The following is a 56,419-nucleotide window of genomic DNA, read 5'->3' as shown; positions in this document are numbered from 1 at the left end:
TCGCACGCGGCGCAAATCCAGGCTTCGCCCTCGCGAGGTGTAACGGAGCGCCAGATCGGATGAATGGGATGAATGTCTTCTACCTGCTCCTCGGGGCCTTTGTGCTATGGCGGGTCTGCCGCTTCCTGCGCCCCAAGCGTCCCGCTGTGTTCACCCGGCGCAAGCAATGGGCATTGACGTTGGCGCAGCCCATGGTTGATGCCACCAGCATGACGGGGTTTTTCAACCCCGCATCGGACCACATGACCGACGCGGCGCGCGCGTTGTTCCGCGTGCAGTTGCTGCATCAGATGGAGTTCCGCGCCAATGCCACGGATGACGAAGTGCGCCAGCACCTCGCCCAGATGTTCGAATCACGGTGGTTTCGCGCCGACCTGCATGCGCTGCTGCCGACCGACGATCCGCGCGCCGCGCTGGCCTTTGCCTGCGTCCGGATGGCCTTTTTTGCGCGCACCGTCATGCTGATGGGCTGGGTCGAGCCGATGGCCGCGTGGCGCGTGCTCCTGCTCAACGCGCAGCGCGCGCAGGACTGTTTTGCCAGCTGGGAAGACTTCGGCCATGCCTTTATCGCCGGCCGCCAGCAATGGCTTGCCGCATTCCGCGCCGACCCTCTGGGCAAGGCCTTCGATGCAGCCAGCTTGCGCCAGCTGCTGGCGCCGCCCAAGGGCGCCTGGGCAGCGCTGGCATGGCCGGACCTGCCGGCGTTCAGCCCCGAGCCGCGCTGAGTCAGCGCCTGGACGCCGCCCGGTAGGCGGCGATGCGCGCCTTGAGTCCCGGCCGGGCGGCGGAGCGCACCAGCTCGGCCAGCTGTGCCGCGCGCGCCGCTTCTGCCATGGCGTGGCCGCCCTGCGTGGCGGCCTGGATAGCGGCATGGGTTGGGGCGTCCAGCCGGCGCGCACGCTGCGCCAACGTGGCAAGCGCGCCGGCGCGCGCCTCCGGCGCCATCAAATTGCCGGCCATGTCGCAGGCCAGCGCTTCCTCGGCCTGGACCGCCCGTCCGCTCGCGATCCAGTCCCGCGCCGTAGCCACACCCACCAGCTGCGCCAGCCGAGCGCTGCCCAGCACCAGGCCGAAGGCCGCGCCGGGGAAAGCCAGCGTGCTGCCCGGCGCGATCCAATGCTGCTCGCAGGCCACCATCAGGTCGGCGCCCGCGCCCATGGCGCGGCCCTGGACCAGCGCTACGGTGGTAAAGGGTGCGCCGTGCACGCTTTGCAGCAGCAGCTCGACGCGCACGAAACGCGCCAGCAGCGAATCGTCGCTCTCGCTATCCAGCTCACCCAGATCGAACCCCGTGCAGAAATGCGTGCCGGCGCCGTCAATGGCGAGCAGGCGGGTGCCATCGTGGTGGCACGCCAGCACCGCCGCCGCGAGCGCCTCCACCAGCCCGGCCGACAGCGCATTGCCACGCTCGGGCCGGTTCAGCGTCAATCGGGTGACGTCGCCTTGCTTGTCAATCAGCAGACCGGCTTGTTCCACGTTCACCCCTGCGCCGGCGCTGCCGCCGGCGCCCACAGGTTGGGCACCAGCGCATTGGAGTAGCCGGATACGAACGGCTTGGTGGCGCCGCTGGCGGCGTCATACACATGGCGCTGGATGCGGCCAATGTTGCCGCCATACAGATGCACGCTGATCGACACCCGGTCGTCATGCGCATTGCGCACGCGGTGCACATCGCCCAGCGTGGGCGAGACCGCGGCCACCTGGCCGGCGCTCAGCACCACGGCATCGCCGTCTTCCACCAGCCGGCCGCCTTCCACGCGGTAGTGCTGGTCCACCTCGGCGCCGCGCAGCATGCCGATCAGGCCCCACACCGTGTGGTCGTGCACGGGCGTTTGCTGGCCCGGCCCCCAGACGAAGCTGACCAGCGAAAAGCGATCGAGCGGATCGCCATAGAGCAGATGCTGCTGGTAGTAGACAGGATGCGGGCGTGCCATGGCCTCAGGCAGCCAGTCGTCGTGCGCCACCAGTTCGCTCAGCGCGGCGCTGGCTTGCGCGAGGATGTCCGGCTCGCTGCTGCCCTCGCGTTCTGCCTGCGTAACCACGCGGCTGATGGTGGCAACGAACGCGCGCAGCCGATCAATGTTGCCGATCTTGTCGCTCATGATGATTCCTCTATCTGCCTTTGACATTACGTGGGGTCTTGTTCCGTGGCTGCACTGCCCGCCTGGTAGCGGGCGCGCACGGCGGCGTTGTGCTCGCCCAGCGCCGGCGGGTCGCGGCGGATCGGCAAGCCCAGCCCGTCGAAACGCAGCGGCGAGGCGAAGGTGCGGGTCTGGTGGCCGCCAGGCAGCGTCAGCGGGCGCACCCAATCCATATGCGCCACCTGCGGATCGTCCAGCGCGGCGGCATAGTCGTTGATACGCGCATGCGGCACGCCAGCGGCATTGAAGGCGGCTATCCAGTGCGCCACGCCAGCGGTGGCAAAGCGCTCCTCCAGCAGGATCTTCAGTGCGGCCTGGTTGGCCGCGCGGTCGCGCGTGGTGGCGAAGCGCGCGTCCTGCGCCAGAGCGGGCAGTGCCACCACGCGCACCACTTCGAGCCACAGCTTCTGGTTGCCCGCGGCGATGGCAAAGTAGCCATCGGCGGCCTGGAAGGCCTGGTAGGGCGCATTGCGCGGATGCGCGGAGCCCAGCTTGGCCGGGCTTCGGCCGGTGCCGAAGTACTCGCTGGTCTGCAGTGCGGCGATGCCGAGCGTGCAACCGTACATCGGCACATCAATATGCGCGCCCGCGCCGCCGGCCCGCACCCGGGTGAGCGCGCTGGCAATGGCAAAGGCGCCGTACAGCCCCGAAGCAAAGTCCGCCAGCGGCACGCCGCACTTCACCGGCGCGCCATCGGGCTCGCCGGTTACGCTCATGACGCCGGCCGCAGCCTGGATGGTCAGGTCGAACCCGCCCTCGCCCGCGCGCGGGCCGCTCTGGCCGTAGGCGGACACCGAGCAATACACCAGCCCTGGCTTTTGCTCGCGAAAGCTGGCGTAGCCCAGCCCGAGCCGGTCCATCACCCCCGGGCGGTTGTTCTCGATCACCACGTCGGCATCCAGGATCAGCGCACGCGCCAGCGCCACGTCGGCGGCATCCTTCAGGTTGAGCGCCACCGACTCCTTGTTGCGGTTGAGCGAGGCGAAGTTCTCGGAGAAGCCATCGGATAGCGGCGGCCACTGCCGCAAGGTGTCGCCCTCGGGCGCTTCCACCTTGATCACCTCGGCGCCCATATCGGCCAGCAGCATGCCGCAAAAGGGCCCGGCGGCAACGGTACAGAATTCCACGACCCGCACGCCTTGCAGCGGCAGGTCCTGTTGGTCGAGATCACGCATGGGAAGCATCCACAGGGAAGGAGAGAGAGGCGGCGCAGTGAATCAGCCGTCCTCTTCGGCAAGCTGCCGGCCGCGTTGCGACAACGCGCTGCAACGATTATAGGGAGTTGCAAAATACGATACTATCGTTCCACATTTGAGAACAGGGTGCGCCATCCGCATCAGATGCCCGCATGGAGCATAAGCATCGATGAACAACACCTTGATCAAGGGCCTCGGCGTGATCGAGTTGCTGGCGCACAGCGACCGGCCGCTGGGCCTCACCGAGATCGCCACCCGCCTGGGCCTGGCCAAGAGCAATGTGCATCGGCTGCTGCAAGCGCTGACCGAACTCAACTATGTGATTCGCGACGCCTCCGGCACCGGCTACAGTGCGTCGATCAAGCTCTGGGAGTTGGGCTCGGCGGTGCTCTCGCGGCTGGACCTGCGCCGCCATGCCCAGGCGTGGATGGACAAGCTGATGCACGCCAGCGGCGAGAGCGTGCACCTGTCCGTGCTGGACCGCGCCGAGGTGGTCTACGTGCACAAGATCGACAGCCCCAACCCCGTGCGCGCCTATACCCAGATCGGCGGGCGGGCGCTGGCGCACTGCGTGGCCACCGGCAAGGCGATGCTGGCCTTCCAGCCGGACACCGCGTTGCAGCGCATGTTCACCACGCTGGTGCCGTCCACACCCAACAGCATCGTCGAGCCCGAGCGTTTCCTGCGGGAGATGGCCAAGGTGCGCAAAGAGGGCTATGCGGTCAACCGCGGCGAGTGGCGCGAGACCGTCTACGGCGTGGCCGCGCCGATCTGCGACGGCAACGGGCACGTCATCGCCGCCATCGGGCTGTCGGGGCCCGCTGAGCGGTTCAAGCCGCACAAGATCAAGGGCTTTGCCGCGCTGGTGCTGAACGCGGCCACGGAGATCTCCGATGACCTGGGCGGCGGCAACCGGCACAATGCACTAGCGCTGGCTACGCGCAGCATGGTGGCGATGCGGCGCGGCTGAGCCCCGGGCATCAGCCATTCTTCCTGAGCCCGTGAGAGATCGCGGACGGTGGCTTTTGCCGCACTTTCTCCCGCCCCTCGGAAACGCCGGCGCCTGCCGATGCACAAAACCGGCCGACGCGTTAAGCTTGCGGTTTGGCCGCCGCGCCCACGCGCGGCATCCCCCACCGCGGCGGCACCGGCTGCGCTTGTCGCACGCAACCTTCTTCAGGAGAAAGGCATGTACCAGGATCTCGCCCTCTACATCGACGGAGAATTCGTCAAGGGAGGGGACCGACGCGAGCAAGACGTCATCAACCCCGCCACCCAGGAACTCCTGGGCAAGCTGCCGCATGCCAACCGCGGCGATCTGGACCGCGCCCTGGCCGCCGCGCAGCGCGCCTTTGAAAGCTGGAAGAAGACCTCGCCGCTGGAGCGCTCCAAAATCCTGCGCCGCGTGGCAGAACTGACCCGCGAGCGCGCCAAGGACATCGGCCGCAACATCACGCTGGACCAGGGCAAGCCGCTGGCCGAAGCCATCGGCGAAGTCATGATCTGCGCCGAGCACGCCGAATGGCACGCCGAGGAATGCCGCCGCATCTACGGCCGCGTGATCCCGCCGCGCCAGCCCAACGTGCGCCAGATCGTGGTGCGCGAGCCGGTCGGCGTGTGCGCTGCCTTTACGCCGTGGAACTTCCCTTTCAACCAGGCGATCCGCAAGATGGTCTCGGCCATCGGCGCCGGCTGCACGCTGATCCTCAAGGGCCCGGAAGACTCGCCCAGCGCGGTGGTCGCGCTGGCCCAGCTGTTCCACGATGCAGGCCTGCCCCCGGGCGTGCTGAACATCGTCTGGGGCGTGCCGGGCGAGATCTCCACCTACCTGATCGAATCGCCGATCGTGCGCAAGATCTCCTTCACCGGCTCGGTGCCGGTGGGCAAGCAGCTGGCCGCGCTGGCCGGCGCCCACATGAAGCGCGTGACCATGGAACTGGGCGGGCACTCGCCGGTGCTGGTGTTTGACGACGCCGACATCGAGCCGGCAGCGGAGATGCTGGCGCGCTTCAAGCTGCGCAACGCCGGCCAGGTGTGCGTGTCGCCCACGCGCTTCTACGTGCAGGAAAAAGCCTACGACAAGTTCCTGGCGCGCTTTACTGAAGTGATCGGCTCGATCAAGGTTGGCGACGGCCTGGACGACGGCACCCAGATGGGGCCGCTTGCGCACGAGCGCCGCATCGCCTCGATGGAGCAGTTCCTGGACGACGCCAATCATCGCGGCGGCAAGGTGGTGGCGGGCGGCAAGCGCATCGGTGACAAGGGCTTCTTCTTTGCCCCAACCGTCGTCACCGACCTGCCCGACGACGCCAAGCTGATGGTCGACGAGCCCTTCGGCCCGGTAGCGCCGGTGACGCGCTTCAAGGACGTGGAAGAAGTGCTGCGCCGCGCCAACAGCCTGCCGTTCGGCCTGGCCTCGTACGTGTTCACCAACTCGCTGAAGACCGCGACGGTGGTGTCCAACGGCCTGGAAGCCGGCATGGTCAACATCAACCACTTCGGCATGGCGCTGGCCGAGACGCCGTTTGGCGGCATCAAGGATTCCGGCATCGGCAGCGAAGGCGGCCAGGAAACCTTCGATGGCTACCTGGTGACCAAGTTCATCACGCAGGTCTGATGTACCGTCCTGGCCGGGCAACCGCCCGGCCAGGAAAAGAGGGTTGGCGACGGCTAGCGAGCGCGCGAACCAGGCCTATTTCCCCCGGGCCTTGTGGTAGTCCTCGGCAAAGTCCTTCCACTGTGCCTGCGCCATCTCGCAGCCATGCCGCGCCAGCCGCAGCACCGGCGCGCGCCAGCGCGAACCGGCAGCGAATTCCTGCAACGCCTCGATCCGATCGGCGGCTTCATGTCCGCAGCCGCGCAGGTGCGCCCAGGCCGCCGAGCGCGCCATCGTGAGAAGCACCTCGTTCAGGCTGGCGCGATCGGTGTGAGGCCCAAGGTTCACGCGGTCGGCCGTGGGCTGCAGGCTCTTGACGATATAGGACGGGCTTGCTGGCCCGGGCCCCATCGCCACCGCTGAGAGCAGCGCAGGCGAAGCCGCCTGCATGGCGTGCTGGATATGCACCACGCGCGACGCGTCGCTGCCCCACGCGGGTTGCGCGCCATACGGCAAGCCTTGCCACGCGCTGGGCGCGGCGCGCTTGATGTCGATAAGCCGCTGGGCGGTCGGCGTGCCGGGCGCATGGGCTAGCACCACATAGCGCTCCAGCCCCAGGCTACCCACGCCCGCCACCCGCCGCGCCGCGTCGTCGGCCACGAACTGGCCGTGATGGGCCTGCCGCGCGAACTCACGCAGGATGGCGCCAGCGCGCTTGCGCTCGCCCTTGAGCGGTGCCAGCGCATGGATGTTGTCGACCAGCAGGCGTCGTTTCCCGCCACGCCGCACGGTGCGCGCCGCCAGGACCTCGCCGCGGCGGCGGCGTTTGACGCGGCGCAGCAGCGTCGCCACCAGGCCGGTAGCGGTGGCGCGCTCCACCCAGCGCGGCTTGCCGCTGGCCAGCACCGCCGCGTAGGTATCGAGCATGCGCTCGGCACCCGCGCGCGCGTCGGCATCCGACAGGCCGAGCTGCGGCGCCGCGATCATCAGGCTGGACAGCAAGCGCACGAGGTCCACCGTCAGCGGCGCAACCATCGCGTCGTCGAAGTCGTTCAGATCGAAATAAACCAGGCCGTTGTCGCCCTTGAAGCTGCCCAGGTTCTCCAGATGGAGATCGCCGCAGACATAGGTGGTGGGTGCCTCCATCAGCGCGGCCTCGGTGCCCACTGAGGCGGCGTAGAGGTGGTTGGTGCCACGCAGGAAGGCGAACGGATCGGCGGCGATGGCGGCGAGCTTGCGGGTCAGCCGCTCGGGATCGCGGCCATGGTTATAGATCAGGATGGCTTCCGTAGCTGGGTGCATGGTTTCCTCGTAGTGGCGGGCAACCGGGCAAGTGTACCCGGATGGCGCGCACGGAACATGCACCGCACGCGCAGGCACACTCAGCGGAAGAAAACCCCGCGCAAGAGGAACGTGTAGTCTGCCTCGGCCGCCATCAGGCCCACCAGCACCAGCAGGCAGAGCGGCGGCAGCAGGATGGCGCAGATCAGCGCCAGCCGCTCCCAGGCCATGTGCATGAACACGGCCACGATCAATCCGGCCTTCATCACCATGAAAAGCAGGATCAGGGTCCAGCGCAGATAGCCCTCGAAATGGAAGTAGTCCACCAGGTACGACAACGTGGACAGGACGAACAACAGTGCCCAGATCTTCAGGTACAGGCCAATGGGATGTTGCTGCCCATGTTGCTGCCCATGCGCTTGCCCGTGCGGCAAATCGCCGTGCGAGCCGGCAACGGCGGGGGCCTGCGCGGGCAATTCGGGAGATGGGGTCGACGCAGCCATGATGGGCCTCACCAGAGATAGAACAGCGCGAAGATAAACACCCAAACCAGGTCCACGAAGTGCCAGTAGAGCCCGGCGATCTCCACGATCTGGTAGTTGCCCGTGCGCTCGTAGCGGCCCCGCAGCACCTTGGTGGCGACGATCAGCAGGTAGATCACGCCGCAGCTCACATGCAGGCCATGGAAGCCGGTGATCATGAAGAAGGCGGAGCCAAACTGCGGCGCCCCCATCGGGTTGCCCCACGGGCGTACGCCCTCGGTCACGATCAGCTTGGTCCATTCAAAGGCCTGCATGCTGACGAAGGCCACGCCGAACAGCGCCGTGGCAAACATGAGCAACGCGCATCTCACGCGATCGCGCCGGTAGGCAAAGTTGACGGCCATCGCCATCGTCCCGCTGCTGCTGATGAGCACGAAGGTCATGATGGCGATCAGCAGCAACGGCACCTCGGTGCCACCCACCTTGAGCCCGAACACGATGCTGGGGTTCGGCCAGGGCGCCGTGCTGGCGATCCTGACCGTCATGTACCCAGTCAGGAAACAGCTGAAAATGAAGGTGTCGGACACGAGGAAGATCCACATCATCGCCTTGCCCCACGACACCTTGAAGGCCTGCTGGTCCGAGGACCAGTCGGCCACCAGCCCGCGCAAGCCGGTCACCGCCGGTGCGGATGAAGTGGGTAGCGAAGACATGGGCACGTCTCCTTCGAGAATCGGCCGGGCCGCCTAGCCGCGGCCGCAGATAAAGCGAACGAACTCCGGCGTGAGCCAGCCAAGCGCGGCCAGCAGCACCAGCCACACGGCCAGCAGGAAATGCCAGTAGCGCGCGCACAGGCGAATGCGCAGCGCGCTGCCCGGCCCGGCGCGCATGGCCATCGCCCAGCCAGCCAGGCCGCCCAGCACATGCAGGCCATGCATCGCGGTCAGCAGGTAGAAGAAACTCCCGGACGGGTTATTGGCAGGCACCACGTGGATGGCGAGCAGGGCCTGCCATGCCCACAACTGCGAAGCCACGAACGCCGCCGCGGCCAGGCCGCCGAAGCACAGCGCGCGGTGCGCCACCGAGACACGTCCGGCGCGGGCCGCGCGCGCGGCCACCAGCATCACCCCGCTCCCCGCAGCCAGCAAGGCCGTGGACAGCCAGACCTGCCACGGCAACGCCACCGCGTGCCAGTCTGGCGAATCCATGCGCATGGCGTACGCGGCGATAAACAATGCAAACAGCGAGCTCACCACGCCCATGAACACCCACAGCCCGATGCTGGCCGGCGCGGGCCTCGCGCGCTGCCTGCCCACATCGCCGGGGCCGGGGCCCGGGCGCCGCTCGCCGTCGGCACCGGCGCGATAGACCAGGTTAGCGTTCATGCCACGGCTCCATGGCTGGTGTGCGGCTCGGGCTCGGCGCCCCCGGCCTCGGGTGGCGCGTTCTGCGCGATGAAATCCTCGCTCGCGCCTGGCACGCTATAGGCATAGGCCCAGCGATGCACCACCGGCTGCTCCGCGCCCCAGTTGCCGTGCACGGGTGGCGTGTCCGGTGTCTGCCACTCCAGCGAGGCCGCGCGCCAGGGATTGGAGCCCGCCGGCCTGCCGTGCCTGAGGCTCCAGGCCAGGTTGAAGATGAACAGCAACTGCGCCGCCGCCACGATAAACGCCGCCACGGAGATATAGGCGTTCATGGTGTGCGCCGACTCGGGGATGAAGGCGTAGTTGTCGTAGGCGTAGTAGCGCCGCGGCATGCCAAGGATGCCCAGGTAGTGCATCGGGAAGAAGATGGCATAGGTGCCGACGAACGTCACCCAGAAATGAATGTGCCCAAGCTTGTCGTTGAGCATGCGGCCGGTGACCTTGGGGTACCAGTGATAGATCCCGCCAAACACCACCAGGATCGGCGAAACGCCCATCACCATATGGAAGTGCGCGACCACGAAATACGTGTTCGACAGCGGAATGTCCACGCTGACATTGCCCAGGAACAGCCCGGTCAGCCCGCCGATCACGAAGGTGCTGATAAAGGCGATGGCAAACAGCATCGGCACCGAGAAATGGATGTCGCCCCGCCACAGCGTGATGACCCAGTTATAGACCTTGATGGCGGTGGGAATCGCGATGATCAGCGTGGTGGTGGCAAAGAAGAAGCCGAAGTACGGGTTCATCCCGCTCACGAACATATGGTGCGCCCACACCACCACCGACAGCACGCCGATGGCCAGGATGGCCCACACCATGGTGCGATAGCCGAAGATGCTCTTGCGCGAATGCACGCTGACCAGGTCGGAGACGATGCCGAACGCCGGCAACGCGACGATGTACACCTCCGGGTGGCCGAAGAACCAGAACAGGTGCTGGAACAGCAACGGGCTGCCGCCCTTGTAGTTAAGCTGCTGGCCCAGCGACACGATTGCCGGCATGAAGAAGCTCGTGCCCAGCGTGCGGTCCAGCAGCATCATCACACCTGACACGAACAGCGCCGGAAAGGCCAGCAGCGCCAGGATGGTGGCCATGAAGATGCCCCACACGGCCAGCGGCATGCGCATCAGCGTCATGCCCTCGGTGCGCGCCTGCAGCACGGTGGTGACGTAGTTGAGCCCGCCCATGGTGGCGGCCACAATGAAGATCAGCAGCGACACCAGCATCAGGATGATGCCCCACTCATAGCCGGGCGTGCCCGGCAGGATGGCCTGCGGCGGATACAGCGTCCAGCCGGCGCCGGTGGGCCCGCCCGGCACGAAGAAGCTCGACAGCAGCACCAGCACCGAGAGGAAGTAGACCCAGAAGCTCAGCATGTTGAGGTACGGGAACACCATGTCGCGCGCCCCCACCATCAGCGGGATCAGGTAATTGCCGAAGCCGCCGAGAAAGAGCGCCGTGAGCAGGTAGATCACCATGATCATCCCGTGCATGGTCACGAACTGGTAGTAGCGGTTGGCGTTGATAAACGTGAAGTGCCCGGGGAAGCCCAGTTGCAGACGCATCAGGTTGGAAAGCACCACGCCGATCAGCCCCACGAAGATGGCAACCAGCGTGTACTGCACCGCGATCACCTTGTGATCCTGGCTCCAGATGTAGCGGGTAAAGAAGCTCTGCGGTCCGTCGTGGGCGGCCTCGTCGGCGTATGCCATTGCACTCCCTCCTGTAACCTTCTTTGCAACCTGCCTGCGACCTACCTGGCCGCCGCGCCCGACGCGGCGCCTGCCTGCATTGCAGCGCCGGGCGCGCCGTTGGCGCGGATGTAGGCAATCAGCGCGCTCACCTCCTCGTCGCTCAGGGCCATCTTCGGCATGAGCGGGCCGAAACCCTTGACCAGGCGCGCCTGCGGATCGGTGATCTCCGTCTTCAGGTAAGCGTCGTCGACCTTCGCGCTGCTGCCGTCGGCAAAGGTCCCGGTACTGCCATACAAGCCCTTCCAGCTTGGCCCCACGCCAACGGTGCCATCGATGCTGTGGCAACCCACGCAGCCCTTGCTCTGGGCCAGCGCACGGCCCTGTTCGACGAGCGTATCGGCTGCCGGCGCGCCAGCAGGCGCAGCCGCTGGCGCCGTTGGGGGCGTCTTCACCATGGTCAGCGCAAACGTCGGCTGGCGCGCGAGCCATGCCTGGAACGCCGCCTCGTCCTCCACCACCACGTGGCCACGCATGTTGTAATGGCCGACCCCGCACAGTTGCGCGCACAGGATCTCGTACGTGCCCGCCTTGGTCGGCGTGAACCAGAACGACGTAACAGTGCCGGGCACCATGTTCATGCGGGCCCGAAACGGCGGCACGTAGAAGTCGTGGAGCACGTCCTTGGAGCGCAGCAGCACCTTGACCGGACGATTCAGCGGCAGATGGACTTCCTGGCCGGCGACGATGATGTCGTCCTGCCCGCGCGGGTCGTCCGGGTTCACGCCGAGCGGGTTGGCGGGCGTGACAAAGCGCGGGTCCGAGGTGCCGAGCTGGCCGCCCCGGCCGGGAAAGCGAAAGCCCCACTGCCACTGCTGGCCCACCACCTCCAGAACCATGGCGTCGCCGGGTGGACGCACGTACTCGGCATAGACGAACAGGCCCGGCGCCAGCAGCGCGATCACCCCAAGGGTGGTGCCCGCGGTCAGCCACAGCTCCAGCTTGGGGTTCTCCGGCTGATAGGCCGCGCGCGCGCCGTCGCGATGGCGGTAGCGCCAGACGATGTAGGCGACGAACAGGTTGATGATGACGAAGAAGATGCCGGTGATGACCAGCGTGATGGTCAGCGTGTCGTCCATCTGCTTCCAGTTGGAGGCAAGCGGTGTCGCCCACCACGGGCTCACGAAATGGAAGAGCACCGAAGCAACGACGATGATCACGATTGCAATGGCTATCGCCATACCGACCCTCCCCGCTTGCGTACAGAAGGTTGCGAACTACACGCAAGCTGAGATAAGACTAGTGCATCTGGTCCGCCACCGGCAAGGCGGCCTTGACAGCGCTTTGGGTGCGATGCCACACAAAATTGGCCCGGCCACGCGCCACCGGCGGCAAAACAAAAAGCGGCGGAGAAAGCCGGAGCTTTCATCCGCCGCCGCCGGCCCGCACGGCCCGTGTAGTGGCAATGCGCGGGTCTAAACCACTAAACCACTAAACCACTAAACCGCGTAGACGCAGGGCAATGGAAGCAGGGATATGCGCTGCGGCACGCGCTGATGGGTTGGCTGGTATTTCCTCCGGTTTGCGTGCTCAGTGAGATACATCCTTGCTTTCGAGCTTCCAGTAGGCAATGGCCGCGGTCATGCCGAAGATCATGTGGCCAACCAGCGTATGCCAGCCACGCGCATCGGCGAACCAGGTGAAGAAGTGCGTCATGCCGTAGAAGTTGAGCAGGTACACGGCAATGCCGAATACCGCGCCGGTAAGCAATGCCAGGCCCGTGCTCGAATCCAGGTGAAATGGCGCGATGATGGCCCCCAGGATCATGCCCAGCACCGCGCCGAGCACAAAATGGATCATCAGCGCCGCGGCCACGGTACCCACGCTGAACAACGATGTCTGGAGCACGTCCTGCCCCATCAGGATCGCCGCGATCATCCGCGTCGTGCCCCACGGGTTGATGCCCGCCACCATCGTCGACCAGAACAGCTCGATCACCATCAACAGCGCCCCGGCCGCCAGCCCCGACACCGCTGCCGCGGTCCAGTCTGGCATGCGGCGCACGTAGTGGTGCGATTGCATGTGAAGTTCCATAGCCACCTCCAGATATGCTGTTTCACCGCCGCTTTTGCTGCAGTTGCGCTGCGGTTGCTCTGCTGTTGCTCTGCTGTTGCGCTTCTTATACGCAAGTTGCGACTCGACTGCCGATCAGGCCTGCGTATCTGCACAGCATAGGACACGCCGGCCTGATCGTTTGACCGCACACGCGCAAATAAGTGCTGGAGGTGGGCCGGCGCCACGTTGGCGCCGCAACGTGCCACGCGCGGGTGACAGGATCGGTACTTGGCGGGCAGCGATCCGTTCAGGCGGCGCTGGCCTGGGTGCCGGCGACCGCCGCGAGTGTCGCCAGCACGCCGTGCTCGCGCAGCATGCGCGTATGCGTGGCAAGCGTTTCGACGAACACGCGCGAAGCGGCCAGATCCCCGAACACCGGCGTGAACGACGCGATGGCCGCGATGCGATCCGCTTCCCGCGCATGCCGGGCATCGGCCTCGGCCAGCAAGGCATGCAGCGAAGATGCCAGCGGGTCTTCGATACGGTACTCGGCGCCGTGCTCGTCCCGGCCGCGCAGGAAATGCAGCCAGCCGGCCACGCCCAGCGCCAGGCGCGGAAACGGGGCACCGGCGCGCAAGCGCTCGCGGATCGGCGCCAGCAGGCGCTGCGAGATCTTCTGCGAGCCGTCCATGGCGATCTGGCTGGTCTTATGCTGCAGCGCGGGATTAGCAAAGCGCGCCAGCAGGTCGCGCCGATAGGCCACGGTGTCCAGCCCCGGCAGCGCAGGCAAGGTTGGCAGCATTTCCTGCTCCATCATGCCGGCTATCAGCGCGCGCACAGCCGGCACGGCGATGGCGCGGTCGGTGGTGGCCCACCCGGCCACCATGCCCAGGTAGGCCATGGTCGAATGGCTGCCGTTGACCAGGCGATGCTTGAGCGTCTCGAACGGGTGCGCGTGCTCGACGAACTGCGCCCCGCCCGCCTCCCAGCGCGGCCGGCCGGCCACGAAGCGGTCCTCCATCACCCACTGCAGGAAGGGTTCGCCCACCACGGGCCATGCGTCCTCCACGCCAAGCGTGGCGCTGATGCCCGCGGCATCGTCCACGGTGGTCTTGGGCACGATGCGGTCGACCATGGCATTGGGAAAGCCGCAGCGTTCGGCCACCCAATCGTGCAGCGCGCCATCCACGCGCGCGCAGAAGGCCAGCAGCAAGGCGCGCAGCGTGTCGCCGTTGGCGGCGATGTTGTCACAGCTGAGCAAGGTCAGCGGCGGCAGGCCGCGTGCCATGCGCCGTTGCAGGCCGCGCGCCAGATAGCCGATGGCGGTAACCGGGGCGCTGGCATGCAGCAGGTCATGCACGACGCCCGGGTCGCTGAAGTTCAATGTGCCGGTGGCGGGGTCATGGCAGTAACCCTTCTCCGTCACCGTCAGGCTGACGATGCGCGCGTCCGCATGCGCGATCCGCTCCAGCACGGCATCGGGATCATCGGCGGCCACCAGCACCGCAATCACCGCGCCGATCACCTGCAACTGCGCGAAGCGGCTGCCGTCGTCCCGCACCCCGCGCAGCGCCAGCGTGTACAGGCCTTGCTGCGGCGCCAGCGCGTCGCGCGTGTCGGGCCGGCGAAGCGAGACGCCGACGATGCCCCAGTCTAACGAGTGCGCGTCGGCGGCATCCGCGTGCAGCGCGGCTTCCGTCACCGCCGCCTGGTGCGCGCGGTGAAAGGCACCGATGCCCAGGTGGACGATGCCGCCGCGCAGGCGTTCGCGCGGATAGCGCGGGCGCAGTACGTCCTGCGGAAGTTGCGCGAGCGTGTCGGGATGCAGTCTTGGCGTCGTCATCGTGCGTGCCTGTGTTTGCCTGGCATTAGAACTACCAGTGCCAGAGCGTGCCATCGTGGGCAAGGCGATTCACCGGCAGGTAGGCGCGTTGATAGGGATACCTGGCCGCCAGCGTCTCGTCGATATCCACGCCATGTCCCGGCGCATCGCCCGGATACAGCATGCCGTTGGCAAAGGTGTAGGCGTGCGGGAACACCGCATCGGTCTGCTCGCTGTGGCGCATGTATTCCTGGATGCCGAAGTTAGGCACCCACAGATCAAAATGCAGCGCGGCGCCCATGCACACCGGCGAGAGGTCGGTCGCGCCATGCGAGCCGGTGCGGACCTGGTGCATGGCGGCGAAATCAGCGATGCGGCGCAGGTGCGTAATGCCACCCGCATGGACCACGGTGGCGCGGATGTAGTCGATCAACTGTTCCTGGATCAGCGTCTTGCAATCCCAGATGGTGTTGAAGACCTCGCCCACCGCCAGCGGCGTGGTGGTGTGCTGGCGGATCAGCCGGAAGCTCTCCTGGTGCTCCGCGGGCGTGGCGTCTTCCATCCAGAACAGGCGGAACGGCTCCAGCGACTTGCCCAGGCGCGCCGCCTCGATCGGCGTGAGCCGGTGGTGCACGTCGTGCAGCAGGTGCAGGTCCCAGCCAGCCGCGTCACGTACCTTCTCGAACAGGCGCGGCGTGTGGTCCAGGTAGCGCTCCGTGCTCCAGTCGTGCTCCGACGGCAGCGACGCATCGGCCGGCTCGTAGAACAGGCGGTCAGACGACACGCCATACACCTTGTTAAGCCCCGGCACACCCGATTGCGCGCGCACCGCGCGGTAGCCCATTTCCTGGTAGCGCAGCACCTCGTCCACCGTGGCCTCGATATCGCTGCCATTGGCGTGGCCGTACACCATCACGCCGGTGCGGCTCTTGCCGCCCAGCAACTGGTAGAGCGGCATGCCCGCTGCCTTGGCCTTGATGTCCCACAGCGCGGTATCCACCGCGGCGATCGCGCTCATGGTCACCGGCCCCCGCCGCCAGTACGCGCCGCGATACAGGTACTGCCAGATGTCCTCCACCTGGTGCGGGTCGCGCCCGATCAGGCAAGGCGCCACGTGGTCCGCCAGGTAGCTCGCCACGACCAGCTCGCGGCCGTTGAGCGTGGCATCGCCAATGCCGCTCAGGCCCTCGTCGGTCTCGATCTTCAGCGTCACGAAGTTGCGTCCCGGGGAACACACGATGACGCGCGCGGCGGTGATCTTCATGCTCTCTCCTGCGTGGTTTTTTTCGATGGTTCCCGGTGCCTGCTCGCGCTTACATGACCGCGCCCAGCGACCACGGCACGAACTCGTTCTGCCCGTAGCCGTGCAGCTCGCTTTTGGTCTTTCGCCCCGATGCGGTCTCCAGCATCAGCCGGAAAATCTGCTCGCCCTTTTGCGCGATGCTGGCGCCGCCATCGACGATGTCGCCGCAGTTGATGTCGATATCGTCGGCCTGCCTTTGCCACAGCGCGTTATTGGTCGCCAGCTTGAGCGAGGGCGATGGCGCGCAGCCGTAGGCCGAGCCGCGCCCCGTGGTGAAGCAGATCAGGTTGGCGCCGCCCGCCACCTGGCCGGTGGCCGAGACCGGGTCGTAGCCAGGCGTGTCCATGAAGACCAGGCCGCGCGCGCGCACCGGCTGCGCGAATTCGTAGACCTCCACCAGGTTGGTGGTGCCGCTCTTGGCCACCGCGCCTAGCGACTTCTCCAGGATGGTGGTGAGCCCGCCGGCCTTGTTGCCAGCCGAGGGATTGTTGTCCATGCTGCCGTGGTTGCGCGCGCAGTAGTCCTCCCACCAGCGGATCCGCGCCAGCAGGCGCGCGGCCACCGCTGGCGACGCCGCGCGGCGCGTCAGCAGATGCTCGGCGCCGTAGATCTCGGGCGTCTCGGACAAAATGGCGCCGCCGCCGTGGCGCACCAGCAGATCCACGGCCGCGCCCAGCGCCGGGTTGGCAGTCAGCCCGGAGTAGCCATCCGAGCCGCCGCATTGCAGGCCCACCGTGATGTGGCTCGCTGGCACGGCTTGCCGGTGCACGCGATTGGCATCGGCAAGCAGGTCCAGCACGATGGCCACGCCGCGCGCCACCGCGCCGGCCGTGCCGCCGCTGTCCTGGATGTTGAACGCATGCAGGCGCGGGCCGCCGGCCATGCCAGCGAGATGCGCCTCGGCCAGTAGGCCATCGATCTGGTTGGCCTCGCAGCCCAGCCCCACCACCAGCACCGCGGCAAAGTTCGGGTGGCGCGCGTAGCCCGCCAGCGTGCGGCGCAATACGCGCAGGTTCTCGCCCTCGCTATCGGTGGCGCAGCCCGCGCCATGCGTGAGCGCCACCACGCCGTCCACATTGGGAAACGCGCCCAGTGCCTCGGGGCGAAGCTCGCGCCGGAAATGATCGGCAATGGCGCGCGCCACCGTTGCGGAGCAGTTCACCGAGGTGAGGATGCCAATGTAGTTGCGGGTGGCCACGCTGCCGTCGGCCCGTTTGATGCCGTCGAAGCAGGCAGGTGCATCAACGTACTCGGTGGCGCGCGCATCGGCGCCGGCAGCGTATTCGCGTGCGAACTCGCCCATGGCCAGGTTATGCGTATGCACGTGCTGGCCCGGCGCGATCGGCTGGCGCGCAAAACCGATGATCTGGTTGTAGCGCCGCACCGGCGCGCCCGCGGCGATGGCGCGCACCGCCAGCTTGTGTCCGGGCGGCACCAGGCTGGCGACGGTCACGCCCTCGGCGGCGATGACGGTGCCCGGCACCAATTGGCGGCAGGCGATGACGATGTCGTCGGCGGGGTGTATGCGGATGACATTGAGGATGTTATCGGCTGGCATGCTGGCTCCGGGCGGATGGCTGAGAGGGACGAGCAGGATGTGCCGCCTCAGTTGGACCAGCCACCGTCGATCACCTGCGCCGTGCCGGTGGTGAATGCCGATTCGTCCGAGCCGAGATACACCGCCAGCGCGGCGATCTCCGCGGCGCTGCCGATGCGCCCCATTGGCTGGCGGGCGACAAAGGCGGCTTCCACCTCGGCCAGGCTCTTGCCGCCATCACGCGCCTGGTCCGCGATGCGCTGGCGCAGCGAGGGCGACTCCACCGTGCCAGGGCAGATCGCATTGCAGCGGATGCCATGGCCGATGTAGTCCGCCGCCACCGACTTGGTCATGCCGATCACCGCCGCCTTGGTGGCGCCGTAGACGAAGCGGTTGGGCGCGCCCTTGATGCTGCCCGCCACCGACGCCATGTTGACGATCGAGCCGCGGCGCTGCGCCACCATGGCGGGCAGGAAGGCGCGCATCATGCTGTACATGGCGCGCACGTTCAGGTTCATCGAGAAATCGAAAGCCGCTTCGTCGCATTCCAGGATGGTGCCGTGGTGCACGAAGCCCGCGCCGTTGAACAGGATATCGAGCGCGCCAGCCTGCTTCGCCGCGGCCTGCACCGCGGCGCCGTCCGTCACGTCCAGCCGCAGCGTGGTGCAGCCGGACTGGCCGGCCAGCGCCTCGAGCAGGCGCTCGTTGATATCGGCGGCGATCACGCGCGCGCCTTCACGCAGATAGGCTTCGGCGGTGGCGCGGCCAATGCCCTGCCCGGCCGCGGTGACGAGGGCCAGCTTGCCAGCGAGTCGTTGCGTCATCAGTCGTTCTCCATGAGCGGTCCCGGCCACGTTTGCGTAGCCGGTGAAATCATCAGGAAACCAGCGTGCGCGCCACCGTGCGGCGCCCGATCGCGGCCCAGTCCCATTCGATGCCAAGGCCCGGCGCGTCCGGGGCAATGGCGTAGCCAGCCTCGATGCGCACGCTGCTGGCGGCAATCTCGTCGAGCTGCGGGATGTACTCCACCCAGGCCGCGTTGGGCACCGCAGCGCATAGCGACACATGCAGCTCCATCAGGAAGTGCGGGCAAATCGGCAGGTTGTGGGCCTCGGCCAGGTGCGCCACCTTAAGCCAGGGCGTGATGCCGCCAATGCGCGCCACATCGGCCTGCACGATCCCGCAGGCGCCCTGCCGCACGTACTCGGCAAACTGGCCAGGCGAGTACAACGACTCGCCCACCGCGATGGGCACCGAGGTGGATGCGGCCAGCCGCACGTGCCCGCCGATATCGTCGGCCGGCAGCGGCTCCTCGAACCACGCGATGCCCAGCTCGGCGTAGCGAGGCGCGCGCCGGATGGCCTCGGCGGCGGTGAAGCACTGGTTGGCATCCACCATCAGCTCGAAGCCGTCACCTACCGCGGCACGCACCGCCGCGAGGCGCGCCACATCCTCGCTCGCCCGCGCACGGCCCACCTTCAGCTTGGCGCCGCGAAAACCCGCCTCGCGCGCCGCCACGGCCTCGCTCACCAGCGTATCGGCATCCAAGTGCAGCCAGCCGCCTTCGGTGGTGTAGACCGGCACGCGCGGTTGCGCCCCGCCGGCGGCAAGCCACAGGGGCTGGCCGTCGCGCCGGCAGCGCCAGTCCCACAGCGCGGTATCGATGGCGGCCAGCGCCAGGCTGGTGATGGCGCCGACCGAGGTGGCGTGCGTGGCAAACAGCAGCTCGCGCCAGATCGCCTCGATCTGGGCGGGATCGCGCCCGATCAAGCGCGGCGCCAGGTGATCGCGCAGCAGCGCCATCACCGATGAGCCGCCGGTGCCGATGGTATAGGCGTAGCCCGTGCCCTCGGCGCCATCATCGCAGCGGATGCGCACCATGGGCGTTTCCTGCGTGACGAAGGACTGGATGGCGTCGGAGCGCGGCACGCGCGGCGGCAGGTCCACCTGCAGCAGTTCGACCTGGACGATGGTGGCGCTCATTTGCTGCCCACCAGGTTCGGCAGCCACAGCGTGATCGCCGGGAAATAGGTGATGGCGATCAGCGTCAGGAACAACGGCGCCAGCCACGGCAGGATGGCCACGGTAGTGCGCTCCACCGACAGCTTGGCCACCCGCGCCAGCACGAACAGCACCATCCCCAGCGGCGGATGCAGCAGGCCGATCATCAGGTTGAGCGTCATCACCAGCCCGAAGTGGATCGGGTCGATGCCGAGCTTGAGCACGATGGGCAGCAGGATCGGGACCAGGATGGTGATCGCCGCCGTGGTGTCGATAAAGCAGCCCACGATCAGGATCAGCACGTTGGCCAGCAGCAGGAACACCCATTTGTTGTGGGTGAAGCCAAGGATGGCGTCGGACAGCATCTGCGCGGCCTGGCTGGTGGTGAGCAGCCAGGCGAAGATCGATGCCGCGGTGACGATGAACAGCACCGATGCGGTGGTCTCGATGGTGTCGAGCGTGGCCTTGGCCAGCGAGCGCAGCGTCATGGAGCGGTAGCGCACCAGCCCGAGGAACAGCGCCCAGATCACCGCCGCCACCGCGGCCTCGGTGGGCGTGAACCAGCCCAGCGTCATGCCGCCAATCAGGATCACCGGCGCCATCAGCGCCATCACCGCGGAAAAGTCGAAGTACCAGTCCAGCGCCAGCAGCACCACCAGCGCGATCAGCGCGGCCACGTTGGTGGACACGCCAAAGCGCGTCATCAGCCAGATCGCCAGCGGAAAGGCCAGCACCACCGCGATCTCGATGCTGGCGTTGCCCAGCAGCTTCCAGGAGAACGCCGTATCGCTGCCCCAGCCGCGGCGGTGGGCAAACCACGCCACCGTGCCCATCATGAACAAGGTCAGCACCAGGCCCGGCACGATGCCGGCCAGGAACAGCGAGCCGATCGACACATTGGCCATCATGCCGTAGATCACGAACGGCAGCGACGGCGGGATGATCGGCCCGAGCGTGGCCGAGGCCGCCGTCACGCCAACCGCGAACTCGGTCTCGTAGCCGTGGTCCTGCATGGCCTTGATCTCGATGGTGCCCAGGCCCGCCGCATCGGCAATGGCGGTGCCCGACATGCCGGAGAAGATCACCGAGCCGATGATGTTGACGTGGCCCAGCCCGCCGCGCATCCAGCCCACCAGCGCCACGGCGAAGTTATAGATGCGCCCGGTGATACCGGCCACGTTCATCAGGTTGCCGGCGAGGATGAAGAAGGGCACGGCCAGGAGCGGAAAGCTCTCCACGCCGGCAATCATGCGCTGCGCCAGGATCACGTCCGGCACTGTGCCGGAGGTCCAGATATACAGCAGCGAAGCCACCGCCATCGCAATGGCGACTGGCAGGCCCACCAGCATCAGCAGCAGGAAGGAAACAATCAGGATCCACATGGCGGCGCGCGCTCCGGGTTGGTCGTCGGTCGTCGGTCGTTGTCTGTCGTTGTCAGTCGTCGTCAGTCGTCGCTGGCCTCGAACGCTTCGGGGCGCTCCAGGATGGAAAAACCCTGCGTCCAGTTCAGCCAGCTCACCTGGCAGGAGCGCAGGCACATCAGGACGAATCCGGCCAGCACCAAGTAGTAGATCCAGCTCTTGTTCCACTCGATGGTGGTCATCGGCTCGTCGCCCACCACCAGGATGTAGCGCCAGACCAGCCAGCCGGCATAGCCAAGAAAGGCAGTGCGCACAATGTCCACCAGCGTGGACAGCGCGCGTGCCGGCGCATGCGGCAGGTAGCGGTAGATCAGGTCCACCTGGATATGCCGGCTCTTGCGCACGCACATGGCCGCGCCGATGAACACCACGCCGATCAGGCAGTAGGTGGCCAGCTCCTCGGTCCAGGCCAGCGAGTCGTTCATCACGTAGCGGGTGAAGAACTGCAGGAAGACCAGCACGGTCATGAGCCAGAACAGCCCCAGCGTGAACCAGTCCTCGGCGGCGTAGCCGGCAAGGTCCACCTGCTTGTTGTCCGCCTCCTCGAAGCTGTGCGCCAGCTCCGCGACGGTGGCCAGTTGCGGCGCACCGCCTGAGGTCTCGCCGGCAACGGCCTGCGCGGGCAGGTCGTCGGCAAGTCGGGAACGCATTTCCATGGTGTTGCTCCGCAAAGACTGCGATCTGCCTGATCTGTGGTCTGTGATCTGCCATCGGGCGCCTGCAAGCCCGCCGCGCCTGCCGCCGGGGTCACTGCACGGCCTGGATCTTGTCCCAGTCGGCCTTGCGATAACCCTGCGATTCAAAGCTCACGTTCTTCAGCACCGCGTCGCGGTACTCCGGCACATTGATGTCGGTGACCGTCAGGCCCTTTTGCTTGAATACCGCTACCAGCTCCTTCTCCCGCGCCACCACGTCGGCGGTGGCGCGCATGGCAGCTTCCTGCGCCACGTCGCTGAACATCTTGCGGTCGGCCTCGGAGAGCTTCTTCCACAGCCCTCCCGAGATCACCGTGTTGAGGTGGTCGACGATATGGCCCGTGAGCACGATGTACTTCTGCACCTCGTAGAATTTCTTGGCTTCGATGGTGGGCAGCGGGTTCTCCTGCGCCTCCACGGTGCCGTTCTGCAGTGCCAGGTACACCTCGGCAAAGGCAATCGGCGAGGTATTCACGCCGCAGGCGCGCGGCATGGCAAGGTAGGCTGGCACATCGGGCACGCGCATCTTCAGGCCCTTCATCTCGGCACAGTGCGAGAAGGGCTTGTTGGAGGTGGACTGGCGTGTCCCGTAGTAAGTCGTGGCGACGATATGGTTGCCCGATTTCTCCTCGTAGCCGCGCGTGAGTTCCTTGTAGATATCGCTCTTGGTATAGGCCAGCAGGTGGTTGGCGTCGCGGAAGGTGTAAGGGTAGTAAGTCACGCCGATGCGCGGGAACGACTTGGCGGCAAAGCTGGAGCCCGAGATGATGATATCGACCGAGCCCATCGCCAGGCCCTGGTTGATGTCGTTCTCCTTGCCGAGCTGGGAGGCGGGAAACACATCGATCTGGTACCTGCCGTTGCTGCGCTTCTTGATCTCATCGGCGGCCCACACCGACCACTTGTGAAACGGTTCCGAGGTCTCGTACACGTGCGCCCACTTGAGCTTGGTCTGGGCCAGCGCGCTGCCGCAGGCTAGGCTGGCCACGCAGGTTGCCAGCACAAGTGCGGCCGGCAGCAACGTTGACGGCAGGCGCAGGGAAAATGGCTTCATGCTTCGTCTCCTTCGGTGTGGTGGGCCTTGCGCTGTCTTGCGGATGCGCTTGCGGCAGTCAGGTGCTGCGTGGATGGATCTATGCGGCGGTGAGCTGTACCTTGGTGCTGCGCGTCTTGTCGGCAGCCAGCGCGAATGCCTCCACGGCCTGCGCCAGCGGCAGCTGCGCCGACAGCAGCGGGCGCACGTCGAGGCGGCCTTGCGTAAGGTAGCGCACGGCCCAGTCGAACTCGCGCCCGAAGCGGAACGCGCCGACATACTCCAGCTCGCGCGCCATGATGTTGTTGGCCGGAAAGTGCAGCCCCTCGGCCGGCAACGTGCCGATCTGAACGATGCGGGCGCCACGCCGCGCGGCCAGCAGGCAGGTGTCCAGCGCCGCGCCGCTGCCGGCAGCTTCCAGGCAGACATCGGCGAGGTCCTGCAGCGCCTGCGGTGGCTCCCGGTCGGTGCGGATCACCTGGTCGGCGCCAACCCGCAACGCCACTTCGAGCGGGCGGTCCGCGATATCGCAGGCGATGATATGCGCGGCGCCGGCTAGGCGCGCGGCCATCACCGCCAGGCTGCCGATGGTGCCGCCGCCAGTGACCAGCACGGTCTTGCCCAGCAGCTCGCCGGCGCGGTTCACGCCATGCAGCGCCACCGAGAGCGGCTCGGCAAACGCCAGCTCACCCAGCGAGATATCGCTGTCCACCGGCGTCAGCTGGCGCTCGTGCATCAGGAAGTGCTCGCGGAACATGCCTTGCACGTGCGGATAGATGCTGGCGCTGCCGAGAAAACGCATGTTCCGGCAAAGGTTGTCGCGCCCGGCCCGGCAGTAGTCGCATTGCCCGCACGCATGCGAGGGATTGATCGCCACCTTGTTGCCCGGCGCGACGCGCGTGACCGCGCTGCCAACGCGGGAGACGATGCCGGCCGCTTCGTGGCCCGGCGTCAGCGGCTCGCGGATCACGAAGGCGCCGACCTTGCCGTGGAAGTAGTAGTGCAGGTCCGAGCCGCAGATACCGGCCGCACCAAGGCGCACCTCGACCTCGAACGGCCCGGGAGCGGCAGGCTCCACTTGCGTGAAACGCAGGTCTTCGCTCGCATGGATGTGGCAGACCAGGGACATCATGACTCCTCGGCAAGCTTGCGCGGCTTGCGCCGCGTTGGGGTTGGCTCGGTTGGCTCGGTTGGCTCGGTGGGCTCGATTGGCGCGCCTGCGGGCCACGCCGCGTAGAAGCGGCTGTGCGAGGCTTCCAGGTGCAGGCACATGGCGTCGCGCGCGGCATCCGCCGAGCCCGAGGCGATGGCGGCCACCACGGCGCGGTGCTCGGCAATGGCCGCGTGCCAGCTGGATGCGTTCTCGAAGTGGCTGCCGAAGCGGGCAAAGAGCGGGTTATGACGCTCGTCGAACAGCTCGGCCACCAGGCGCTGCAGCACGGCATTGCCCGAGACTTCGGTAATCCGCAAATGGAACAGGCGATCGCCTTTGACCGGAATCTGTCCGGCGCCGGCCTCCTCCTGCATGATGGCAATCGATTCTTCCAGCGCGTCCAGCAATGCCGGCGTGGCATGCCGCGCGGCGTTGGCCGCCATCTCGCCCTCGATGGTCTGTCGCGCGCGGATCACATCCAGCGGCGGCTCGGCCATCACGCTGGCAGCGCGCGCACGTTCCGGCGGACAGGCGTAGATGCCCGAGCCCATCCGCACCTCCACCAGCCCCTCCACCTCCAGCGCAATCAGTGCTTCGCGCACCGATGGCCGCGACACGCCCAGTTGCACCGCAAGGTCTCGCTCCGGCGGCAGGCGCGCGCCCACGGGAAACTCCCCGTTCTCGATCAACCGGCGCAACTGGTCGGCAATCTGGCGGTAAAGGCGGCGGGGTTCGATCTGCTGCAGGGGCATGTCGGCGCGCGATTCCGAAAATGATTTGGGCCAGGAGGTAAAGTGGCCTGACCAATTTTTAGGAAGTTTTTACGCGCGCTACAAGGGGAATTTATGCAGCGCTGCAGCAGGCCGGCGCCGGTGGTTGCCCTGGCGTCCGCGCCAGCGGCCAACACGGCATGGGTGGCGGGTGCAGCAAAGGATGTAGCGAGGCGGCTTGCGCACGCGTCCCGACAAAATGCAGCTTACGGGACAACCCCAATGTCATCGTCCTTGGCCTCCCTGCGACACTTTCTATACTGGAAGCACAAGCAGAGAGACAGGAGACGGCAATGCTGCACTTCACGTCACATGATCTTGTGTTCCTGATTCCGATGGCGCTGGTTGGCATGATTGCCTTCGGCGGGATCCCCTTCACAGCCCGGGCCTTGCGCATCAGTTGCCGCGCGGCGGGTGCGATCTTCGGGGCTCTGCTGGCGGTGGCCTTGCTGGAGGCGCTTCCGTTGCTTATCTGAACGCTTCGAGCGTTCCCGGCTTGCTTGTGAAAAAGGGGGCCGCTATGACACTGAGCCTGTTGGCTGTCTTGATGGCGGCGTTCCTGCTGGTCACCGTGGCCACGGCGATCTGGCGCTGTAGCCACCCCTACCGCATGCGCTATCGGCGCTGCGCCGAGCAGCGCAAGCGCGCCGGCATCTGCCGGCAAATGCAGCGGCACTAAGCCGCCTTCTGTGATGTATTCGTAATCCGGGCCGGGAGCGCCCGGTAGCTGATCGTTTGCCTGGCTGCGTTTGCCGGCCCGGCCGATCAGATCTCGATCATCGCGAATTCGCCCTTGCCCACGTCGCATTCAGGGCAACGCCAGTCTTCCGGAATGTCGTCCCAGCGCGTGCCCGGGGCGATGCCATCGTCCGGCCAGCCCTGCTCTTCGTCGTAGACCCATCCGCAAATCAAGCAAACCCAAGTCTTGTAAACAACGGCTTCCTGCTGCAAAACGCACTCCTGTATCGATTCCGGGCGAAATGATACAGCGTTTTTTGCACGTACCCCGCCGATTGGGCCGAGCGGCAGGGCGCAGGGGACGGCAACGCCACCCCCTGCGCGGGCAAGGCTAGGTTTGCCGGCGATTTACTGCCGAATGGTGAAGTCGACCCGGTTGGGTGCGCCTTTGTCCTTGATGCCATCGGCGTTGAGCTTCGAGGCGGTCAGGAACAGGCGGCTTTCCGGCACCTTGGCATCGCGCTCCAGCGCCTGCTTGACCGCCAGCGCCCGCTGCTCGGCCAATTGCCGGAGTTCCACATCGGTCACCGGCGCATTCTCCAGCAGCAGCGTCTCCATCTCCTTGGTGGGCAGGGATTTCGCCAGCCCGATCACATTGCGCGGCTTCTTGAAGGAGGCGCGCTTGTAGACCGCTTCCAGGTACTTCGGGTACTCCTGCGGCGACACCGTCACCTTGGCGCCTTGCTCGCCCTCTTCGTTCTCTTCGGCCACGGCGCCCGCCTTCGCGCTGGCGCGCATCTCGCGCGACTTTTGCTCGGCCACGCGCGCGTCCAGCCAGGCGCGCTTGGCGCCGGCGGTATCGGTGGCGGGATCGATGCGGCCGCTGATCTCCAGGCGCAGCGCCGGGCGGTCGGCCAGGGCCTTGCCCAGTGTCGCGATCTTCTGCGTGGCCGCCGGCGTGAGCGTGGAGGTGCCGGGCGCAAATTCCACGTAGCCCAGTTCGTCGCCACCGCCAAAGGCAGAGGCAATCAACGAGAATGGCGAGGTAATGGCCTTGGCCAGCAGGTTGACGATCACCCGCACGATCACGCCACCGATGCTGAACTCCGGGTCCGACAAGGAGCCCGACACCGGCAGGTTGATGTCGATCACGCCATTGCGGTCCTTCAGCAGCGAGACCGCCAGCAGCACCGGCAGCTTGGTCGCGCTAGGGCTGTCGACCTTGTCGCCAAAGGTGAGCTGGTCCAGGTAGAGGTGATTGCGCGCGTCCAGCTTGCCGTTCTCGATCTTGTACGCCACATCGACTGTGAGCTTGCCCTTGGTGATCGGGTAGCCGGCGTATTTGGCCGCGTACGGGGTCAGCCGGGTCAGCTCCACGCCTGCGGCCTTGGCGGCGATATCGAGGTAGAGCGTGTCGGCCAGCGGATTGAGCTTGCCGTCGATCGTGACCGGCGCATCATCGTCGATGCGGCCTGCCAGCGTGAGATCGGCGGGCGCCGGCTCCGTCGAGGACACCTTGGAGACCGATCCCTTCATGTCGGTCAGGTTGGCGGAGTAATTCGGCTTGACAAAGAAATCCGAGAAATTGATGTTGCCTTTCTCCACCGTCACGCCGCCAATCCGGATCTGCGGCTTGGCCGCGGCGGAAGCCACAGGCGCGGGCACCGGGGCCGGTGCGCTGGCGGCGCTCGCCGATGCGGGATTGGCTTGCGTCAGGCTGGTGCTGGGCGCGGCCTCGCCCTTGGCAGCGCCGCCGGCCATCACATCCTGCAGGTTCAGGCGGCCGTTGGCATTCAGGATCACCCGCGCGTAGAAATCCGACAGCGCGACACCGGCCACGCCGACCTTCATCGGCCCCTTGGCCTCATCCATGGCGAAATCGATGCCGTTTACTGCAAGCGAGCGCCAGCGCAGGAAGTCGTCACCGGTCACCCGGTCGACGCTGCGCACATTGCCGAGCAGCGCATTGCCGGTGAAGCGCGCGGCGATTGGCTTGCCGGCGGGCGCCTCCACGCCGAGGCGGCCCTTGACGGTAGCGGTGCCGCCACGCAACGCGGCGTTGAAGCGGTCGGCCAGGTAGGGCTGCAGCGGCGCGAGGTCCAGCTCTCGGAAGTCGACCTGCAGTTGCGCCGCGGGTCCGGCAGGCAGCACGGTGCCGTCGAGTGCCATCGCGCCGCGCCGGCCCACGTCGGCCTTGAGCTTCACCGGGATGGCCCCGGCCGCCATCGGCCAGTTGAGCGCGCCCGTGCCGAGGCTGATATTGCGGAATTGATGGATCACGGGGCGGTCGCGGTTGGCGGCCGCGGGCGCATAGTCGGTCACGCGCAGGCTGCCCCCATCGAGCGTGAACTTGCCGAGCTGTGCCTTCCAGGGCAATAGCTTGGCGGCAGCCGCGCTCTCGGGCTGGACAGCCTTGGCCTGGACGGCGGTGCTGCGTTGGGCGGACTTCTGCCTGGATTGCCCAGCCCACAGGCGCGCGCTTTCGAGCAATTCGCCGCGCAAGTCACGCGTGATGGCGATCTGCGGCTTGGCGACTACCAACTGGCCGGCCTGGAAGGAATGCGCGCCAAGATCGAACGCGATGTCCTCCAGCGCCACGCGCTCGGCGAGCATCAGCGGCAGGTTGGCGGTATCGCTGTCGTCGCGGGCACGCGCGCGGCGCGCGTCGCGCCGGCGCTCGCTATCGGCGGCGGCAGGTTGGCTTGCGCCAGTCGTGGCGGCTGCTATTTGCGCCACCGTCACCGGCTCCCGGGTGGTCAGGTAGAGCGGCGCCAGTTCGACGCGGGACTTTTCCAGCGAAAAGGCAAAAGCGGGGCCGCCCCACGCCATCTTGTAATGCAGTTCGGCATTGATGGCAGTGTCGCCAAGCCGGGTCTGGAGCTCCGCCGGCCACCACGCGGCAAACCCTTGGGGCTTCAAGCCGCTGGCTTGCAGCGTGCCGTCCATGGTGCCGCCACGCAGGGACAGCTCACCCTCATGGTTGAGCGTCTGGCCTTCGCCGATCGCCAGCTTGGCCTGCACCTTGGCCGGCTTGTCGCTGTCGCCGGAAAGACCGGCCACGTCGGCGTCAAGCGGCCCGAGCGCGAGCGTGCCGGGCCCGGAAGGCGCCGAGTCGTCGCGCAGGCCCAGGCGGGCCTCTTTGACGGTGATCTGGTCTATCGCATAGCGCCAGGGCTTTTCGGGCACCGGCGCTATGCCGGCGGCGGCGGGTGCCGATGCCGGGCCAGCCTTGGCAACGACAGGTGCGGACGCCTGGCCCGCCTTGGCTACGGCCGGCGCGGATGCGGGTGCCGCTGTGGCTGTCGATGCGGCTGCAGCCGGCGGGTGGGCCGGTTTTTCTACCTCGGAGGCTTCCGGCAGGAACGCGTCGGCCAGGTCGAGCGAGCCATCGGCGCGCCGCACTGCCTGCACGGCCAGGCCCTCCACGGAGAGGCTGCGCAGGTGGGCCATCCGCCCCAGCGGTTCAATGCGCGCGATGTCCACTGCTACCCGCCCGGCCTTCACCAGGGGCGATCCATCATGCTTGCGGATATCGGCGTCGCGCAGCGCCGCGGTGCCTGCCAGGAAGACGTCCTGCTTGTCCTTGTCCTGGATAAAGCCCAGCGTCAGCCGTGAATCCAGCAGCCCGCCCTTGATATCCGCATCCTTGAGCTTCGGCGCGAACGGCATGTAGCGCGCCAACTCCAGGGCGTCGAGGTTGATATTGAGGTGGGTCTCACGCGATGCCGCGAACGGCAGCATGGTGCCGTCCAGCGCCAGCGCGGATCCGTTGATGTTCGCGCTCAGCGTGGGCCGGGTGACGATCTCCACGTCATGCGGCAGGTTGGACAGGAACGGCAGCGTGATGGTCAGGTTGTCCACGCGCTGCGTCTGCTTGAGCAGCTTGTCGTCGAACACCAGGCTGCCGCCGGTCAGCGCGATATTGTTGACCGAGAAGCGCGCCGGCTCGGATTTTGGCGCGGGCGGCTTGGCCGCGAAGCGCTCCACGATGTCGGCGTAGTTCATGCGGCCGTTGGCGTCGCGCGCAAGATGCAGCGCGGGCCGGTCGATATGCACCGCATCCACCACCGGGGCGAAGTGCCACAGTGACGCGATGGCGCCATCGATCTTGGCTTCGCCCACGGTCAGCATGGGCGTGGTGCCATCGGGCTCGTAGATAGTCATGTCGGAAACGTCGACGGCCAGCGAGAACGGATGCACCTCGGCGCCCCCGAACGTGACCTTGCGCCCCAGCGCTTCGCTGGCCTGTTTGGCTGCGAACGATTTGATCAGCGGTGGCCCGCCAAAATACCCGGCCAGGCCAAACACCGCCAGCGCGGCCACAATGCCGCCGGCTACCCGCAGTCCGGCCCTGCGACGTGGCGTTGCAGTTGCTGCCTGCATGGAGAACTTGATTGCCATGTGATCCCAGAAGATTCGACCCCAACTACCCGCGTCCGCTAACCCGTTGGAGAGCATGATGGAGCAAGCATTCCACACGGTGTCGCCAGACGGATCGGCCACTTTGTGGCCCGGATTTCACTTTTTAACGACATTATCGCAACGCTTAGGGGCAAAGCAAAGGCATTCAAAGGGATTTAAAAAGGGATTTCAGGACGATCCCAAAAGGAATTCAAGCGCGCCGGCTGGAGCCGGTTCAACGCCGATCTGGTATCGTCACGCTTTTGCGAAGCGTCTTGTCGCATGCCAGCGGCTTATCCGCCACTTAGTGCCTGCTTCTCCCGCGCTGTACCCTCCGGCCAGAACCCTCCACGTCAACCGTGTTGCGCGCTTCGCATGCGAACCATTTCCATGCGAGTCTCCTCATGTCTACCATCAGCAGTACTGCCGGAGCAGATAGCGCGCACAGCCAGCAAGCGCGCCCGCTGACCGGACAGGATTACAAGACGCTTGCCCTTGCCGCCCTCGGGGGGGCGCTCGAGTTCTACGACTTCATCATCTTTGTCTTCTTCGCCACCGTCATCGGGCAACTGTTCTTCCCGCCGTCGGTGCCGGACTGGCTGCGCCAGCTGCAGACCTTCGGCATCTTTGCCGCCGGCTACCTGGCTCGCCCGCTGGGCGGCATCATCATGGCCCACTTCGGCGACCTGCTTGGCCGCAAGAAGATGTTCACGCTTTCCATCCTGCTGATGTCGGTGCCGACGCTGCTGATGGGCCTGCTGCCAACCTACCATGCGATCGGCCTGCTGGCGCCCGTGGCGCTGCTGCTGCTGCGCGTGCTGCAGGGCGCGGCGGTTGGCGGTGAAGTGCCCGGCGCCTGGGTGTTCGTCTCCGAGCACGTGCCCGCGCGCCGCACCGGCTATGCCTGCGGCACGCTGACCGCAGGCCTGACGGCTGGCATCCTGCTGGGTTCCCTGGTGGCCACCGGCGTCAATACCATCTTCACCCCGGCCGAGCTTGTCGACTGGGGCTGGCGCATGCCTTTCCTGCTGGGCGGTGTGTTCGGCATCGGCTCCATGTACCTGCGCCGCTGGCTGCATGAAACCCCGGTCTTCGCCGAGCTGCAAAAGCGCAAGGCGCTGGCCGCGGAGATGCCGCTCAAGACGGTGGTGCGTGATCACCGCGGCGCGGTGGCGGTATCGATGCTGCTGACGTGGATGCTGTCCGCGGGCATCGTGGTGGTGATCCTGATGACGCCCACCTTCCTGCAGAAGATCTATGGCTTCGATGCGCGCACCGCGCTGGTAGCCAATAGCGTAGCCACGCTGTGCCTGACGGTCGGCTGCGTGGTGGCCGGTCTGATGGCCGACAAGGTTGGCCCGCGGGTCACCCTGTTCGTTGGCGGCCTGCTGCTGGCGATCAGCTCGTACGTGTTCTACAGCACCCTGCACACACGCCCGGACCTGCTGGTCCCGCTGTACGCGGTAGCCGGCTTCTTCGTGGGCACCATCGGCGCGGTGCCGTATGTGCTGGTCAAGGCGTTCCCGGCCCAGGTACGGTTTTCCGGGCTGTCGTTCTCGTACAACCTGTCGTACGCGATCTTCGGCGGGCTGACCCCGATGATCGTAACGCTGATGCTCAAGAACGATCCGCTGGCCCCCGCCTACTACGTGGTGGCGCTGTGCCTGCTGGGCATGGTGACGGCGCTGTTCGTCAAGGACCGCTCGCTCGCCTGAACTTGATGGCGACTACTGCGCCTGCGTCAAGCCACACGCCGGCCATGAAAAAAGGAGGGCCGCATCCGCGCCCTCCTTTTTTACGCACATGCGCTGGCCAGCGCTAGCGGCGATGCTGCTTGAAAAACTCCCACATCAACGCGCTGGCATCGGGGCCAATCGGCGCATGGTAAGGGTAGTCGCCATCGCCGCCGCTCCAGGCGTGATCGAGGCCGGCAACCTCGCATAGCTCGACCAGTTCGCGGTTCCAGGTGCCAAAGCTGGCTTCCAGGTAGTCCCCGGCCGGCAGCAGGGCACTGGCCGGCTGGCCGTTTGCGCCGTCAGCCTGCGCCACACCGGCATCTGCATCGGCCGCCGCGGCGGCTTCCTGCTCCGCGCCGGCGAGGTGCCGCACCGCGGCACCGTTCATCCGCTCCTCGACCCGGTCGTTCATGCCGTTGTACGCAAGGAACTGGCGCGCAAGCAAGCGGGCGTTGATGGGATGCACCGCCCCGTCGTCCATGCCGTGCAGCACGATGGCCGGCATCTTCGGTCCGCCCGGCGTCACGCCGGCGGCATCCAGCAACATCGCCGGGTCGGCTTGTGTGCCGTGCTGCATGGCACGCAAGCCGTCGCTGGCCGTATGGCCCGCACCGATCACGACCCCGGAATGCAGGCCCACGGCGGCAATCTTCTCGGGATAGCGCAAGGCCACTACCGCCGCCATGCTGGCGCCCGCGGACAAGCCCGCCAGATACACCTGGTCGGCACGGACGTCCCGCCTGGCCGCCAACGCATCGATCAATACTGCCAGCGCCTGCGCCTCGCGGCCGCCTTCGGTGGCACCCAGGTCGAACCACTGCCAGCAGCGCTGCATCTGGCGCCGCAGGGGCTGCTGGGGATAGGCCACCATGAAGCCTTCGCGCTCGGCAAGCGCGTTCATCCGCGTGCCCGCCGCCAGATCTTCCGGCGTCTGCCGGCAACCATGCAGCATCACCACCAGCGGCATAGGCCGCTTGGGCGCGCCGGAAGGCACGTATAGCCAATAGGGCAAGCGAGGCACCAGCTCGCCAGGCAGCGGCGCGAGGCGGTGGTGGTGGGGAGCCCATTCTCCGGGCAAGGGGTGGCGCGGCGGCAAAGGCAGCGGCGCCGGCGAACGCGCCCGAAGACGGGGCGCTGCGGGATTAAGGGTAGCGATACGGTTGAACCACGTTTTGAGATGGTGCGCGGACTGGGGTTGCGCCCGGCTGATCTGCCGGAGCTGCGCATGCCAGTCCGCCGAAAGGCTTTTGGTCATGAAGACTCCTGCTATCGATATTGTTGCGATGCAGCATAGCACACGACAACCCAGCGCTTGCTGTCGCTTTTCCATCACATGTTATGAAAGCAAGACATTAGATTCTTTCATCTAATCCAGCATGTGCCAGCAGATGCACTTCCGTGTGTGCCAACAATTACCAAAACGCTGAATTCAGCCGACGAAAGAATGCAGATCACTAAGAGATAGCGGCAAAAGGCACGCGGTTATACTGCGTTTGCGTGCATCGCAGGCAAACGGAGAATGTCATGACCACGCCCGACGCAGCGTTTCCAAGCTGCTCGCTGTGCTTGTTCCAGCCAATCTGCCGCAACGCGGAAGCGTCAGCTGCAAACGATCAGCGGCAGCGCAGCCTGGCCCCGGCCAGCATGCTCTGGCGCGCCGGAGAAACGGTGCACCGCCAGGGCCGGCCCGTACTGGCCATGTTTCCCGTGCGCAACGGCAGCGCCAAATCCGTGTTCGAGTCCCCGCTTGGCTGGCGCCAGGTGACCGCCTTCGCGCATTCCGGCGAAGTGCTCGGGCTGGAGGATCTCGATGGCCAGGCCCATTGCACCAGCGCGGTGGCCATGCAGGACACGCACTGTTGCGTGGTGCCGGTGGAGACGGCACGCGCACACCTGCTCAGCGCCGAGTACCGCGAGACAATGCTCAGCACGTTGCGCCGCAATGCCGAGCGCGAGCGAACGCTGCTGGTCGCGATCGGATCGATGAAAGCCGCCCAGCGGCTGGCTATGCTGCTGCTCGACCTCGCTGGCGAGCAACGCCGCCGGGGCAATGCTGGAGCGGCGCTGACCCTGCCGATGTCGCGCAACGATATTGCCAGCTACCTGGGACTGACGCTCGAAACCGTATCCCGCCTGTTGGCGCGTTTTGCCACGGTCGGGCTGATCACCGTGCGGCAGCGGCAACTGCGCATCGTCGATCCGGCGGGGCTGTGCTCCGTCTACGAAGACCCCGAGCGGGTACCGCTGCGCCCGCCCCGACCTGCAACGGATAGCCCGTCCATCTCCGCTCCGGGCCAGGCCCGGCTAGACTCGGCCAAAGGCATCCACGCCGCGGGCACCTCGGTAGCGTAGGACGGAAGCTGACAGCAAGGCCGTGCAAACGCGGCTATGTTCAGACTATGCCGCCGTGTGCGGGGTAGCCCCCAGGGAAATCCCCCTGCGGCCATGCCGCTGGCGCCCGACATCGCTTCCGGTACCTGTATCTCTATGCGGGACTTTCCTTTCGCCGTGCGCGCGGGCCTGGCGCCGCTTGGCTTCCTGATGATGACCGGACTGGCGCCGGCGGCCGCCGCGCCGGCTTCGCTATCGACGCTGGCGAGACTGCTGCTGGGCACGGTAGATGGCAGGAGCACCGGCATGAGTGGCGTAACACGCCTTACCGGCGGTGTGGCCAGTTCAGACGCGGAACTCAACAGGGCTTGCCAGGAACTGACTCGCGCCGGGCCATTCACGCTGGACGCAGCCACGCGGCTGGAGGGATGCAGCGTCTCGCCCGGCAAGCGCGTGCAGTTCCGCCTCAGCCTGGTTGGCGTGGATGCGACCCGAGAGGGTACTGTGGCATTCATGGCGAGCGCCCGCCCCGTGCTCGAGCGCGGTATCTGCCGCAACCCGGACGTGCCGGTGCTGGGCCAGTTGGGCGTCACGCTGAACTATCGTTACGCGGGAATCGGCAACCGGCCGCTGGGAGAAGTCACGATTACGCCAGACCGTTGCGGCCCGAAATAGAGACTATTTTCTTTCTTGCGCGCATTCCTGGCGATACGCCTCATCGAGCTTCTTGCGCTCCGCTTGCCGCTCGATATTGGGATGGGTGCTGCCATCCGCGCTGGTCACCGTGGCTTTGCCGGTGGTCCATTGCGCTCCCGCGGGCAGTGCATTGATCTTGTCGAGCAAGCCCTGGCAACGGGTGCGCTGGGATGGCGTGAGGGTGCCGTCCGCCGCCGGCCCGACATTGTCGGTGGCGGTATCCAGCAAGAGCCGCGGCGGCGGCGGCGCGACCATCGGCGCGGGCACTTCCAACTCGGCGGCAGTGGCAGCCTGGCCCGCAAGCAGCCCCAAGCCCAGAGCGGCAGCCATGATGATCGAAGCCCGTTTCATGTTCAGTTCTCCACAGCGGGGACGCATTGCGCCTCCCATGACGATGTTCCAGGGGTCGCCCTGCCGGCTGATACCGAAAAACCGCTGTTTCCGATGTCCCTCCTCAGGTGGCGGCAGCCGCCGGCAATGCAGGCACGAACCAGACTTAGCTTCGTTCCTTACCGTTGCCGGCCCGACCAGTGCGATTGCGCAGTTGCTCAAGCTTGAGCAGCGCATCAGCAAGCATACTCTTGAGGCGGGTGTTTTCCTCCTGCAGGTCTCGCAACTTGCGGCTGTCGCGCGCTTCGCTGCCAGCGCCCTGGCCGTACTTGATGCGCCATCCATAGAATGAAGCATCGCTAAAACCATAGCGCGCGCATAGCTCGCGCACCGGCACGCCGGTACCGGCTTCCGCCAGGTAGCCGCGGATCTGTTCCTCCGAGAAACGTCTGTTCACTGACTGCCTCCGCTAGCAAAGGCCGCTCGTGCCAATGCCCGAGCTTGACCATTTCTACCCCTGCCGCAAAGTTACCACCCGCACCGCAAAAGGCAATTCAGTGTGTTCAAGCCGCGAGTTAAGCAAATTGGAGAGGCAACCCGCCGCGAGGCGGCCCCCGTCTGACCGGCAACCTACGGCAACGCAAGCAAACCCGCGAGCATATCATCCATGACCAAAAAAACAACTCAACATTTTAATTTATCGATAAAAACAATGTTGAAATCTAGCGCCATCACATGCCAACCTGGAAAAAATCATAAAAAACTAGATCGAATTGCCAAAATTTGATAGTCCACTTCCCTATTCTCTGATTCTCTTTTTACTGTCACACAACCGCAAAGAAATCCTGATACGCGAAAAAAAAGCCGACTTTGCGCCGCACAAAGCACCAAATCACACAAAGTTATGAATCGAATGGCATAAATATTTTTAATGTCTTTATGTCATGACAAACAGCACTTTTTGACTTGGTTTTATGAAATGACTTCCAGAAGACTACTGGCAAGTTTCAAAGTTCTGTATTAATCTTGTCTGGCATTAACTAAATTTCGATCTCCAGCAACCGGGCCTCGCGCCCCGGCGCAGACTGGCGACGATAAGCGCAACGCGTAGCCGGTCGGCTGGTCGTTTTTTCGGCGTTGCTTCTAGATGCCGGGCCACATGCAAGCAGCACTGCGTCGTCATTTCCCAAGTAAGCCGGGAGATTTTGAAAACCGTCATGTCTTGCGGATGCAATGGCACTGCGAGAGGCCCTGCGTTGACGGCCTGGCACGGCAATGGACCAGATACGCCAACTACCCGGCACGGCAGGTGCGGCATGGCCTTGGGGCCTTGGCGCACCTGCGGAGAGACAGAGAAGAAAACAAAAACAAGTTTCGAATCGGGAGAAGTCACCATGCGGCATGTCAGCACCAAGCTCTTGCACGTTTTTGTTTTGTTGATGGAATATCGTGACCTGAGCGCCGTCGCCGCCTGCACGCAAGGCCGGGTTCCGACCATTGCCTACAGCCTCGCGCGCCTGCGCGAAATCACCGGCGACCCCCTTTTCATCAAGCGCAATGGCACGCTGGAACCTACCGCGCATGCCTTGCGGCTGGAGCAGACCGCCCGCCAGATCTTGTCAAAATGGGCGCACCTGGTACGCCCGCTCGCCCCCGTCGCCGAGGAGGCAAGCCCGCACCGCCGTATCTCGATCGGGTTTTCGCCGTCGATCGGCGATCCGGTCATCACCGAGATCCTCACGGCCATGTGCGAGCAGTTCCCCGATGACCGCTTCATGACGCGGCCAGTCTTTGCCGACGCCGCGCTGGCCACCCAGCTTGGCAGCGGCGAACTGGACTGCGCCTTCGTGGTCGATAGCCACTTTGTGCCAGAGGACATAGCGCTGCACAACATCATGGCCACGCCGCGCCGCCTGGTCAGCGTGGTGCGGCCAGGCGGCGTTGAGGATGCGGATGGACGGCACGAGTGGATATTGCTGCAGGAAGACACCGAGCCCGGCAGCCCGCTGCAGGGTTTCCTGAACCGGCTCGCGCACGATCCCGCCTACCGGGAAACCGTAGTGCCATCCTGGCACACGCAAGTTGCGCTGCTGCTTGCCGCGGGCGGCATCTGTCCGCTGCTGGACTTCAACGTGCCGCTAGTGACACGCAAACACAAAACACGCCTGTTGGCGCCGCCCAGCAGTTTCCCGGAATGGGCAGCCCTGCATTTCTGGGCGCCGGTCCGCGCCGGCAATGCGCTGCGCGGCATCATGGAGATCGGCAGCACCGTGCTGCGAGATCCCGTCAGCGCGATCGAGCGCCGTCACCAGTCACTCGAGACGCGCACCGCTGCCTACGCAGCCTGACCCTGCTGCCACTGAAGCACGCCGCGCCGCGGCGTGTCGCCTCGCGGCTAGCCACGCCCGCCGGCCCGTGAGGGTTTCCGCGCCCTCCTCTCAAAATTGAGAATAGTCTCAGTCCTGACGTCGAAGCCAACGCTTATGCTTCATGGGCACCTCCTGCTTCTTGTTCGTCCGAGCAAAGCATGCGCCTGGAGGTGCTTTGTTCCTGTGCTGTTCGCGCCGCCGGCGAAAAGCCGTGCGGCGCGTTTTTTCAAGGGCGCGATCCACTTGCGGCAAGCGCCGCCCAGCGCGAATCGAAGCACTCGCTTTTCATGTTCGCGGCATCCGTGCCGTAAGCCCTTCCAGCTCGCGCCAGGCATGTGCGGCCCGGACACCGTGCATGCCTGCGCTTGCTCAGGAGCATTGCCATGCCTTTGAAAATCTTGATTGCCGATGACCATCCCGCCATTACGCTCGCAGTCAGGAGCCAGTTGCGGAGCCAAACCGGCTGGGAGGTCTGCGCCGATGTCCACAGCTGCGCCGAGCTGCTGCAGGCCGTGCGCGCATTCCGGCCCGATATCGTCGTCACCGATTACCACATGCCCTGCAGCAACGCGAGCGATGGCATCCGCCTGCTAGCCAGCCTGCGGCGGCACTTTCCGGCGCTAGGCGTGGTGGTGCTCACCATGATCACCAACCCGCTGGTTCTGCGCGCCATCCTGAACACAGGCGCCCATGGCCTCCTGCTCAAGGACTCGCAGCTGGACGAACTGGTCACCGCCATCATCCGCGTCGAACGCGGGCTGCGCTTTATCGGCGACTCCGCCGCGCGCGTGCTGGATCAGTCCGGCGCCCACTACGCACCCGGCAGCGCCGGCGCCCTGTGCCTGTCGGTACGCGAGTCTGAAGTCATGCGGCTCTACCTCAGTGGCAACTCGATCACCGGGATTGCCGGGCAGCTGAGCCGCAGCGTCAAGACCATCAGCCGCCAGAAAAACAGCGCCATGCGCAAGCTTGGGGCCAGCAATGAGCGCGAGCTGTTCGACTTCGCGGCGCAACAGGGTCTGGTGCTGCCGACCCCGGATCGTCCTCAGGAGAGCCAGCCGGCCAGCCAGTCCGACTGGCTATAATCGCAGCGCCGCGCAGGCAGCTGTTTTCCGCCAGCCCCGCCACTTAGCTACTTAGTCAGCCAACATCATCGCCATGTCCAACCTTGCCGCAACCACTGCGCCCGCCGTTCCAGGCACCCAATCCGATGCGGCAAGGCCCCTGCGCGTGCCCGCCATGCTGGTGGCGGCGCCGGCCTCGGGCCAGGGCAAGACCACCGTGACGGCCGCGCTGGCATGGCTGCACCGCCGGGCCGGCCGCACCGTCCGCGTCTTCAAAAGCGGCCCCGACTACCTCGATCCCTCCATTCTCGCGGCTGCCAGCGGCGCGCCGGTCCACTCGCTCGACTTGTGGATGACCGGCGCCGAAGACGCCGCGGCACGCCTTGCCCAGGCAGCGGCCGAGGCCGACCTGATCCTGGTGGAGGGCGTCATGGGCCTGCACGACGGCACCCCCAGCAGCGCCGACCTGGCACGCCATTTCGGCCTGCCGGTGCTTAGCGTGATCCAGGCCGGCGCGATGGCGCAGACGTTCGGCGCGCTGGCCTTGGGCCTGGCTGGCTACGGCCAGCCGCTGGCCTCCATGCAAGTGCTTGCCAATGGGGTGGCCTCCCCGCGGCATGCCGACATGCTGCAAGAGAGCCTGCCGGCGCATATCGCCTGGGCCGGCGCGCTGGCGCGCGACAACGCGGCATCACTGCCCGAGCGGCACCTGGGCCTGCTGGCGGCCGATGAACTGCCCGACCTCAACACGCGGCTGGACCGCCTCGCGGATGCCCTCGCCGGGCAACCCATCGGCGCCCTGCCCGCAGCCGTGGAGATCGCCGCGGCGCCGCCGCTGCCCGTGCCGCCGCCGCTGCTGGCCGGCAAGACCATCGCCATCGCCCGCGACGCCGCGTTCCGCTTTATCTACCCTGCCAACCTGGATACGCTCCAGGCGCTCGGCGCCCGGCTGGTCTTCTTCTCCCCGCTCGACGACGCTGCCTTGCCCGCCTGCGATGCGCTCTGGCTGCCCGGCGGCTACCCCGAGCTGCACGCCGCGCGCCTGTCGGCCAACACAGGCATGCTGGCCGCCCTGCGCCAAGCCCATGCCAACGGCCTGCCGATCCTCGCCGAATGCGGCGGCATGATGGCGTTGTTCGAGACGCTGGTCGACAAGGCCGGGGATAGCCACGCCGTGGCGGGCCTGCTGCCTGGCACGGTGACAATGCAACGCCGCCTTGCCGCGCTCGGCCATCAACAACTGGCGCTGCCCGAAGGCACCTTGCGCGGCCACACCTTCCATTACTCCTGCGCGCAAACCCCGCTGGCGCCCTACTGCCACGCCACCGTGCCGCGCGACGGGTCGCGGGGCGAGGCGGTGTTCCGGCAAGGTGCCTTGATGGCGTCCTACACGCATCTGTATTTCCCGTCCAACCCGTTGGCCATCGCGGCGCTGTTCAGCGGCGCGCGGTAAGCGCAAACATCACGCAATGCCACAAAACTCGCGCCGGTACTGCTCCGGCGTGGCGCCAGCCTCGCGCTGGAACATCGCGATAAACGCGGATGCCGTGCTGTAGCCGAGTTCGAACGCGATCTCCTGCACGCTGCGGCCCGCCTCCAGGGCATCGATAGCACGCAGGAAACGCAGGCGCTGGCGCCAGTCGCCGAACGACATGGCCAGCTCGTGCTGGCAACGGCGCGCAAGGGTGCGTTCGGTCATGTGCACGCTGGCGGCCCATTCGGCCAGCGTGCGATGGTCGCCAGGATCGGCCTGCAGCGCCTCCAGCACGGCGGCCAAGGCGGGCGTGGTTGCCGCCGGGAGGTAGCAGCGCTGCACCGGCGCCACGGCAAGCTGGTCGACCACCACATGCGCCAGCCGAAGATCGGCCGGCGTGCGTGGCACATGCAGGTCGCGCGCGGCAAAGTCCGCCAGCACGCTCTTGATGATCGGGCTGATGCGCACCGTGCAGGGCTCGGCCGGCAGTTGCGCGCATAGGCCGGGCTCGATGTAGATCGAGCGGTAAACGATCGCGTGGCGCAACGTGCAGCTGTGCACCACCTTTGGCGGAATCCATATCGCGTACTGCGGCGGGGAAAGCAGCCGCATGCCCACGGTTTCCATCTGCATCGAGCCGTGCGCGGCGTAGTTGAGGTGACCCCAGCTATGGCTGTGCGCCTCCGCCAGGGTATCGGCGCCGAACTCGTCATAGCGCAGGTAGAAGGGGCCCTCCATCCCTTCGACATCCAGGATCGGCAGGAAACGCCACTTGTCGGCCATAGCCATGCTTGTTAGGTCCGTTGCTACACAGAGTCCGGAATTAGTCCGGAATTCCGGTCGATATGTCCAAATTGAGCTATATAAATCAACACAGACGCGCTCATGATAGCGTTCCATACACATCAGAGAAAGCGCTCATGTGGCAATACGCCTTTCCGCTCCTGGCCGTCGTGATCTGGTCGGGCAACACCGTCGTCAGCAAAATGGCCGCCGGCACCATCGCGCCAGCCGAGATCAGCTTCTACCGCTGGTTGCTGGCAGCCATGCTCTTCACGCCGCTGGCACTGCGCCCCGTGGTGCGCAACTGGGCCGCGATCCGGCCCGGATTGGGGCGGATCGCCGTGCTGGGCCTGCTCGGCATGGTGGCCTATCAGTGCCTGGCCTACTATGCCGCCTACCTGACCACCGCCACGCACATGGGCATCATCGGCTCGCTCACGCCGATGATGGTGCTGGCATTGTCGATCTTGCTACTGGGGCAGGGCCTGACCGCCGGCGCCGTGGCGGGGTCCGTGCTGTCGATTACCGGCGTGCTGGTGGTCGTATCTTCCGGAGACCTGGCCAGCCTGCTGACCAGCGGCGCCAACCTCGGGGACGCACTGATGCTGCTGGCCATGCTGGCCTACGCGGTCTATGTGATCTTGCTCAAGCGCTGGAAGATGAAGGACGTGCCGGCGCTGCAAATGCTTTACCTGCAGATCGTCGCCGCCGTCATCGCGTTGCTGCCGCTATACCTGCTCACGCCAAAGATGGGCCTCTCGGCCGCCAATCTCCCTCTGGTCGGATTCGCCGGGCTCATGGCGTCGATGGTTGCACCGCTGGTGTGGATGCACGCCGTCGCCCGCATCGGGCCGAGCCGTGCGAGCATGTTCTTCAACCTGATCCCCCTGCTCACCGCGCTGATTGCGGCGGGCTTGCTTGGCGAATCGCTCGCGCCATATCACGCGGTCGGCGGGGTGCTCACGGTGTTGGGCGTGCTGCTGGCCGAGGTATGGACGGCGCCGTTGAGGCTGCAACCGGCTCGGCCGTAGCATCGGTTGGGGTAGTCAGGACGGTTGGACCAAGGTCGTCGTGGATGCCGCGCTCACACGGCGTCCGCCTTGTCCTGCTGTGTGCGCAGCACCGCTTCGGCAATGCCACCCTCAAGCTCTTCCAGGCCCTTGGACAGATCGCGCATGGTGGTCTCGGAGACGTTTTCCAGCACGTCCTGCAGAAATGCCGAGCGCAGCGGCAATGCCTGCTCCACAACGCCATGGCCGAGCGCCGACAGCGTGACATTGGTCACGCGGTTGTCGCGCTCGCTGGTGTTGCGCTCTACCCAGCCGAGCTCCTGCAGCGCCTTGAGCTGGCGCGTGAGCGCGCCCGGGTCCATGCCGACGCGGTCGGCAAGGGGCTTTTGCGCAATGGGCCCAGCATGGGCGTACAGCGCGGACAGAATGCGCCAACGCGGCAAGGGATGGCCGATGCGCTGCTCGAAAGCCGCGGCATAGGCCCGGTAAGTTCGCCCGAACTGCTGTAGCACAGCCAGGCTTTGACGCTCCAATTCCACTCCAATCTCCTGCTTGGGGCACCGTCACGCGACGGGCAACCTCCCTACATTATCGGCTAGCCCCGCGCCCTACTCCGTTGCCATGACCGGCTTGACGGCACGCTCCAGCTTGATCGGCGGCACCCGCCGCGAACGCCACAGGCCCAGCACCGCAATCACCGCGGCCAGCGCCAGCCCCATATGGATGGCGCCAACCAGCGACAGCCGGGCCTGCTCCAGCAACAGGGCGCCATTGTGCCCGGCCGCCTCCAGCTGCGACAGCAGGCTTGCCTGCGCCGCACGGTCGATCAGGATCTGCGGATCCGCCATGCGCGCCTGCCACTGCCCGGCACCAGCGCTCTGCAGCGCGTCGTGCACGCCACTGAGGTAACTGCGCGTGACCAATGTGCCCACCACGGCGGTACCGATCATGCCGCCGACCATGCGCAGCGACTGCAGCATCGCCGTGGCAATGCCCAGATGCTCGCGGCCCGCGGTCTGCTGCGCGAACACCGTCAGGTTGGGCATGATGAAGCCGAGCCCGAAGCCACATAGCAGCATCATGCCCAGCAACAAATGGTGCGACATCCCGCGCGTCGCCTGGGACAGCCCGAGACAAGCCAGCGCCAGCATGCCGAATCCCGCATACAGCATATTGTTAGGCTGGCGGATGCGGGTGATGATGCGCCCATTGATGATGCTGCCCACCGTGATGCACACCACCAGCGGGGTCACCAGCACGCCCGCCTCCTTCGGCGAATAGCCAAAGCCCCCCTGGAACAGCAGCGGCGCGTACAGCAGCAACGAGAACATCGCGAAGCCGACGAACACGGCCAGCAGGAACAATGGCGCCAGCCCGGGATTGCGGAACATCTCCAGCGGCAGGATCGGGTTCGGCGTGCGGCGCTCCCATTGCCATAACCCAACCAAGGCACACACCGACATCACCAGCAAGCCGCCGGTGACCAGCCCGAACCCACGCTCGGGCATCAGCTCCACGCACAACTGCAAGCCGCCCAGCCCCACGCCGATCAGCGCCGCGCCGAGCCAATCCACCTTGATCGCGCCGGTATTGGTCTGCTGGCGCAAGTGCGGCAGGTAGCGCCAGGCAAACCACAACCCCAGCAAGCCCACCGGCAAGTTCACATAGAACACCGAGCGCCAGCCATAGGCCTCGGTCAGCACGCCGCCAAGCGACGGCCCCACCGCGTTGGCAATGCCGAACGCCGCGCTCATCATCACCTGCCAGCGCAAGCGCACATGCGAATCGGGGAACAGGTCAGGGATACAAGCAAACGCAGTGCCCACCAACATGCCACCGCCAATGCCCTGCAGGCCGCGCGCAAGCACCAGGAACGGCATGCTCGTTGCCATGCCGCACAGCGCGGAAGCCAGCGTGAACACGACGATGGACACCATCACGAAGGGCTTTCGCCCGTAGTAATCGCCCAGCCGCCCGAAGATCGGCACCGTGATCACCGACATCAGCAGATAGGCCGTCGCCACCCAAGCGTAGTACTCAAACCCCTGCAGCTCCGCCACCACGGTCGGCAGCGCGGTGCCGACCACGGTCTGGTCAAGTGCCACCAACATCACCACGAACGCGATACCCAGCATGGCCAGCAAGGACTCGCGGAATGGCAGCACCTGCCCGCTGCTATGCGCCTCGTGAGGCTGCGAAATCATTTTATTGTTCCATCAATGATTGTGTAGTCAAGCATTATAGGACAGGGTTAGCGGCCCGGTGATAGAGATTGAGAGATTGCGATCGATGAAAATCAAGTCTGCTGCCGGCAGATACAGTTGTCCGGCTTGGTGACGACTAAACCTTGGGCCCGCTGCTTCGCCGGATCCGAAACCGAGTGGGAAGCCGAACTACAGGTGCAACCGGAATCTGCGCCGCGCCATCAGTGGCATGGACGGGCAAAAACCTTCAAGCCTAAACCACCCCATACCGCGCAAGAAACATCGCAACCGCCGAATCCACCACCTGCCGCTGCATCGCCGCATCCAGCGGGGGCTGTCCCATGGTGATCTGCGGCCAGAAGGCAAACGCCTTGATCAGCGCCTGCAGCTGACAAGCGGCAAAGGCGGGATCCGCCGCTTTCAGCTTGCCGTCGGCCTGGGCCGCGCGTATCCAGACATGAATGCCCTCTTCCCGCTCGCCCAGCCTGGCGACCATTTCCCTCGCCCGCTCTGGCGAGTGGATGGTCTCGGCGATGGCAACGCGTGCCAGGTCCATGAAACTGGCGTTGTTAAGCATGTTCATTTTCAGGCGCACCAGCTCGCGCAACTGCGCATCCACCGGCTGGTCGCTCGCGTAAGCCATGTCAAGTTCGCCCTGGCTGCTCTCCCATAGCTGGGAAAGTATCTCGGCAAACAGTTCGTCCTTGCTGGCGAAGTGGTTGTACACCGTGCGCTTGGAAACCGCTGCCCGGGCGGCGACCTTGTCCATGCTGGTGACTTCGAAGCCGTTGTCGCGGAACTCGGCGATGGCGGCCTGAATGATGGCTTCGCGTTTGCGATCCGTCAGGCGTTGGGCTGGGGGCATAGCGTTCCTGGGGGGCCTTGGCGTTGGGGAAAGCGGTTATTTTACACTGACAAGTTTACTTTCCATAAAATGGAAACTACACTGTGCAGTACAGTTTTTGCAAATCGAAGCTGGATGGATCGGCCCCCGCCGCTTGCCCTGCCCCCTCCCCACTTTGGATCCTGATTGCCATCATGACCAATCATTCGCCCCGCCCCGTCAGCCGCCAGAGCTACACCCAGTCGCCGGAATCGCGCGCGAGCCAGGCTCGCGCCCTGGCCGGGCCGCCCAAGGGCGGCTTGCTCAAGACGCTGGGCATCGCCTGGCGCTTTCTCTTCGACAAGCCCGCGGACACCCAGCCCGCCGGCCCGGTTCCGGTGCAAACGCTGACGCAGGCTGACCTGCTCGCCGCGCCGGACAACACGGTGTTTCGGCTTGGGCATTCCACCGTGCTGCTGAAACTACGCAACGCTTTCTGGATCACGGATCCGGTCTTTAGCGAGCGCGCTTCGCCGGTGCAGTGGGCTGGCCCGCAGCGGTTCCATCAACCGCCGATCGGCATCGACGCCTTGCCGCCCATCAAGGCCGTGATCCTCTCGCACGATCACTACGATCACCTGGACCATGCGGCCATCATGGCACTGGCGGACAAGACCGAGCACTTCCTGACGCCGCTCGGCGTGGGGGATCGCCTGATCGACTGGGGGATCCCCGCAGGCAAGGTGAGGCAGCTCGACTGGTGGCAAACCACCGAGGTGGAGGGCGTGCGTTTTGTCGCGACACCGGCGCAGCATTTTTCCGGGCGAACGCCGTTTGACGGCAACCGTACGCTGTGGGCGTCTTGGGTGATTCTGCACACCGATCTGCGTGTGTTCTTCAGTGGCGACACGGGCTACTTCGACGGCTTCAAGCGTATCGGCGAGCGCTATGGCCCATTTGATCTCACACTGATGGAAACCGGCGCCTACGACGTGAACTGGCCCGCCGTGCACATGCAGCCTGAGCAGACCCTGCAGGCGCATATCGACCTGAATGGCAATTGCCTGCTGCCGATTCACAACGGCACCTTCGACCTGGCCATGCACGCCTGGCACGAGCCCTTCGACCGCATCATCGCGCTGGCCGCCGCGCGCGGCGTTTCAGTCAGCACGCCGCGCATGGGCGAGGCCGTCAGCATCCTGCAAGCGCACAACGCGGATCGCTGGTGGCTGGACGTGAAGACGCGCCGCAACCGCAAATCGATGCCTGCCGCAAGCCCGCGCATTCTCAACGAACAGCCCTGAGAAAAGCAATGTCGGGCGCATGACGGCCAAACGGCAGGCCTGGGCCACGCCAAACTCACAATCGCATCACGGTGTATCATGGCTGCGTTGCAGGCTTCGCGCCTGCATCAGCGTTCTCAGGGCGGGGTGAAAGTCCCCACCGGCGGTGATGGCGATTTTTTCGCATAAGCCCGCGAGCGCCCGGTTCTCCTCGAAGTCTCCGAGAGCCGGGGTCAGCAGATTCGGTGCAACTCCGAAGCCGACGGTCATAGTCCGGATGAAAGAGAGCGCGATGTTTCTGTTCCCCGCCCCGTCTCCCGGCGCCGGGGGACTAAACTCGTGCGCCCTGATTCTGGTAACCCACTCTTCTGAAGAAGGCCATGAATCAGTTAGTTTCTCCTGTCCAGCGCGACCACCGCGACCTCCAGGACACCGCACCCGTCAATCCGGCCTGGCGCTTTGCGTTTATCCACGCGCAATGGCATGCGGATATTGTTCACCAGGCCCGCGACGCCTTCCTCGCTGAAATGGCCGCGCGCGGCGTAGCGCGCGAGGCAGTGGACGTGATTGAAGTGCCTGGCGCGTTCGAGATCCCGCTGCATGCACGCAAGCTGGCGGACACCGGGCGCTATGCGGCGATCGTAGCGTCGGGCTTTGTCGTCGATGGCGGCATCTACCGCCACGAGTTTGTCGCGGACGCCGTCATCAGCGGCCTGATGCGCGTGCAACTCGATACGCAGGTGCCCGTGCTCTCCGCCGTGCTGACGCCGAAAAGCTTCCACGATCACGAAGACCACCGCAAATTCTTCAGCGAGCACTTCGTCGTGAAGGGCCGCGAGGCGGCGCAGGCCTGCATCAAGACCGTGGAAAGCCTGAGCAAGCTGGCGGCGTGACCGGATCGGGCCCGCGCCAGGGCTCGGGGGCGCGGCGCGCATCTTCAGAGAATCAGTACGTCTCCAGGTGCAGCCGCCCGTCCTTCTTGAGCGCGGCGCCCACCGTGTCCCACGACAAACCCGCCTGCTGCGCCACGTCCCGCAAGGCCAGCACCACGCCCTCCTCCATGCTCTTGAGCCCGCAGACGTAAAAGCAGGTGTTCGGGTCCGCCAGCAGCGGCCCCAGGTCGGCCGCGCGCTCGCGCATCACGTCCTGCACATAGCGCTTGGGCTGCCCCGGGGTGCGCGAGAACGCGAAGTTGATATCGATGAAGTCCTTGGGCAGGCTCTGCAGCGGGCCGAAGTAAGGCAGCTCCTCCTGCGTGCGCGCGCCGAAGAACAGCATCAGCTTGCCGCCCTCGAACTTGCCGGACTTGCGCAGCCGCCGGCGCCATTCCGTCATCGCGCGCATCGGCGCGCTGCCGGTGCCCGTGCAGATCATCACGATATGGGAGCGCGGATGGTTGGGCATCAGGAAGCTCGCGCCAAATGGCCCGATCACTTCCACCTTGTCGCCCACCTGCAGGTCGCACATATAGTTCGATGCCACGCCGCGCACGGGGTTGCCTTGGTGGTCTTCCAGCACGCGCTTGATGGTGAGCGAGATATTGTTGTAGCCCGGCCGCTCGCCATTGCGTGGGCTGGCCAGCGAATACTGGCGCGCATGGTGCTGGCGGCCGCTGGCATCCACGCCCGGCGGCACGATGCCGATCGATTGGCCTTCCAGCACCGGAAACGGCGCGGTGCCGAAGTCCAGCACGATATGGTGCGTATCGTAGTCGCGCCCGACCTCGGTGACGCGCGCATTGCCAACCACGGTGGCCGTGACGGAGCGGGCGGCGGCCTTGGCGCCGTAGAGGTTGGTATAGGCGTGCGCGGCCGACCACGGCGGCACGGTGGCGCCGTACTGGGCGCTGTTGAAACCGTCTTCGTCGGTGACGGCCGCTAGCGATGACGCCGGGGCGGATTCGAGAAGCGGCTCGGCATCCGCCGCCACGCCTTGCGCGGCAAGCTGCTCGGAGGAAAGCTCGTCAGGCAACGTGTCCCAGCCAAACTGCTCCACGATGCCGTAGGCCTTGGCGCGCGGCATGGTGCGCCAGTTGTCGATCGAGCCGGTCGGGCATGGCGAGATGCAGGCCATGCAGCCGTTGCACTTGTCCGCGTCGACCACATAGTTGCGCGCATCGTGGGTGATGGCCGCGACCGGGCAGGTGGCCTCGCAGGTATTGCAGCGGATGCAGATCTCGGGGTCGATCAGGTGCTGCCTGATGACCTGGATGTCGGACATGTCCATGGCGAACTCCGGGGGTGATGCGACCCCTGTGGCCGGGGCCTTTTGCCGCGGGAGCCCACCGGGCCCCCGCCTTCTTGCGATTCTTGCCTTTCGATTTCTGGCTTTCGACTCGCGACGCTCAGTTGAAGCGCACGTACTCGAAATCCACCGGCTGGCGGTTGATGCCCATTACCGGCGGCGCGATCCAGCCGGCAAACTTGCCGGGCTCGACCACGCGGCCCATCAGGCTGGCCACATAGGCGCGGTCAGTCTCGCTAGGCAGCCACTGGTCGACATTGGCTTTCCATTCCGCGTCCGAAATCACCCGGCCATCCGGCGAGATCTTCACGCCGGAGAGCGCGCCGATATTGCGGTGGAAGGCTTTATGCGGGACCTTCAGGCGCAAAGGGATGCCAGCCTTGTCGATCACGCGGTTCCAGCGCTCCACGCCGGCCACGCTGTCCTTGATGTAGTCGTCTCGCAGCACTTCGTTGAGCGCGTTGAGCATCGGCACTTCCTTTTCGATCAGCTGGCCGCCGCTGGCCTGCAGGACCTTGTAGGTCTGGCCCTTGAGCACGTGGTCGTCGGCGCGCTTGCCTTCTTCGTAGCGGCCCTTCAGGCCGGTGCTGTAGAAGGTCGCGGCGTTGCTCGACTCATCCGCGCCGAACAGGTCGATGGTCACGCTGTAGTGGAAGTTCAGGTAGCGCTGGATGGTCGGCAGGTCGATCACGCCGGCGGCGCGCAAGCGGGCCGGGTCGTCGGTCTTGAGCTCGTTCATCACCTGGCAGGTGCGCTGGATCACACGCGAGACGCCGCTCTCGCCGACGAACATGTGATGCGCTTCCTCGGTCAGCATGAACTTGGTGGTGCGGGCGAGCGGATCGAACGAGCTTTCGGCCAGCGCGCACAACTGGAACTTGCCGTCGCGGTCGGTGAAATAGGTGAACATGAAGAACGACAGCCAGTCCGGCGTCTGCTCGTTGAACGCCTGTAGGATGCGTGGGTTGTCTTGCTGGCCGCTGCGGCGCTCCAGCAGCGCTTCGCCTTCTTCGCGGCCGTCGCGGCCGAAGTACTTGTGCAGCAGGTAAACCATGGCCCACAGGTGGCGGCCTTCTTCCACGTTGACCTGGAACAGGTTGCGCAGGTCGTACATGCTCGGCGCGGTCAGGCCGAGGTGGCGCTGCTGCTCCACCGATGCGGGCTCGGTATCGCCCTGCGTGACGATGATGCGGCGCAGGTTGGCGCGGTATTCGCCGGGCACGTCCTGCCAGGCGTCTTCACCCTTGTGGTCGCCAAAGTGGATCTTGCGGTTGGCCTCGGCGGGGTTCAGGAAAATGCCCCAGCGATAGTCCGGCATCTTCACGTGGCCAAAGTGCGCCCAGCCTTGCGGGTCGACGCTGATGGCGGTGCGCAGGTAGATGTCGAAGTCCTGCGAGCCATCCGGGCCCATGTCGTTCCACCAGCTCAGGTAATTGGGCTGCCATTGCTCGAGCGCGCGCTGCAGCGTGCGGTCTTCGCTGAGGTTGACGTTATTGGGGATCTTGTCGCTGTAGTTGATGCTGGACATCATGGTCTCCGGGCTGGCTATGCGTTGGATGCGGCGTGTTCGGGTTCGGGTTCGGGTTCGGGTGCGATATCAACGATATCGGCGGTGTCAGGTCAGACGCGGTTCCAGTCGAACGCGGCCTTGTCGCCCTTGCCGTAGACCTTGAGCGCGCCCTTCTCGCCCACCGCGTTGGGGCGCTGGAAGATCCAGTTCTGCCAGGCGGTGAGCCGCCCGAAGATGCGGGTGAACATGTTTTCCTGGCCGTTGAAGCGCAGGTTGGCCTCCATGCCGGTGAGCGCATCCGGCGACATGGCCGCGCGCTCTTCCAGCGCGATGCGCACTTCATCGGTCCAGTCGATGTCGTCGGGGTTGGCGGTCACCAGGCCCACCGCGAATGCGGCGTCGGCGTCCAGGGGCTGGCCGGCCTTGGCGCGCACCGCGTCCAGCGCCGGCTGCTCGTCGTAAAAGCGCCGTCCCAGGCGGCTCTGACCCGTCACCATCGGGTACAGCCCGAAATTGGTCTCGGCCACGGTGATCCTGGGCGCGCGCGCCTCGTCGTCCGGCAGCGCCAGGTGGTAGCTGCGGTCGCACGCCAGCGCCAGCTCCAGGAAGGTGCCGGCAAAGCACGAGCCCGGCTCGATCAGCGCGAACAGGCTGCGCGAGGACAGATCCAGGCGGGAGAACGTGCGGCGCAGCAGGCCGATGGTTTCGCGCACCAGCCAGTGATCCTGGTTGGCGAGCAACGTGGCGTCCATGGCCAGCACGTTGGCGGCGTCGCCTTCGGACTTGATCAGCCAGGTGCCGATATCCAGTTCGTTGGTGCGCATCGACAAGATGGCGTCTTCGAGTTCGCGCGCCAGTTGCAGCGGGTACCAGGCGGCGCCGGCCTCGGCGATGGCGGCGACGCTCGTCGGCTGCGTGGCGGATGGGCCCTTCACGGTAAAGGTAGCCTTGCGGCCCGCGCGGTCGATCTCCACGGTGACGTAGGTGTAGCGCAGTGCGTCGGCCTCCAGCGTGCGCGCGAGCGGGGTCAGCGCCACGCCGCTGGCGTTGGCCGGGCGGTCGCTCTGCGCGGCCAGGGCCTGAGCGCGCTCCTGCACTTTTTGCGCAAAGACGGCGGGCTTGGCGATGTCGTCCACCAGGCGCCAGTCCTTAGCGCGCTGGCCACGCACGCCTTCGGTGGTGGTGCAGAAGATATCCGCAAGGTCGTGGCGCACGTGGCGCTTGTCGGTCACGCGGGTCAGGCCGCCGGTGCCGGGCAGCACACCCAGCAGCGGCACTTCGGGCAGGCTCACGGCGGAGGAACGGTCGTCGACCAGGATGATCTCGTCGCAGGCCAGCGCCAGCTCGTAGCCGCCGCCGGCGCAGGCGCCATTGACCGCGGCGAGGAACTTCAGGCCGCTGTGCTTCGACGAATCCTCCAGCCCGTTGCGCGTCTCGTTGGTGAACTTGCAGAAGTTCACTTTCCAGGAATGGCTGGAGACGCCCAGCATGAAGATATTGGCGCCGGAGCAGAACACCTTGTCCTTGCCGCTGGTGACCACCACGGTACGCACCTCCGGATGCTCGAAGCGGATGCGGTTGACCGCATCGTTGAGCTCGATGTCCACGCCGAGGTCGTAGCTGTTGAGCTTGAGCTTGTAGCCAGGACGCAGGCCAGCGTTCTCATCGATGTCTACCGCCAGCGTCGCTATGGGGCCGTCGAAGGTTAGCTTGAGGTGCTTGTACTGGGACGGATCAGTCTGGTATTCGACGCGGGGGGCGGTAGTCATGGCTGTGTCTCCTCAGCGATCAAGCACAATAGTGCATGGATTGGGTTTTGGTTGAAGAACTATAGTTCATGCACCAAAACTCAGTCAAGCAATATTGTGCATCTACCGATCAAGGAGTCAGAGCGGCAGTTGCAATGCGTAGCGCACGCGCTCGCGCAGCGCCAGGAAGGTGGGCTCCAGCGGCTCGGCGCTGGTGTCGACGCTGAACTCCGCCTTGGAATAGAAGGCCGCGCGGCCAGCCAGGATATGGCGCAGGTCTTCCATGGCCTCCTTGCTGGCGGCCATCGGGCGGAAGTCGCCCTGGGCGCGCACGCGGTTCATGTGATCTTCCGGGCTAGCCTGCAGCCACACCGTGGTGCAATGGGCCAGCAACAGGTTGAAGGTGGCAGGGTCGGACACAAGGCCGCCAGGCGTGGCGATCACCGCTTCGGGATAGATCTGGATGGCTTCCTCCAGCGCGCGCCGCTCATAGCGGCGGTAGGCGTTCATGCCATACAGTCCCTGGATTTCGGAGATGCTGCAGCCGGCGAACTTCTCGATCTCGCGGCTGAGTTCCACAAAGGGAAAGCCCAGGTCCTCGGCCAGCATGCCGCCCAGCGTGGACTTGCCGGCGCCGCGCAGCCCGATCAGCGCCACGCGCGGACTGCGCGCGGCGTTGCCGCCGCCGGTGCCGAGCATCTCGCCGACCGCAATGCGCACGCGGCGCAGCGTGCCTTCGTCGCGGTGTTCCAGCAGTTCCCGGATCAGCAGCCATTCCGGCGATGAGGTGGACACATCGCCAAGCAATTCGGCCAGCGAGCAGTGCAGCGCCGAGGCGATCTGCAGCAGCACCAGGATGGAAGCATTGCCACTGCCGTACTCCAGGTTGGCCAGGTGCCGCTCCGAAACCCCGGCGGCCAGCGCCGTGGCCTTGCGGGTCAGCCCCCGGCGCGAGCGGAGCTCACGCACGCGCTCGCCCAATGCGGCGAGAAAGGCGTTTTTCTCCACCCCGCCGGCTTCCGCGGCGCTACCGTTGCCTGGCGCGGCATCGCCGTCCTGCTCGCCGGCAGTCTCCCGCGTTAACCCGGGAACATGCAATATAGTGCTTGACATGATTTCGTGATGGCTCTATGTTTCACACATGCACAATAATGCATGAAGCGCGGGTATGCAACCCGGCTGAGCCTAACGGAGCCCCTTCCATGTCCCCCACCGAATTGCGCGAGCAGATCGCGCGGCTCACGGCCCGCATTGCTGGCCGCCCACTCGATGCCGCCCTGGATACCTGGCTGAATGCCGAGCATGGCGCAGGCAGCGCCACTTACAGCGAACTCAAGGCGGCCTGCCAGGCTGGCGTGGCCGAGGGCTGGCTGTGCAACCGCGAGGGCGGCGGCATCCGCTATGGCCGCATCTTCAAGCCGGCCGACGACCTGCACGGGTTCTCCGTCGACGTGGTCGACATGCAAGACATCGCCGGGCCGCATCACACGCACCCCAATGGCGAGATCGACCTGATCGTGCCGATCGACGCCGCCGCCGAGTTCGACGGCCGCCCCGCTGGCTGGCTGGTCTGCCCGCCGGGCAGCGCACACCGGCCCACCGTCAGCCACGGCCGCGCGCTCGTCCTTTACCTGCTGCCCGACGGCCGCATCGACTTCACCCGCTGAGATTGCCTTCATGACCGAACTGCTTTCCAACTATCTTGGCGGCCGCTGGCAAGCCGGCTCCGGTGCCGGCGCGACGCTGTCCGACCCTGTACTGGGCGATGCGCTGGTGCGCGTGGATGCCACCGGGCTCGACCTTGCCGCCGGCTTCGCCTTTGCGCGCGAGCAAGGCGGCGCCGCCTTGCGCGCCATGACCTACCGCGAGCGCGCCGCCATGCTGGCCGCCGTCGTCAAGATCCTGCAGGCCAACCGCGATGCCTATGACGAGATCGCAACCGCCAACAGCGGCACCGTGCGCAACGATTCCGCCGTGGATATCGATGGCGGGATCTTCACGCTTGGCACCTATGCCAAGCTCGGCGACGCGCTAGGAGAGCGGCGCTACCTGATCGACGGCGATGCCGCGCGGCTCGGCAAGGACCCGCTGTTCCAGTCGCAGCACGTGCTGGTGCCCACGCGCGGCGTGGCGCTATTAATCAACGCCTTCAACTTCCCGAGCTGGGGCTTGTGGGAAAAGGCCGCACCGGCACTGCTGGCGGGTGTGCCCGTGATCGTGAAGCCCGCGACAGCCACCGCCTGGCTGACCCAGCGCATGGTCAGGGACGTGGTGGACGCTGGCGTGTTGCCGCCCGGCGCGCTGTCGGTGGTATGCGGCAGCGCGGCCGGATTGCTGGACCAGCTGCAGCCGTTCGATGTGGTCTCCTTCACCGGCTCGGCCCAAACCGCCGCGCTGATCCGCTCGCATGCGGCGGTGACGCAGCGCTCGGTGCGCGTCAATATCGAGGCCGACAGCGTCAACTCGGCCCTGCTGCTGCCCGGCGAAGCCGCCGGCAGCGAAGCGTTCGACCTGCTGGCCAGGGAAGCCGCGCGGGAGATGACGGTCAAGTCCGGGCAAAAATGCACGGCCATCCGCCGCATCTTCGTGCCCGAGACGCTGTATGGCGCTGCCGCCGATGCCATCGGCGCGCGGCTGGCCAGGGTCACCGTGGGCAATCCCCGCCATGAAGCGGTGCGCATGGGCGCGCTGGTCAGCCGGGCGCAACTCGCATCGGTGCGCGAAGGGCTGGGTTACTTGCAAGCCCAGGCCGAGGTGCTGCACGACGGCGCGACGCACGCGCTGGTCGATGCCGATCCGGCCGTGGCCTGCTGCGTCGGGCCCACGCTGCTGGGTACGCGCGATGCGGACGCTGCCGATCGCGTGCACGACACCGAGGTGTTCGGCCCCGTGGCCACGCTGGTGCCCTACCGCGATAGCGCCCACGCACTGGCGCTCGTGCGCCGGGGCCAGGGCTCGCTGGTGGCATCGCTCTACGGCAGCGATGCCGATGCGCTGGCCCAAGCCGCCGTGGAACTGGCCGACAGCCATGGCCGCGTCCACGTGATCTCACCCGAAGTTGCCCAGCTGCATACCGGCCACGGCAACGTCATGCCGCAATCGCTGCACGGCGGCCCGGGCCGCGCAGGCGGTGGCGAAGAACTGGGCGGCTTGCGCGCGCTGAATTTCTATCACCGGCGCAGTGCCGTGCAGGCAAGCACCAGCGTGCTGGCACAGCTTTAATGCACCACCGGCACCGCCACCACCAGCACCACCAGCACCAGCACCGCCACGGCAGACCCACCAAAACATCGATCCATCGATCCGTCGATAGGGGGAGACAAGCATGACAGCCGAACCACAAGTCCAGCCACCCGGCACGCCGTTCAACTTCGCCCAGCACCTGATCGCGTGCAACGCGCAGCGCCCCGGCAAGACCGCCTACATCGACGACCACGGCACGACGCGCTACGGCGAACTGGCCGAGCGCATCCGCCGTGTTGCCGCCGCGCTGCTGGCCAGCGGCATCCACCGGGAAGAACGCGTGCTGCTGCTGATGCACGATGGCAACGACTGGCCGGTGTGCTTCCTCGGCGCGATGTATGCCGGCATCGTGCCGGTGGCGGTCAACACGCTGCTCACCGCCGACGACTACGCCTATATGCTGCAGCACAGCCGCGCGCAGGCCGTGCTGGTATCGGGCGCGCTGCTGCCCGTGCTGCAGCAGGCCATGGCCCAGGGCGGCCACGAAGCCGGGACCGTGATCGTCTCGCGGCCCGCCGGTCCGCTGCCCGATGGCATGATCGCCCTCGAAGCGTGGATCGAGCGCAACGCGCCGCTAGCCGCGCCGGCCAGCACCGGCCCCGACGATCCCGGCTTCTGGCTCTATTCGTCAGGCTCCACCGGACGCCCCAAGGGCGTGCTGCACAGCCAGGGCAACCCGTACTGGACTGCGGAGCTCTATGCCAAGCCCGTGCTGTCACTGGGCGAGGCCGACATCTGCTTCTCGGCCGCCAAGCTCTACTTTGCCTATGGGCTCGGCAATGCCCTGACCTTCCCGCTGAGCGTGGGCGCCACCGTGGTGCTGATGGCCGAGCGGCCAACCCCCGAGGCCACGTTCAGGCGCTGGCTGGACTATCAGCCGACCGTGTTCTTCGGCGCGCCGACCGGCTACGCGGGCATGCTCGCCGCGCCCGGGCTGCCCACGCGCGAGCAGGTCTCGCTGCGCCTGTGCTCCTCCGCCGGCGAGGCCTTGCCCGCCGACCTGGGCGAACGTTTCACCGCGCATTTCGGTTGCGAAATCATCGACGGCATCGGCTCGACCGAGATGTTGCATATCTTCCTGTCCAACCGCCCCGGGCAGGTTCGCTACGGCACCACGGGCTGGCCGGTGCCGGGCTATGCGGTGGAACTGCGCGACGAAGACGGCCACGCCGTGCCCGACGGCGATGTGGGCGACCTCTATATCCAGGGCCCGAGCGCAGCGCTGATGTACTGGGGCAACCGGGAAAAATCACGCGAGACCTTTCGCGGCGGCTGGACCAAGAGCGGCGACAAATACGCGCGCAACGCCGACGGCAGCTACAGCTACGCCGGGCGCAGCGACGACATGCTCAAGGTCAGCGGCATCTATGTCTCCCCGTTCGAGGTGGAAGCCACGCTGGCCCAGCACCCCGCGGTGCTCGAAGCCGCGGTGATTGGCGTGCCCGACGACGCGGGCCTCACCAAGACCAAGGCCTTCGTGGTACTCAAACCCGGCGCGCAGGTCAGCGAGACGGAGCTGAAAGCCTTCGTCAAGGAACGGCTGGCGCCATACAAATACCCGCGCATCATCGAATTCATGGACGCGCTGCCGAAGACGGCCACGGGGAAGATCCAGCGCTTCAGGCTGCGCGAGATGGAAGGCGCGCCGGCGTGAGAAACAATGTGGGAGCACGCCAGCGCCCAACGGCATAACAAGCGCCCGCCCTCTCCCCCGGCCCCTCTCCCACAAGTGGGAGAGGGGAGCCAACCAGCGGCAAGATCAACCAACTGTGGTAGCCGTGTTTCCCGCCCGAAGGGGCGGGAAACACCCAAGCGCGATGCGAAGCGAGCCGTCAAGGTTCACCTAGGCCGTATGGGGCGCCTCGGGATTCGGCGAAAAGAGCGGAAA

The 56,419-nt window shown here is 66.1% G+C and carries 51 protein-coding genes and 1 riboswitch (1 of these 52 cut by a window edge); of the genes, 18 read left to right on the top strand and 33 right to left on the bottom strand.

Annotated features, from left to right (window positions below):
* Positions 1 to 63, top strand: partial view of a hypothetical protein gene (locus AC07XB_RS27050; protein ID WP_492809759.1) — the 3' end only. 1,170 nt of this gene lie to the left of the window's left edge; 63 of the gene's 1,233 nt are visible here — the last part of the coding sequence; the start codon falls outside the window, past its left edge; its stop codon occupies positions 61 to 63.
* Between the two features lie 5 nt (positions 64 to 68).
* Positions 69 to 725 carry a DUF1266 domain-containing protein gene (locus AC07XB_RS27045; protein ID WP_492828923.1) on the top strand — a complete coding sequence of 219 codons (657 nt, stop codon included), beginning with the start codon at positions 69 to 71 and terminating at the stop codon, positions 723 to 725.
* A gap of 1 nt (position 726) precedes the next feature.
* Here the strand turns inward: AC07XB_RS27045 and AC07XB_RS27040 are convergent, their stop codons facing one another.
* From AC07XB_RS27040 to AC07XB_RS27030, 3 genes are read right to left on the bottom strand one after another with little or no spacing between them, the layout of a single operon-like run.
* Positions 727 to 1,476 carry an enoyl-CoA hydratase/isomerase family protein gene (locus AC07XB_RS27040; protein ID WP_492828925.1) on the bottom strand — a complete coding sequence of 250 codons (750 nt, stop codon included), beginning with the start codon at positions 1,474 to 1,476 and terminating at the stop codon, positions 727 to 729.
* 2 nt (positions 1,477 to 1,478) lie between these two features.
* The gene (locus AC07XB_RS27035; protein WP_492828927.1) at positions 1,479 to 2,102 is read right to left on the bottom strand and encodes a cysteine dioxygenase family protein; all 624 of its coding nucleotides are present in this window, start codon (positions 2,100 to 2,102) and stop codon (positions 1,479 to 1,481) included.
* Positions 2,103 to 2,128: 26 nt separating this feature from the next.
* Entirely contained in the window at positions 2,129 to 3,316 is a 1,188-nt protein-coding gene (locus tag AC07XB_RS27030) for a CaiB/BaiF CoA transferase family protein (RefSeq protein WP_492375888.1), read from the bottom strand.
* Between the two features lie 190 nt (positions 3,317 to 3,506).
* Between AC07XB_RS27030 and AC07XB_RS27025 the strand changes: the two genes are divergently transcribed.
* Together AC07XB_RS27025 and AC07XB_RS27020 are read left to right on the top strand one after the other, a co-directional pair.
* The gene (locus tag AC07XB_RS27025) at positions 3,507 to 4,307 is read left to right on the top strand and encodes an IclR family transcriptional regulator (protein ID WP_492375889.1); all 801 of its coding nucleotides are present in this window, start codon (positions 3,507 to 3,509) and stop codon (positions 4,305 to 4,307) included.
* 219 nt (positions 4,308 to 4,526) lie between these two features.
* Positions 4,527 to 5,954, top strand: a complete 1,428-nt coding sequence (locus tag AC07XB_RS27020; protein ID WP_492828929.1) for an NAD-dependent succinate-semialdehyde dehydrogenase — start codon at positions 4,527 to 4,529, stop codon at positions 5,952 to 5,954.
* 75 nt (positions 5,955 to 6,029) lie between these two features.
* Here the strand turns inward: AC07XB_RS27020 and AC07XB_RS27015 are convergent, their stop codons facing one another.
* The 17 genes from AC07XB_RS27015 to AC07XB_RS26935 form a co-directional block, all read right to left on the bottom strand.
* Positions 6,030 to 7,235 (bottom strand): DUF2252 family protein, encoded by a 1,206-nt coding sequence (locus AC07XB_RS27015; RefSeq protein WP_492809754.1) that lies wholly within the window; start codon positions 7,233 to 7,235, stop codon positions 6,030 to 6,032.
* A gap of 80 nt (positions 7,236 to 7,315) precedes the next feature.
* Positions 7,316 to 7,717 (bottom strand): cytochrome C oxidase subunit IV family protein, encoded by a 402-nt coding sequence (locus tag AC07XB_RS27010; RefSeq protein ID WP_492375891.1) that lies wholly within the window; start codon positions 7,715 to 7,717, stop codon positions 7,316 to 7,318.
* 8 nt (positions 7,718 to 7,725) lie between these two features.
* Positions 7,726 to 8,409: a heme-copper oxidase subunit III family protein gene (locus AC07XB_RS27005; RefSeq protein ID WP_492375892.1), complete on the bottom strand. Its 684-nt coding sequence runs from the start codon at positions 8,407 to 8,409 to the stop codon at positions 7,726 to 7,728.
* A gap of 33 nt (positions 8,410 to 8,442) precedes the next feature.
* Positions 8,443 to 9,081 (bottom strand): cytochrome c oxidase subunit 3 family protein, encoded by a 639-nt coding sequence (locus AC07XB_RS27000; protein ID WP_492375893.1) that lies wholly within the window; start codon positions 9,079 to 9,081, stop codon positions 8,443 to 8,445.
* Positions 9,078 to 10,835 carry a cytochrome c oxidase subunit I gene (gene ctaD / locus AC07XB_RS26995; protein WP_492375894.1) on the bottom strand — a complete coding sequence of 586 codons (1,758 nt, stop codon included), beginning with the start codon at positions 10,833 to 10,835 and terminating at the stop codon, positions 9,078 to 9,080. The genes AC07XB_RS27000 and ctaD overlap by 4 nt, the downstream gene beginning before the upstream one ends.
* A 41-nt stretch (positions 10,836 to 10,876) precedes the next feature.
* A complete protein-coding gene (locus tag AC07XB_RS26990) occupies positions 10,877 to 12,055 on the bottom strand; it encodes a c-type cytochrome (RefSeq protein WP_492828931.1) in 1,179 nt (392 codons plus the stop codon).
* A gap of 349 nt (positions 12,056 to 12,404) precedes the next feature.
* On the bottom strand, positions 12,405 to 12,908 hold the full coding sequence (locus AC07XB_RS26985; protein WP_459375043.1) for a hypothetical protein: 504 nt from the start codon (positions 12,906 to 12,908) through the stop codon (positions 12,405 to 12,407).
* A gap of 268 nt (positions 12,909 to 13,176) precedes the next feature.
* A complete protein-coding gene (locus AC07XB_RS26980) occupies positions 13,177 to 14,712 on the bottom strand; it encodes a mannitol dehydrogenase family protein (RefSeq protein WP_492828933.1) in 1,536 nt (511 codons plus the stop codon).
* A 31-nt stretch (positions 14,713 to 14,743) separates the two neighbouring features.
* On the bottom strand, positions 14,744 to 15,955 hold the full coding sequence (gene manD, locus AC07XB_RS26975) for a D-mannonate dehydratase ManD (protein ID WP_492828935.1): 1,212 nt from the start codon (positions 15,953 to 15,955) through the stop codon (positions 14,744 to 14,746).
* 49 nt (positions 15,956 to 16,004) lie between these two features.
* Entirely contained in the window at positions 16,005 to 17,552 is a 1,548-nt protein-coding gene (locus AC07XB_RS26970) for a UxaA family hydrolase (protein ID WP_492828937.1), read from the bottom strand.
* A 47-nt stretch (positions 17,553 to 17,599) separates the two neighbouring features.
* Positions 17,600 to 18,355, bottom strand: a complete 756-nt coding sequence (locus AC07XB_RS26965) for an SDR family oxidoreductase (protein WP_492828939.1) — start codon at positions 18,353 to 18,355, stop codon at positions 17,600 to 17,602.
* 52 nt (positions 18,356 to 18,407) lie between these two features.
* Positions 18,408 to 19,514, bottom strand: coding sequence for a mandelate racemase/muconate lactonizing enzyme family protein (locus tag AC07XB_RS26960; RefSeq protein ID WP_492375900.1), 1,107 nt, complete (start codon positions 19,512 to 19,514; stop codon positions 18,408 to 18,410).
* Positions 19,511 to 20,914, bottom strand: a complete 1,404-nt coding sequence (locus AC07XB_RS26955) for a TRAP transporter large permease (RefSeq protein WP_492828941.1) — start codon at positions 20,912 to 20,914, stop codon at positions 19,511 to 19,513. Before AC07XB_RS26955 ends, AC07XB_RS26960 begins: the two co-directional genes overlap by 4 nt.
* A gap of 62 nt (positions 20,915 to 20,976) precedes the next feature.
* Positions 20,977 to 21,609, bottom strand: coding sequence for a TRAP transporter small permease (locus AC07XB_RS26950; RefSeq protein WP_492375902.1), 633 nt, complete (start codon positions 21,607 to 21,609; stop codon positions 20,977 to 20,979).
* A 91-nt stretch (positions 21,610 to 21,700) separates the two neighbouring features.
* A complete protein-coding gene (locus tag AC07XB_RS26945; RefSeq protein ID WP_492375903.1) occupies positions 21,701 to 22,702 on the bottom strand; it encodes a sialic acid TRAP transporter substrate-binding protein SiaP in 1,002 nt (333 codons plus the stop codon).
* A 79-nt stretch (positions 22,703 to 22,781) separates the two neighbouring features.
* A complete protein-coding gene (locus AC07XB_RS26940) occupies positions 22,782 to 23,810 on the bottom strand; it encodes an L-idonate 5-dehydrogenase (protein ID WP_416053361.1) in 1,029 nt (342 codons plus the stop codon).
* The gene (locus AC07XB_RS26935) at positions 23,810 to 24,586 is read right to left on the bottom strand and encodes a FadR/GntR family transcriptional regulator (RefSeq protein ID WP_492809737.1); all 777 of its coding nucleotides are present in this window, start codon (positions 24,584 to 24,586) and stop codon (positions 23,810 to 23,812) included. The genes AC07XB_RS26940 and AC07XB_RS26935 overlap by 1 nt, the downstream gene beginning before the upstream one ends.
* A 311-nt stretch (positions 24,587 to 24,897) precedes the next feature.
* On the opposite strand from AC07XB_RS26935, the gene AC07XB_RS26930 reads away from it, so the two are divergent.
* Entirely contained in the window at positions 24,898 to 25,080 is a 183-nt protein-coding gene (locus AC07XB_RS26930) for a hypothetical protein (RefSeq protein ID WP_006163669.1), read from the top strand.
* Between the two features lie 44 nt (positions 25,081 to 25,124).
* Positions 25,125 to 25,283, top strand: coding sequence for a hypothetical protein (locus tag AC07XB_RS26925; RefSeq protein ID WP_170301920.1), 159 nt, complete (start codon positions 25,125 to 25,127; stop codon positions 25,281 to 25,283).
* Positions 25,284 to 25,369: 86 nt separating this feature from the next.
* Here AC07XB_RS26925 and AC07XB_RS26920 read toward each other — a convergent pair whose 3' ends face one another.
* Positions 25,370 to 25,555, bottom strand: coding sequence for a rubredoxin (locus AC07XB_RS26920; protein WP_043356767.1), 186 nt, complete (start codon positions 25,553 to 25,555; stop codon positions 25,370 to 25,372).
* A gap of 135 nt (positions 25,556 to 25,690) precedes the next feature.
* The gene (locus tag AC07XB_RS26915) at positions 25,691 to 29,683 is read right to left on the bottom strand and encodes a DUF748 domain-containing protein (RefSeq protein WP_492828944.1); all 3,993 of its coding nucleotides are present in this window, start codon (positions 29,681 to 29,683) and stop codon (positions 25,691 to 25,693) included.
* 404 nt (positions 29,684 to 30,087) lie between these two features.
* Between AC07XB_RS26915 and AC07XB_RS26910 the strand changes: the two genes are divergently transcribed.
* A complete protein-coding gene (locus AC07XB_RS26910) occupies positions 30,088 to 31,398 on the top strand; it encodes an MFS transporter (protein ID WP_492372614.1) in 1,311 nt (436 codons plus the stop codon).
* A gap of 103 nt (positions 31,399 to 31,501) precedes the next feature.
* On the opposite strand, the gene AC07XB_RS26905 is transcribed toward AC07XB_RS26910, so the two are convergent.
* A complete protein-coding gene (locus AC07XB_RS26905) occupies positions 31,502 to 32,674 on the bottom strand; it encodes an extracellular catalytic domain type 1 short-chain-length polyhydroxyalkanoate depolymerase (protein ID WP_492372613.1) in 1,173 nt (390 codons plus the stop codon).
* Between the two features lie 269 nt (positions 32,675 to 32,943).
* Between AC07XB_RS26905 and AC07XB_RS26900 the strand changes: the two genes are divergently transcribed.
* Both AC07XB_RS26900 and AC07XB_RS26895 read left to right on the top strand, forming a co-directional pair.
* Positions 32,944 to 33,771 (top strand): Crp/Fnr family transcriptional regulator, encoded by an 828-nt coding sequence (locus AC07XB_RS26900; protein ID WP_492809732.1) that lies wholly within the window; start codon positions 32,944 to 32,946, stop codon positions 33,769 to 33,771.
* 135 nt (positions 33,772 to 33,906) lie between these two features.
* Positions 33,907 to 34,425: a hypothetical protein gene (locus AC07XB_RS26895; RefSeq protein ID WP_492809730.1), complete on the top strand. Its 519-nt coding sequence runs from the start codon at positions 33,907 to 33,909 to the stop codon at positions 34,423 to 34,425.
* Between the two features lie 3 nt (positions 34,426 to 34,428).
* On the opposite strand, the gene AC07XB_RS26890 is transcribed toward AC07XB_RS26895, so the two are convergent.
* A complete protein-coding gene (locus AC07XB_RS26890; protein WP_254615495.1) occupies positions 34,429 to 34,797 on the bottom strand; it encodes a hypothetical protein in 369 nt (122 codons plus the stop codon).
* 145 nt (positions 34,798 to 34,942) lie between these two features.
* A complete protein-coding gene (locus AC07XB_RS26885; protein WP_492372610.1) occupies positions 34,943 to 35,233 on the bottom strand; it encodes a transposase in 291 nt (96 codons plus the stop codon).
* Positions 35,234 to 36,170: 937 nt separating this feature from the next.
* Between AC07XB_RS26885 and AC07XB_RS26880 the strand changes: the two genes are divergently transcribed.
* From AC07XB_RS26880 to AC07XB_RS26870, 3 genes are all read left to right on the top strand, one after another.
* The gene (locus AC07XB_RS26880; RefSeq protein WP_492372609.1) at positions 36,171 to 37,124 is read left to right on the top strand and encodes a LysR substrate-binding domain-containing protein; all 954 of its coding nucleotides are present in this window, start codon (positions 36,171 to 36,173) and stop codon (positions 37,122 to 37,124) included.
* A gap of 404 nt (positions 37,125 to 37,528) precedes the next feature.
* Complete coding sequence (locus AC07XB_RS26875; protein WP_492372608.1) at positions 37,529 to 38,230, top strand: response regulator; 702 nt, start codon at positions 37,529 to 37,531, stop codon at positions 38,228 to 38,230.
* 154 nt (positions 38,231 to 38,384) lie between these two features.
* Complete coding sequence (locus AC07XB_RS26870) at positions 38,385 to 39,662, top strand: cobyrinic acid a,c-diamide synthase CobB (RefSeq protein ID WP_492828964.1); 1,278 nt, start codon at positions 38,385 to 38,387, stop codon at positions 39,660 to 39,662.
* Positions 39,663 to 39,671: 9 nt separating this feature from the next.
* On the opposite strand, the gene AC07XB_RS26865 is transcribed toward AC07XB_RS26870, so the two are convergent.
* Positions 39,672 to 40,466, bottom strand: coding sequence for an AraC family transcriptional regulator (locus AC07XB_RS26865; RefSeq protein WP_492372623.1), 795 nt, complete (start codon positions 40,464 to 40,466; stop codon positions 39,672 to 39,674).
* A 137-nt stretch (positions 40,467 to 40,603) separates the two neighbouring features.
* Between AC07XB_RS26865 and AC07XB_RS26860 the strand changes: the two genes are divergently transcribed.
* Complete coding sequence (locus AC07XB_RS26860; protein WP_492828948.1) at positions 40,604 to 41,497, top strand: DMT family transporter; 894 nt, start codon at positions 40,604 to 40,606, stop codon at positions 41,495 to 41,497.
* Positions 41,498 to 41,550: 53 nt separating this feature from the next.
* On the opposite strand, the gene AC07XB_RS26855 is transcribed toward AC07XB_RS26860, so the two are convergent.
* From AC07XB_RS26855 to AC07XB_RS26845, 3 genes are all read right to left on the bottom strand, one after another.
* The gene (locus AC07XB_RS26855) at positions 41,551 to 42,015 is read right to left on the bottom strand and encodes a MarR family winged helix-turn-helix transcriptional regulator (RefSeq protein WP_492372605.1); all 465 of its coding nucleotides are present in this window, start codon (positions 42,013 to 42,015) and stop codon (positions 41,551 to 41,553) included.
* Between the two features lie 69 nt (positions 42,016 to 42,084).
* Positions 42,085 to 43,680 (bottom strand): MFS transporter, encoded by a 1,596-nt coding sequence (locus AC07XB_RS26850; protein WP_492372604.1) that lies wholly within the window; start codon positions 43,678 to 43,680, stop codon positions 42,085 to 42,087.
* 253 nt (positions 43,681 to 43,933) lie between these two features.
* Complete coding sequence (locus AC07XB_RS26845; protein ID WP_492372616.1) at positions 43,934 to 44,545, bottom strand: TetR/AcrR family transcriptional regulator; 612 nt, start codon at positions 44,543 to 44,545, stop codon at positions 43,934 to 43,936.
* A 173-nt stretch (positions 44,546 to 44,718) separates the two neighbouring features.
* On the opposite strand from AC07XB_RS26845, the gene AC07XB_RS26840 reads away from it, so the two are divergent.
* Positions 44,719 to 45,807: an MBL fold metallo-hydrolase gene (locus AC07XB_RS26840; RefSeq protein ID WP_492828950.1), complete on the top strand. Its 1,089-nt coding sequence runs from the start codon at positions 44,719 to 44,721 to the stop codon at positions 45,805 to 45,807.
* 108 nt (positions 45,808 to 45,915) lie between these two features.
* Positions 45,916 to 46,079, top strand: a riboswitch (FMN riboswitch).
* 87 nt (positions 46,080 to 46,166) lie between these two features.
* Positions 46,167 to 46,679: a 6,7-dimethyl-8-ribityllumazine synthase gene (locus AC07XB_RS26835; RefSeq protein ID WP_416051634.1), complete on the top strand. Its 513-nt coding sequence runs from the start codon at positions 46,167 to 46,169 to the stop codon at positions 46,677 to 46,679.
* Between the two features lie 52 nt (positions 46,680 to 46,731).
* On the opposite strand, the gene boxA is transcribed toward AC07XB_RS26835, so the two are convergent.
* The 4 genes from boxA to AC07XB_RS26815 form a co-directional block, all read right to left on the bottom strand.
* Positions 46,732 to 48,012, bottom strand: coding sequence for a benzoyl-CoA 2,3-epoxidase subunit BoxA (boxA, locus tag AC07XB_RS26830; RefSeq protein ID WP_492828952.1), 1,281 nt, complete (start codon positions 48,010 to 48,012; stop codon positions 46,732 to 46,734).
* Positions 48,013 to 48,130: 118 nt separating this feature from the next.
* Positions 48,131 to 49,558, bottom strand: a complete 1,428-nt coding sequence (gene boxB / locus AC07XB_RS26825; RefSeq protein ID WP_174424313.1) for a benzoyl-CoA 2,3-epoxidase subunit BoxB — start codon at positions 49,556 to 49,558, stop codon at positions 48,131 to 48,133.
* 92 nt (positions 49,559 to 49,650) lie between these two features.
* On the bottom strand, positions 49,651 to 51,309 hold the full coding sequence (gene boxC, locus AC07XB_RS26820; protein ID WP_492828954.1) for a 2,3-epoxybenzoyl-CoA dihydrolase: 1,659 nt from the start codon (positions 51,307 to 51,309) through the stop codon (positions 49,651 to 49,653).
* A gap of 117 nt (positions 51,310 to 51,426) precedes the next feature.
* Positions 51,427 to 52,401 (bottom strand): helix-turn-helix transcriptional regulator, encoded by a 975-nt coding sequence (locus AC07XB_RS26815; RefSeq protein WP_492376637.1) that lies wholly within the window; start codon positions 52,399 to 52,401, stop codon positions 51,427 to 51,429.
* 89 nt (positions 52,402 to 52,490) lie between these two features.
* Between AC07XB_RS26815 and AC07XB_RS26810 the strand changes: the two genes are divergently transcribed.
* From AC07XB_RS26810 to AC07XB_RS26800, 3 genes are all read left to right on the top strand, one after another.
* Positions 52,491 to 52,955: a DUF4863 family protein gene (locus AC07XB_RS26810; protein ID WP_492828956.1), complete on the top strand. Its 465-nt coding sequence runs from the start codon at positions 52,491 to 52,493 to the stop codon at positions 52,953 to 52,955.
* A gap of 10 nt (positions 52,956 to 52,965) precedes the next feature.
* Positions 52,966 to 54,510 carry a 3,4-dehydroadipyl-CoA semialdehyde dehydrogenase gene (locus AC07XB_RS26805; protein WP_492376635.1) on the top strand — a complete coding sequence of 515 codons (1,545 nt, stop codon included), beginning with the start codon at positions 52,966 to 52,968 and terminating at the stop codon, positions 54,508 to 54,510.
* 103 nt (positions 54,511 to 54,613) lie between these two features.
* Positions 54,614 to 56,185 carry a benzoate-CoA ligase family protein gene (locus tag AC07XB_RS26800; protein ID WP_492828958.1) on the top strand — a complete coding sequence of 524 codons (1,572 nt, stop codon included), beginning with the start codon at positions 54,614 to 54,616 and terminating at the stop codon, positions 56,183 to 56,185.
* Positions 56,186 to 56,419 lie beyond the last annotated feature (234 nt).

The organism is Cupriavidus sp. GW821-FHT02F09 (genome assembly GCF_059421605.1).
Note: the sequence above shows the minus strand (reverse complement) of the source record. Positions and strands in the feature narration are given on the sequence as shown.

Bases quoted from the DNA above. Each gene is read 5' to 3' on its own strand.
- AC07XB_RS27045 (WP_492828923.1), top strand. From the start codon at position 69: ATGAATGTCTTCTACCTGCTCCTCGGGGCCTTTGTGCTATGGCGGGTC.
- AC07XB_RS27035 (WP_492828927.1), bottom strand. From the start codon at position 2,102: ATGAGCGACAAGATCGGCAACATTGATCGGCTGCGCGCGTTCGTTGCC.
- AC07XB_RS27030 (WP_492375888.1), bottom strand. From the start codon at position 3,316: ATGCGTGATCTCGACCAACAGGACCTGCCGCTGCAAGGCGTGCGGGTC.
- AC07XB_RS27025 (WP_492375889.1), top strand. From the start codon at position 3,507: ATGAACAACACCTTGATCAAGGGCCTCGGCGTGATCGAGTTGCTGGCG.
- AC07XB_RS27020 (WP_492828929.1), top strand. From the start codon at position 4,527: ATGTACCAGGATCTCGCCCTCTACATCGACGGAGAATTCGTCAAGGGA.
- AC07XB_RS27015 (WP_492809754.1), bottom strand. From the start codon at position 7,235: ATGCACCCAGCTACGGAAGCCATCCTGATCTATAACCATGGCCGCGAT.
- AC07XB_RS27010 (WP_492375891.1), bottom strand. From the start codon at position 7,717: ATGGCTGCGTCGACCCCATCTCCCGAATTGCCCGCGCAGGCCCCCGCC.
- AC07XB_RS27005 (WP_492375892.1), bottom strand. From the start codon at position 8,409: ATGTCTTCGCTACCCACTTCATCCGCACCGGCGGTGACCGGCTTGCGC.
- AC07XB_RS27000 (WP_492375893.1), bottom strand. From the start codon at position 9,081: ATGAACGCTAACCTGGTCTATCGCGCCGGTGCCGACGGCGAGCGGCGC.
- ctaD (WP_492375894.1), bottom strand. From the start codon at position 10,835: ATGGCATACGCCGACGAGGCCGCCCACGACGGACCGCAGAGCTTCTTT.
- AC07XB_RS26990 (WP_492828931.1), bottom strand. From the start codon at position 12,055: ATGGCGATAGCCATTGCAATCGTGATCATCGTCGTTGCTTCGGTGCTC.
- AC07XB_RS26985 (WP_459375043.1), bottom strand. From the start codon at position 12,908: ATGGAACTTCACATGCAATCGCACCACTACGTGCGCCGCATGCCAGAC.
- AC07XB_RS26980 (WP_492828933.1), bottom strand. From the start codon at position 14,712: ATGACGACGCCAAGACTGCATCCCGACACGCTCGCGCAACTTCCGCAG.
- manD (WP_492828935.1), bottom strand. From the start codon at position 15,955: ATGAAGATCACCGCCGCGCGCGTCATCGTGTGTTCCCCGGGACGCAAC.
- AC07XB_RS26970 (WP_492828937.1), bottom strand. From the start codon at position 17,552: ATGCCAGCCGATAACATCCTCAATGTCATCCGCATACACCCCGCCGAC.
- AC07XB_RS26965 (WP_492828939.1), bottom strand. From the start codon at position 18,355: ATGACGCAACGACTCGCTGGCAAGCTGGCCCTCGTCACCGCGGCCGGG.
- AC07XB_RS26960 (WP_492375900.1), bottom strand. From the start codon at position 19,514: ATGAGCGCCACCATCGTCCAGGTCGAACTGCTGCAGGTGGACCTGCCG.
- AC07XB_RS26955 (WP_492828941.1), bottom strand. From the start codon at position 20,914: ATGTGGATCCTGATTGTTTCCTTCCTGCTGCTGATGCTGGTGGGCCTG.
- AC07XB_RS26950 (WP_492375902.1), bottom strand. From the start codon at position 21,609: ATGGAAATGCGTTCCCGACTTGCCGACGACCTGCCCGCGCAGGCCGTT.
- AC07XB_RS26945 (WP_492375903.1), bottom strand. From the start codon at position 22,702: ATGAAGCCATTTTCCCTGCGCCTGCCGTCAACGTTGCTGCCGGCCGCA.
- AC07XB_RS26940 (WP_416053361.1), bottom strand. From the start codon at position 23,810: ATGTCCCTGGTCTGCCACATCCATGCGAGCGAAGACCTGCGTTTCACG.
- AC07XB_RS26935 (WP_492809737.1), bottom strand. From the start codon at position 24,586: ATGCCCCTGCAGCAGATCGAACCCCGCCGCCTTTACCGCCAGATTGCC.
- AC07XB_RS26930 (WP_006163669.1), top strand. From the start codon at position 24,898: ATGCTGCACTTCACGTCACATGATCTTGTGTTCCTGATTCCGATGGCG.
- AC07XB_RS26925 (WP_170301920.1), top strand. From the start codon at position 25,125: ATGACACTGAGCCTGTTGGCTGTCTTGATGGCGGCGTTCCTGCTGGTC.
- AC07XB_RS26915 (WP_492828944.1), bottom strand. From the start codon at position 29,683: ATGGCAATCAAGTTCTCCATGCAGGCAGCAACTGCAACGCCACGTCGC.
- AC07XB_RS26910 (WP_492372614.1), top strand. From the start codon at position 30,088: ATGTCTACCATCAGCAGTACTGCCGGAGCAGATAGCGCGCACAGCCAG.
- AC07XB_RS26905 (WP_492372613.1), bottom strand. From the start codon at position 32,674: ATGACCAAAAGCCTTTCGGCGGACTGGCATGCGCAGCTCCGGCAGATC.
- AC07XB_RS26900 (WP_492809732.1), top strand. From the start codon at position 32,944: ATGACCACGCCCGACGCAGCGTTTCCAAGCTGCTCGCTGTGCTTGTTC.
- AC07XB_RS26895 (WP_492809730.1), top strand. From the start codon at position 33,907: ATGCGGGACTTTCCTTTCGCCGTGCGCGCGGGCCTGGCGCCGCTTGGC.
- AC07XB_RS26890 (WP_254615495.1), bottom strand. From the start codon at position 34,797: ATGAAACGGGCTTCGATCATCATGGCTGCCGCTCTGGGCTTGGGGCTG.
- AC07XB_RS26880 (WP_492372609.1), top strand. From the start codon at position 36,171: ATGCGGCATGTCAGCACCAAGCTCTTGCACGTTTTTGTTTTGTTGATG.
- AC07XB_RS26875 (WP_492372608.1), top strand. From the start codon at position 37,529: ATGCCTTTGAAAATCTTGATTGCCGATGACCATCCCGCCATTACGCTC.
- AC07XB_RS26870 (WP_492828964.1), top strand. From the start codon at position 38,385: ATGCTGGTGGCGGCGCCGGCCTCGGGCCAGGGCAAGACCACCGTGACG.
- AC07XB_RS26865 (WP_492372623.1), bottom strand. From the start codon at position 40,466: ATGGCCGACAAGTGGCGTTTCCTGCCGATCCTGGATGTCGAAGGGATG.
- AC07XB_RS26860 (WP_492828948.1), top strand. From the start codon at position 40,604: ATGTGGCAATACGCCTTTCCGCTCCTGGCCGTCGTGATCTGGTCGGGC.
- AC07XB_RS26850 (WP_492372604.1), bottom strand. From the start codon at position 43,680: ATGATTTCGCAGCCTCACGAGGCGCATAGCAGCGGGCAGGTGCTGCCA.
- AC07XB_RS26845 (WP_492372616.1), bottom strand. From the start codon at position 44,545: ATGCCCCCAGCCCAACGCCTGACGGATCGCAAACGCGAAGCCATCATT.
- AC07XB_RS26840 (WP_492828950.1), top strand. From the start codon at position 44,719: ATGACCAATCATTCGCCCCGCCCCGTCAGCCGCCAGAGCTACACCCAG.
- AC07XB_RS26835 (WP_416051634.1), top strand. From the start codon at position 46,167: ATGAATCAGTTAGTTTCTCCTGTCCAGCGCGACCACCGCGACCTCCAG.
- boxA (WP_492828952.1), bottom strand. From the start codon at position 48,012: ATGGACATGTCCGACATCCAGGTCATCAGGCAGCACCTGATCGACCCC.
- boxB (WP_174424313.1), bottom strand. From the start codon at position 49,558: ATGTCCAGCATCAACTACAGCGACAAGATCCCCAATAACGTCAACCTC.
- boxC (WP_492828954.1), bottom strand. From the start codon at position 51,309: ATGACTACCGCCCCCCGCGTCGAATACCAGACTGATCCGTCCCAGTAC.
- AC07XB_RS26815 (WP_492376637.1), bottom strand. From the start codon at position 52,401: ATGTCAAGCACTATATTGCATGTTCCCGGGTTAACGCGGGAGACTGCC.
- AC07XB_RS26810 (WP_492828956.1), top strand. From the start codon at position 52,491: ATGTCCCCCACCGAATTGCGCGAGCAGATCGCGCGGCTCACGGCCCGC.
- AC07XB_RS26805 (WP_492376635.1), top strand. From the start codon at position 52,966: ATGACCGAACTGCTTTCCAACTATCTTGGCGGCCGCTGGCAAGCCGGC.
- AC07XB_RS26800 (WP_492828958.1), top strand. From the start codon at position 54,614: ATGACAGCCGAACCACAAGTCCAGCCACCCGGCACGCCGTTCAACTTC.